General features: G+C 72.5%; 50 protein-coding genes and 1 riboswitch (2 of these 51 running past the window's edge). Of the genes, 24 read left to right on the forward strand and 26 right to left on the reverse strand.

Going from position 1 to position 56,867, the window contains the following annotated elements; translation table 11 throughout:
• The 3 genes from ACFYT4_RS13050 to ACFYT4_RS13060 form a co-directional block, all read right to left on the reverse strand.
• On the reverse strand, positions 1-206 hold the start of the coding sequence (locus ACFYT4_RS13050) for a C40 family peptidase (RefSeq protein WP_389267653.1). Its footprint begins 271 nt before the window's first position; only the first 206 of its 477 coding nucleotides appear in the window; it begins with the start codon at positions 204-206; the stop codon falls past the left edge of the window.
• Between the two features lie 3 nt (positions 207-209).
• Positions 210-405: riboswitch (cyclic di-AMP (ydaO/yuaA leader) on the reverse strand.
• 310 nt (positions 406-715) lie between these two features.
• A complete protein-coding gene (locus tag ACFYT4_RS13055; RefSeq protein ID WP_389267654.1) occupies positions 716-1,024 on the reverse strand; it encodes a hypothetical protein in 309 nt (102 codons plus the stop codon).
• A 7-nt stretch (positions 1,025-1,031) separates the two neighbouring features.
• Complete coding sequence (locus ACFYT4_RS13060) at positions 1,032-1,670, reverse strand: ATP-dependent Clp protease proteolytic subunit (RefSeq protein WP_389267655.1); 639 nt, start codon at positions 1,668-1,670, stop codon at positions 1,032-1,034.
• 274 nt (positions 1,671-1,944) lie between these two features.
• Here ACFYT4_RS13060 and ACFYT4_RS13065 point away from each other — a divergent pair, with 274 nt between their 5' ends.
• On the forward strand, positions 1,945-2,499 hold the full coding sequence (locus tag ACFYT4_RS13065) for a PASTA domain-containing protein (RefSeq protein ID WP_389267656.1): 555 nt from the start codon (positions 1,945-1,947) through the stop codon (positions 2,497-2,499).
• A gap of 98 nt (positions 2,500-2,597) precedes the next feature.
• Positions 2,598-2,879: a type II toxin-antitoxin system Phd/YefM family antitoxin gene (locus ACFYT4_RS13070; protein ID WP_389267657.1), complete on the forward strand. Its 282-nt coding sequence runs from the start codon at positions 2,598-2,600 to the stop codon at positions 2,877-2,879.
• 177 nt (positions 2,880-3,056) lie between these two features.
• Here ACFYT4_RS13070 and ACFYT4_RS13075 read toward each other — a convergent pair whose 3' ends face one another.
• On the reverse strand, positions 3,057-4,067 hold the full coding sequence (locus ACFYT4_RS13075) for an ABC transporter permease (RefSeq protein WP_389267658.1): 1,011 nt from the start codon (positions 4,065-4,067) through the stop codon (positions 3,057-3,059).
• A gap of 105 nt (positions 4,068-4,172) precedes the next feature.
• Between ACFYT4_RS13075 and ACFYT4_RS13080 the strand changes: the two genes are divergently transcribed.
• From ACFYT4_RS13080 to ACFYT4_RS13115, 8 genes are all read left to right on the forward strand, one after another.
• Positions 4,173-4,793, forward strand: a complete 621-nt coding sequence (locus ACFYT4_RS13080; protein WP_389267659.1) for a TetR/AcrR family transcriptional regulator — start codon at positions 4,173-4,175, stop codon at positions 4,791-4,793.
• A 137-nt stretch (positions 4,794-4,930) separates the two neighbouring features.
• Positions 4,931-5,248 (forward strand): urease subunit gamma, encoded by a 318-nt coding sequence (locus ACFYT4_RS13085; RefSeq protein WP_389267660.1) that lies wholly within the window; start codon positions 4,931-4,933, stop codon positions 5,246-5,248.
• Complete coding sequence (locus ACFYT4_RS13090; RefSeq protein ID WP_389267661.1) at positions 5,245-5,634, forward strand: urease subunit beta; 390 nt, start codon at positions 5,245-5,247, stop codon at positions 5,632-5,634. The genes ACFYT4_RS13085 and ACFYT4_RS13090 overlap by 4 nt, the downstream gene beginning before the upstream one ends.
• Positions 5,627-7,348: an urease subunit alpha gene (locus tag ACFYT4_RS13095; RefSeq protein ID WP_389267662.1), complete on the forward strand. Its 1,722-nt coding sequence runs from the start codon at positions 5,627-5,629 to the stop codon at positions 7,346-7,348. The genes ACFYT4_RS13090 and ACFYT4_RS13095 overlap by 8 nt, the downstream gene beginning before the upstream one ends.
• 337 nt (positions 7,349-7,685) lie before the next feature.
• Entirely contained in the window at positions 7,686-8,348 is a 663-nt protein-coding gene (locus ACFYT4_RS13100; protein WP_389267663.1) for an urease accessory protein UreF, read from the forward strand.
• A gap of 19 nt (positions 8,349-8,367) precedes the next feature.
• Positions 8,368-9,048: an urease accessory protein UreG gene (gene ureG, locus ACFYT4_RS13105; protein ID WP_389267664.1), complete on the forward strand. Its 681-nt coding sequence runs from the start codon at positions 8,368-8,370 to the stop codon at positions 9,046-9,048.
• Entirely contained in the window at positions 9,045-9,863 is an 819-nt protein-coding gene (locus tag ACFYT4_RS13110) for an urease accessory protein UreD (RefSeq protein ID WP_389267665.1), read from the forward strand. Before ureG ends, ACFYT4_RS13110 begins: the two co-directional genes overlap by 4 nt.
• Positions 9,864-10,070: 207 nt before the next feature.
• Complete coding sequence (locus ACFYT4_RS13115) at positions 10,071-11,648, forward strand: alpha/beta hydrolase (protein ID WP_389267666.1); 1,578 nt, start codon at positions 10,071-10,073, stop codon at positions 11,646-11,648.
• Between the two features lie 136 nt (positions 11,649-11,784).
• Here ACFYT4_RS13115 and ACFYT4_RS13120 read toward each other — a convergent pair whose 3' ends face one another.
• A complete protein-coding gene (locus ACFYT4_RS13120; RefSeq protein WP_389267667.1) occupies positions 11,785-12,492 on the reverse strand; it encodes a lysophospholipid acyltransferase family protein in 708 nt (235 codons plus the stop codon).
• A 330-nt stretch (positions 12,493-12,822) separates the two neighbouring features.
• Here ACFYT4_RS13120 and ACFYT4_RS13125 point away from each other — a divergent pair, with 330 nt between their 5' ends.
• Entirely contained in the window at positions 12,823-14,346 is a 1,524-nt protein-coding gene (locus tag ACFYT4_RS13125; protein ID WP_389267668.1) for an SDR family oxidoreductase, read from the forward strand.
• On the opposite strand, the gene ACFYT4_RS13130 is transcribed toward ACFYT4_RS13125, so the two are convergent.
• A complete protein-coding gene (locus ACFYT4_RS13130) occupies positions 14,334-15,539 on the reverse strand; it encodes a hypothetical protein (RefSeq protein WP_389267669.1) in 1,206 nt (401 codons plus the stop codon). The genes ACFYT4_RS13125 and ACFYT4_RS13130 overlap by 13 nt on opposite strands.
• 275 nt (positions 15,540-15,814) lie before the next feature.
• On the opposite strand from ACFYT4_RS13130, the gene ACFYT4_RS13135 reads away from it, so the two are divergent.
• Together ACFYT4_RS13135 and ACFYT4_RS13140 are read left to right on the forward strand one after the other, a co-directional pair.
• Positions 15,815-16,351, forward strand: a complete 537-nt coding sequence (locus tag ACFYT4_RS13135) for an ATP-binding protein (protein ID WP_389267670.1) — start codon at positions 15,815-15,817, stop codon at positions 16,349-16,351.
• 283 nt (positions 16,352-16,634) lie between these two features.
• A complete protein-coding gene (locus tag ACFYT4_RS13140) occupies positions 16,635-17,039 on the forward strand; it encodes an SSI family serine proteinase inhibitor (RefSeq protein ID WP_389267671.1) in 405 nt (134 codons plus the stop codon).
• 27 nt (positions 17,040-17,066) lie between these two features.
• Here ACFYT4_RS13140 and ACFYT4_RS13145 read toward each other — a convergent pair whose 3' ends face one another.
• From ACFYT4_RS13145 to ACFYT4_RS13165, 5 genes are all read right to left on the reverse strand, one after another.
• Positions 17,067-17,225, reverse strand: a complete 159-nt coding sequence (locus ACFYT4_RS13145) for a hypothetical protein (RefSeq protein ID WP_389267672.1) — start codon at positions 17,223-17,225, stop codon at positions 17,067-17,069.
• 75 nt (positions 17,226-17,300) lie between these two features.
• The gene (locus ACFYT4_RS13150; RefSeq protein ID WP_389267673.1) at positions 17,301-18,254 is read right to left on the reverse strand and encodes a cytochrome c oxidase assembly protein; all 954 of its coding nucleotides are present in this window, start codon (positions 18,252-18,254) and stop codon (positions 17,301-17,303) included.
• A 103-nt stretch (positions 18,255-18,357) separates the two neighbouring features.
• Positions 18,358-19,383: a 6-phosphofructokinase gene (locus ACFYT4_RS13155; protein ID WP_389267674.1), complete on the reverse strand. Its 1,026-nt coding sequence runs from the start codon at positions 19,381-19,383 to the stop codon at positions 18,358-18,360.
• A 170-nt stretch (positions 19,384-19,553) separates the two neighbouring features.
• Positions 19,554-20,282, reverse strand: coding sequence for a type 1 glutamine amidotransferase (locus ACFYT4_RS13160; protein WP_389267675.1), 729 nt, complete (start codon positions 20,280-20,282; stop codon positions 19,554-19,556).
• 39 nt (positions 20,283-20,321) lie between these two features.
• Complete coding sequence (locus ACFYT4_RS13165; RefSeq protein ID WP_389267676.1) at positions 20,322-21,560, reverse strand: MurT ligase domain-containing protein; 1,239 nt, start codon at positions 21,558-21,560, stop codon at positions 20,322-20,324.
• A gap of 115 nt (positions 21,561-21,675) precedes the next feature.
• On the opposite strand from ACFYT4_RS13165, the gene def reads away from it, so the two are divergent.
• The gene (gene def / locus ACFYT4_RS13170) at positions 21,676-22,272 is read left to right on the forward strand and encodes a peptide deformylase (RefSeq protein WP_389267677.1); all 597 of its coding nucleotides are present in this window, start codon (positions 21,676-21,678) and stop codon (positions 22,270-22,272) included.
• Positions 22,273-22,496: 224 nt separating this feature from the next.
• On the opposite strand, the gene ACFYT4_RS13175 is transcribed toward def, so the two are convergent.
• Positions 22,497-23,144 carry a TetR family transcriptional regulator gene (locus ACFYT4_RS13175; protein WP_389267678.1) on the reverse strand — a complete coding sequence of 216 codons (648 nt, stop codon included), beginning with the start codon at positions 23,142-23,144 and terminating at the stop codon, positions 22,497-22,499.
• A gap of 167 nt (positions 23,145-23,311) precedes the next feature.
• Between ACFYT4_RS13175 and ACFYT4_RS13180 the strand changes: the two genes are divergently transcribed.
• Positions 23,312-24,538, forward strand: a complete 1,227-nt coding sequence (locus ACFYT4_RS13180) for an acyl-CoA dehydrogenase family protein (RefSeq protein WP_389267679.1) — start codon at positions 23,312-23,314, stop codon at positions 24,536-24,538.
• 58 nt (positions 24,539-24,596) lie between these two features.
• Here the strand turns inward: ACFYT4_RS13180 and ACFYT4_RS13185 are convergent, their stop codons facing one another.
• The 3 genes from ACFYT4_RS13185 to ACFYT4_RS13195 all read right to left on the reverse strand — a co-directional run bounded on the left by ACFYT4_RS13185 (position 24,597) and on the right by ACFYT4_RS13195 (position 28,676).
• Entirely contained in the window at positions 24,597-25,088 is a 492-nt protein-coding gene (locus tag ACFYT4_RS13185; RefSeq protein WP_389267680.1) for a glutathione peroxidase, read from the reverse strand.
• A 50-nt stretch (positions 25,089-25,138) separates the two neighbouring features.
• Positions 25,139-26,017 (reverse strand): acyl-CoA thioesterase, encoded by an 879-nt coding sequence (locus ACFYT4_RS13190; protein ID WP_389267681.1) that lies wholly within the window; start codon positions 26,015-26,017, stop codon positions 25,139-25,141.
• A gap of 145 nt (positions 26,018-26,162) precedes the next feature.
• Entirely contained in the window at positions 26,163-28,676 is a 2,514-nt protein-coding gene (locus tag ACFYT4_RS13195) for a DEAD/DEAH box helicase (protein ID WP_389267682.1), read from the reverse strand.
• 136 nt (positions 28,677-28,812) lie between these two features.
• Between ACFYT4_RS13195 and ACFYT4_RS13200 the strand changes: the two genes are divergently transcribed.
• On the forward strand, positions 28,813-29,604 hold the full coding sequence (locus ACFYT4_RS13200) for a metal-dependent hydrolase (protein WP_389267683.1): 792 nt from the start codon (positions 28,813-28,815) through the stop codon (positions 29,602-29,604).
• Positions 29,605-29,795: 191 nt separating this feature from the next.
• On the opposite strand, the gene ACFYT4_RS13205 is transcribed toward ACFYT4_RS13200, so the two are convergent.
• The 4 genes from ACFYT4_RS13205 to ACFYT4_RS13220 all read right to left on the reverse strand — a co-directional run bounded on the left by ACFYT4_RS13205 (position 29,796) and on the right by ACFYT4_RS13220 (position 37,221).
• Positions 29,796-31,577: an ABC transporter ATP-binding protein gene (locus ACFYT4_RS13205; protein ID WP_389267684.1), complete on the reverse strand. Its 1,782-nt coding sequence runs from the start codon at positions 31,575-31,577 to the stop codon at positions 29,796-29,798.
• A 119-nt stretch (positions 31,578-31,696) separates the two neighbouring features.
• Positions 31,697-33,619 (reverse strand): ABC transporter transmembrane domain-containing protein, encoded by a 1,923-nt coding sequence (locus tag ACFYT4_RS13210; RefSeq protein WP_389267685.1) that lies wholly within the window; start codon positions 33,617-33,619, stop codon positions 31,697-31,699.
• A 145-nt stretch (positions 33,620-33,764) separates the two neighbouring features.
• Complete coding sequence (locus tag ACFYT4_RS13215) at positions 33,765-36,731, reverse strand: FAD-binding and (Fe-S)-binding domain-containing protein (RefSeq protein WP_389267749.1); 2,967 nt, start codon at positions 36,729-36,731, stop codon at positions 33,765-33,767.
• A gap of 43 nt (positions 36,732-36,774) precedes the next feature.
• Complete coding sequence (locus ACFYT4_RS13220) at positions 36,775-37,221, reverse strand: MarR family winged helix-turn-helix transcriptional regulator (RefSeq protein ID WP_389267686.1); 447 nt, start codon at positions 37,219-37,221, stop codon at positions 36,775-36,777.
• A gap of 291 nt (positions 37,222-37,512) precedes the next feature.
• Here ACFYT4_RS13220 and ACFYT4_RS13225 point away from each other — a divergent pair, with 291 nt between their 5' ends.
• Entirely contained in the window at positions 37,513-39,324 is a 1,812-nt protein-coding gene (locus ACFYT4_RS13225) for an ABC transporter ATP-binding protein (RefSeq protein ID WP_389267687.1), read from the forward strand.
• A 170-nt stretch (positions 39,325-39,494) separates the two neighbouring features.
• Positions 39,495-40,337, forward strand: a complete 843-nt coding sequence (gene mltG, locus ACFYT4_RS13230) for an endolytic transglycosylase MltG (protein ID WP_389267688.1) — start codon at positions 39,495-39,497, stop codon at positions 40,335-40,337.
• Between the two features lie 90 nt (positions 40,338-40,427).
• Here the strand turns inward: mltG and ACFYT4_RS13235 are convergent, their stop codons facing one another.
• Positions 40,428-41,510 carry an NAD(P)-binding domain-containing protein gene (locus tag ACFYT4_RS13235; RefSeq protein WP_389267689.1) on the reverse strand — a complete coding sequence of 361 codons (1,083 nt, stop codon included), beginning with the start codon at positions 41,508-41,510 and terminating at the stop codon, positions 40,428-40,430.
• Positions 41,511-41,823: 313 nt separating this feature from the next.
• Here ACFYT4_RS13235 and ACFYT4_RS13240 point away from each other — a divergent pair, with 313 nt between their 5' ends.
• Positions 41,824-42,246, forward strand: a complete 423-nt coding sequence (locus ACFYT4_RS13240) for a YjbQ family protein (RefSeq protein ID WP_389267690.1) — start codon at positions 41,824-41,826, stop codon at positions 42,244-42,246.
• Between the two features lie 184 nt (positions 42,247-42,430).
• Here ACFYT4_RS13240 and ACFYT4_RS13245 read toward each other — a convergent pair whose 3' ends face one another.
• Positions 42,431-43,036 (reverse strand): TetR/AcrR family transcriptional regulator, encoded by a 606-nt coding sequence (locus ACFYT4_RS13245; protein WP_389267691.1) that lies wholly within the window; start codon positions 43,034-43,036, stop codon positions 42,431-42,433.
• A gap of 93 nt (positions 43,037-43,129) precedes the next feature.
• On the opposite strand from ACFYT4_RS13245, the gene ACFYT4_RS13250 reads away from it, so the two are divergent.
• From ACFYT4_RS13250 to ACFYT4_RS13265, 4 genes are all read left to right on the forward strand, one after another.
• Complete coding sequence (locus tag ACFYT4_RS13250; protein WP_389267692.1) at positions 43,130-44,116, forward strand: LLM class oxidoreductase; 987 nt, start codon at positions 43,130-43,132, stop codon at positions 44,114-44,116.
• Positions 44,110-44,703 carry a flavin reductase family protein gene (locus ACFYT4_RS13255; protein ID WP_389267693.1) on the forward strand — a complete coding sequence of 198 codons (594 nt, stop codon included), beginning with the start codon at positions 44,110-44,112 and terminating at the stop codon, positions 44,701-44,703. Before ACFYT4_RS13250 ends, ACFYT4_RS13255 begins: the two co-directional genes overlap by 7 nt.
• Before the next feature lie 638 nt (positions 44,704-45,341).
• The gene (locus ACFYT4_RS13260; RefSeq protein WP_018536328.1) at positions 45,342-45,545 is read left to right on the forward strand and encodes a cold-shock protein; all 204 of its coding nucleotides are present in this window, start codon (positions 45,342-45,344) and stop codon (positions 45,543-45,545) included.
• Positions 45,546-45,774: 229 nt separating this feature from the next.
• Positions 45,775-47,331: a DEAD/DEAH box helicase gene (locus ACFYT4_RS13265; protein WP_389267694.1), complete on the forward strand. Its 1,557-nt coding sequence runs from the start codon at positions 45,775-45,777 to the stop codon at positions 47,329-47,331.
• Between the two features lie 219 nt (positions 47,332-47,550).
• Here ACFYT4_RS13265 and ACFYT4_RS13270 read toward each other — a convergent pair whose 3' ends face one another.
• The 3 genes from ACFYT4_RS13270 to ACFYT4_RS13280 form a co-directional block, all read right to left on the reverse strand.
• Positions 47,551-50,589 (reverse strand): PEP/pyruvate-binding domain-containing protein, encoded by a 3,039-nt coding sequence (locus ACFYT4_RS13270; protein WP_389267695.1) that lies wholly within the window; start codon positions 50,587-50,589, stop codon positions 47,551-47,553.
• Positions 50,590-50,846: 257 nt separating this feature from the next.
• Positions 50,847-53,267: a SpoIIE family protein phosphatase gene (locus ACFYT4_RS13275; RefSeq protein ID WP_389267696.1), complete on the reverse strand. Its 2,421-nt coding sequence runs from the start codon at positions 53,265-53,267 to the stop codon at positions 50,847-50,849.
• Positions 53,268-53,333: 66 nt separating this feature from the next.
• Positions 53,334-54,419, reverse strand: a complete 1,086-nt coding sequence (locus tag ACFYT4_RS13280) for a DNA alkylation repair protein (RefSeq protein WP_389267697.1) — start codon at positions 54,417-54,419, stop codon at positions 53,334-53,336.
• A 297-nt stretch (positions 54,420-54,716) separates the two neighbouring features.
• Between ACFYT4_RS13280 and ACFYT4_RS13285 the strand changes: the two genes are divergently transcribed.
• On the forward strand, positions 54,717-55,511 hold the full coding sequence (locus ACFYT4_RS13285; protein WP_389267698.1) for an SAM-dependent methyltransferase: 795 nt from the start codon (positions 54,717-54,719) through the stop codon (positions 55,509-55,511).
• Positions 55,512-55,742: 231 nt separating this feature from the next.
• Here ACFYT4_RS13285 and ACFYT4_RS13290 read toward each other — a convergent pair whose 3' ends face one another.
• On the reverse strand, positions 55,743-56,186 hold the full coding sequence (locus tag ACFYT4_RS13290; RefSeq protein ID WP_389267699.1) for a VOC family protein: 444 nt from the start codon (positions 56,184-56,186) through the stop codon (positions 55,743-55,745).
• Between the two features lie 171 nt (positions 56,187-56,357).
• Positions 56,358-56,867, reverse strand: the 3' portion of a protein-coding gene (locus ACFYT4_RS13295) for a DoxX family membrane protein (protein ID WP_389267700.1). 144 nt of this gene lie beyond the right edge of the window; only the last 510 of its 654 coding nucleotides appear in the window; its start codon lies off the right edge, out of view; the stop codon is at positions 56,358-56,360.

Raw genomic sequence — 56,867 nt, forward strand, 5'->3', positions numbered from 1 at the left:
CGTGAGGGGCCCGTGGCGCCGTACTTGTACGGGGCCCCCTTCTTCGAGGCCGCGATCTGAAGCGCCTTCCCCGCGTGTGCCGTGGCCGCTTGTGCCTCGGACGTGCCGCCCGGCACGAGCAGGGAGCCGCCGAGCGCGGCGAGGGTCAGGGCCGATACGGCGCCCGCCCGGCTGATCAGAAACGGGACGTTCATCTGCGCACTCATGCGCAACCCTTCGTCAGCCGCCTGTGAAGGATGACCTGTCGGGTTCGGGCGGACGAAGGTGCCCGGCCGCTGGCGCGGCTTCACCCCGAGGAACAGATCCGGACGGATCCGGCTGTCCCGTAATACTCGGGTCCTCCACTCCTGCCGAAGCACTCCTGTCGACCAGTCATCCGGAACAGCGGCAGGACTCGGCGTCCGTCCGGACCGCCCCGCCGAGGTGACGGGGGCTTGTCGTCCCAGGGATCTTGACCTACGGGCAGGTGGATTTCCGAGCCAAAACGGCGATATGTGAGTTTCAACACGAATGGGCTGTTCGGGTGGACGTGCCGTCTACAGGCATCGGAACTCGACGGCCGAAGAGGCCCGTACCAGCAAAGGAATAAGGCGTTCCGTTTGCTTGCCGGTGGGGATGCGCAACTCGACCGTAGTCGCTAGCCGGGAAGCGACTACATCAATTGGGGGACCTCTACTGGTACTCCACTGGCGGTTGACGGCTGTCCGTGAGTTCTTCAGCGATCGGGATCCGGTGGAAGAGCGGTCCGGAATGCCCTCTTTTCGCCGTCGAGAACCCTCAACGCCTCGACGAGCGTCGCCGCGTGGACGTCGCTCTCGCCCCGCGCGTGCATCAGCGCCAGCGCGTCCCGCAGTGCGACCGCACGGCCGACGAGTGCCTGCGCGGCGCGGAGCGCGCCATAGGTGTGGGTGGATCGGGCCGGATTGATCCGGCCCACCATGTCGACGACTTCGAGATAGCTGTCGACGAACTCGCTCTCGGCGCGGGTCAACGCGGGGAGCGGCGGCAGTTCCGGGAGCAGCACGACGCCCTCACCCCGCGGCGCGGGCGGCGAGCGAGGACTTGCGGGTGGCGATGACGTGGTCCACCAGTCCGTACTCCTTGGCGGCCTCGGCGTCCAAGAACGTGTCCCGCTCCAGGTCGGCCGCGATCCGCTCCACCGTCCGGCCGGTGTGGTGCGCGAGAAGCCCGGTGAGCAGGGTGCGCAGCCGCAGCAGTTCCCGGGCCGCGATGTCCAGATCCGACGGCATGGCCCGCATCGGCTCGTCGAGCGAGGGCTGCCGGACGACGATCCGCGCCCCGGGCAGCGCCAACCGCTTTCCGGGTGTGCCCGCGGCGAGCAGCAGCGCCGCCGTGGACGCGGCCTGGCCGATGCAGGTCGTCTCCACATCGCAGGTGACCACCTGCATGGTGTCGTAGATCGCGGACATGGCGCTGAGCGAGCCGCCGGGGGAGTTGATGTACAGCGAGATGTCCCGGTCCGGCGCCGCGTGTTCGAGATGGAGGAACTGCGCGATCACATCGTTGGCGGCGGTGTCGTCGACTTCGGTTCCGAGGAAGACGATCCGCTCGTCGAGCAGCTTCGCGTACGGATCGAGGGTGCGGGTCCCCTGGGCGGTGCGCTCCGTGAACTGGGGCAGGACGTAGCGGGTGACGCGGCGGCTGTTCATGGCATACCTCTCCTCGATGCGCCGCCGGTGGCGGCGCTTCCGTAAAAATGTACAGGACGTACAGATCTTTGAGGGAGGGATGTCTTGTGCGTCCAGGGAGAAATGCATGGTCAGGGCACGTTCTGCTGTGAGTGGAGGCGACTGGTGCCGAAGGAGCAACACGGCTTCTCCATCGATTGATCACAACTGCGTCACTACTGGAAAGTACGTGGCGCTCACGGTGATTCGGCACTACTACGGTCAAGCCTTCGGCAATCATCCTTTGGGGGGATCCATGAGCTGGGGTCAGCAACCGCACCAGCAACCGACGACGCAGTGGGGCGGGCAGCCCGCGGGAGGGCCACCGCCGGGAAAGGGGCCGGGGTGGGCGCGGAAGCGCATCGTCATCCCCGCGGGCGCCTTCCTCTTCCTCATCGGCACCGGCATCGGTGCGGCCGGGGACGGCGGCACCGAAACGGCGAGCGACAGCAAGGCCGCGCCGACCGTCACCGCCACGGTCACGGCGCCTGCCGTCGCCGGGGCGAAGGCGGCACCGGCGCCCACGGTCACCAGGACCGTCACGGCGAAGCCCGCCGGGGACGCGGGGGAGAAGCCCGCCAGGAAGCCCGTGCCCAACTTCATCGGCATGGGCCTGCAGGCGGCCCAGGACTCGGCACAGGCCACCGGCTTCTACCTGCTGACCTCGCACGACAGCACGGGCGATGGCCGCAACCAGGTCTTCGACCGCAACTGGAAGGTCTGCAGTCAGGACCCCAGGGCTGGCAGCGTTGCCTCCGTCGACACCGAGCTGAACTTCGGCACGGTGAAGCGTGAGGAGACCTGCCCGTAGGCCGTGCCGTCGACGTCCCGGCGGGCGGCCCTGACCAGGGTCTTCGGCCGTGGCCTACGCGCCCTGTGGGCGGGCTGACCGGCGATTAAGCTGAGGGCATGGCCTACGAGATTCCGGTGACGCAAGCCCGCGCAGAGCTGGCGGAACTGATCAACCGCGTGGTGTACGGCGGCGAGCGCGTCGTCGTGACCCGGCACGGAAAGCCCCTCGTGGCACTGGTGTCGGCCGCCGACCTCGAACGGCTCGAACAGCTTCAGGAAGCGGGGGAGGAGGAGGTCGTCAGCTCGGTCTCCTCGATGGGCGCGGTCGGGTCCGCGCCCGGCGAACGGGCGCGGTTCGGTCTGACGGCCGAGCACCGCCGCCCCGACACGCACGGCTGACCCGACCGGCGGAACCGGGACGTCGGAGAACCCGGGCGATTGACCGCGTACGCGGATGCCCGAAGGTCGCCGCGCACGACACGACCGCGTACGGAATCACGAGGCGTACGGGAGGCCCCGTACGGGAGACCGCGCGCCCCCGTCCGCTACAGCGGGGGTGCGCGGTCGGTCGGAGTGTCAGCCGACCGGGAGCGCGGTGGCGCCCCGGTGCTCCGCCGGGGCGGCGGGGGAGAACGTCCGCCGCCCCGCCAGAAGCACGGCGGCCAGCCCGAGCACCGCCCACAGGGAGAGCGTGAGCATCGCACCGCCCGCGCCGTGCCCGTCGAAGTACGCCACCGAGCGCAGCAGTTGCGCGCCCGCGCCGGGCGGCAGCCACTGGCCGATCGTGCCCGCGGGCTCGGGCAGCAGCTCCGGTGCGCTCGCGGCTCCGGAGAACGGATTGCCGAGCAGGACGAATAGCACGCTGCCCAGCGCGATGCCGGGGCGGCCCAGCAGCGCGCCCAGCGCGGCGGCCGCCGCGCCCGCCGCGAGGGCGGTCAGGGTCACCGCCCCGGCCTCGCCCCACCAGGGGCCGTCGAGCACACCGAGCCAGCTGTCGGCGACGGCGGTCGTGGTGATGCCGACGAGAGCAGCGGCGCCGACGAGAGCCGTGGCCCCGCGGGCACCCCGCAGCCCCAGCAAGGTCACCATCGCCCCGGCCGCGATCCCGGCGAGCGAGAGAGGCAGCACGCTCGCGGCGAGGGAACCGCCACGCGGATCTGCGGACGGAGCCGGCACGACATCGGTCACGGCCACCTGCTGTCCGCCCGGGAACCGTTCCGCGACGGCCTCCCGGAGCAGCCCCGCCACCGCGGGGCTCGCCGCGGACGCGGTCAGCAGCCGGGGCCCCTCGGGGGTGACGACCACCGCGCCGTACACGTCCCGCCGCTCGACGGCCGTACGCGCGGTGGCCTCGTCCCCGTAGCGGTGGACGTCGAAGGCCCCCGCCCGCTGCTCCAGCCGCTGCTCGACCTGGGCGGCGGCGGCCGGCGGGCCCGCGACACCGATCGGCAGATCACGGGGAGCGGTGCGGGCGGCAGGCCAGGCGAATGCCCAGAGCGCCAGCCCGACCAGTACGGGGACCAGCACCATCACCGCGATCATCCGGCGCGCTGGGGGGAGCGCGTGGACCGGTGACGCAGCGGACATGAGGCACCTCGATTCAAAGAGAAGGATCGTTCGTTTTTCACGATCCAGCCTGCTCCGGGGCTCTGGTGCTTGTCAAGAAGGAACGTTCGTTTTAAATTTGTCCCCATGGCCCGCGTATCCCAGGAACACCTCGACGCCCGCCGCCGTCAGATCCTCGACGGCGCGGCGCGCTGCTTCTCCCGCAACGGTTTCCACGCCACCTCGATGCAGGACGTCCTCGGTGAGGTCGGACTGTCGGCGGGCGCCGTGTACCGCTACTTCCGCAGCAAGGAGGAGCTGATCGAGGCGATCGCCGGGGAGACGTTCGCCGGGGTCAGGGCGGCGTTCGACGAGGCGGCCCGCACCACACCGCCCCCACTGCCGGACGTGCTGATCGCCCGGGTGCTGCGCGGGGTGTTCGAACGGCAGAACCCGGGGATCGACGGACAGATGTTCGCCCGCCTGATCGTCCAGGTGTGGACGGAGACCCTGCGCAACGAACGGCTGGCGAGGTTCCTCCAGGACAGCTACACCGGTCTGCGTCTGGCCTGGGCCCGGCTTGCGGACGCCTACCGCGAGAGCGGGGCGATGGCGGACGACGTGTCGGGCGACGACCTGGCGCGCACCCTGATCGCCACCGCGCAGGGCTTCATCGCCCAGCACGCCCTGTTCGGCGGGATGAAGGTCGAGGTCATGGAGGACGGTGTGCGCGGTCTGATGTCCATGCGCCGCCCCGAGGCCGGTTAACGCGCCCGAAAAACTCCGGCCCTAAGGTTCACCTCCCGGCCGGGCCGCCGGACCCGCGCGAGCGGGCGCGGGCCGGTCACGGCCGGATCACGCCGCGCCCGGAGCGGGTCCGGGCCGGACGACAGTGAGGTGGGCCCATGCAACTCTCCCCGCACGAGCAGGAACGGCTGCTCATCCACGTGGCCGCGGATGTGGCGGAAAAGCGCCGTGCCCGCGGGCTGCGGCTCAACCATCCCGAGGCCGTCGCGCTGATCACCTCGCACATCCTGGAGGGCGCGCGGGACGGCCGCAGCGTCACGGAACTGATGGCATCGGGCCGCGAGGTCCTCGGCCGCGCCGAGGTCATGGACGGCATCGCCGAGATGCTCCGCGAGGTGCAGGTCGAGGCCACCTTCCCGGACGGCACCAAGCTCGTGACCGTCCATGAGCCGATCTTCGAGGGGAACCGCCGGTGATCCCCGGAGAGTTCCTCCACGCCGACGGGCCCGTCCGCCTCAACGAGGGCCGCGAGGTCACCCGTATCACCGTCGTCAACGCCGCCGACCGGCCCGTGCAGATCGGCTCGCACTACCACTTCGCCGAGGCCAACCCCGGACTGCGCTTCGACCGGGTCAGCGCACACGGCAAGCGCCTCCATGTCGCCGCCGGCACGGCAGTCCGCTTCGAGCCCGGCATCCCGGTGGACGTCGAACTCGTTCCGATCGCCGGACTGCGCACCGTCCCCGGGCTGCGCGGCGACACCGGCGGGGCGCTCGACCCCGGGGGAGTGCCGCCCGGCGCGACGCCGGGGGCGCCCGAGGCGGGCGGGACGTCCGGCATGGACGGAGCCGGGGATGCCTGAGCTGAGCAGGGCGCAGTACGCGGATCTCTACGGCCCCACCACCGGCGACCGCGTCCGGCTCGCCGACACCGCGCTGCTCGTCGAGATCGAGGAGGACCGCTGCGGAGGGCCCGGACGGGCGGGCGACGAGGCGGTGTTCGGCGGGGGCAAGGTGATCCGCGAGTCCATGGGCCAGTCCCGGACGACCCGCGCCGAGGGTGCTCCCGACACCGTCCTCACGGGGGCCGTGATCATCGACCACTGGGGTGTCGTCAAGGCCGACATCGGCATCCGGGACGGCCGGATCACCGGCATCGGCAAGGCCGGGAACCCCGACACCATGGACGGGGTGCACCCCGGACTCGTCATCGGACCCGAGACCGAGATCATCGCGGGCAACGGCCGGATCGTCACCGCCGGGGCGGTCGACGCGCACGTCCACTTCATCTCCCCGACCCTCGTCGACCAGGCGCTCGCGACCGGGATCACCACCCTCGTCGGCGGCGGTACCGGACCCGCGGAGGGCACCAGGGCCACCACGGTGACGCCCGGACCCTGGCATCTGGCGCGGATGTTCGCCGCGCTGGACGCCCTCCCCGTCAACATCGGTCTGCTCGGCAAGGGCAGCACCATGTCCCGCGAGGCCCTGCGCTCCCAGCTGAGGGGAGGGGCGCTCGGGTTCAAGATCCACGAGGACTGGGGTGCCACCCCCGCCGTGATCGACGCCGCTCTGGGTGTCTGCGAGGAGACCGGCGCCCAGCTCGCCGTCCATACGGACACCCTGAACGAGGCGGGCTTCGTCGGGGACACCCTGGCCGCGTTCGGCGGCCGGACGATCCACGCGTACCACGCGGAGGGCGCGGGCGGCGGCCATGCCCCGGACATCATCTCCGTGGTGGGTGAGCCGTACGTCCTGCCCAGCTCCACCAATCCGACCCGGCCGCACACCGTCAACACCGTCGACGAGCACCTCGACATGCTGATGGTCTGTCACCATCTCAACCCGGCCGTGCCCGAGGACCTCGCCTTCGCCGAGTCCCGGATCCGGCCCACCACCATCGCGGCCGAGGACATCCTGCACGACCTCGGCGCCATCTCGATCATCTCCTCCGACTCGCAGGCGATGGGCCGGATCGGTGAGGTGGTCCTGCGGACCTGGCAGACCGCGCACGTCATGAAGCAGCGCCGGGGCGCGCTCCCCGGAGACGGCCGCGCGGACAACCACCGTGCCCGTCGCTATGTCGCCAAATACACCATCAATCCCGCCGTCGCCCAGGGCCTCGACCGCGAGATCGGCTCGGTCGAGCCCGGGAAGCTCGCGGATCTGGTGCTGTGGGACCCGGCGTTCTTCGGGGTCAAACCCCTGCTGGTGATCAAGGGCGGGCAGATCGCCCATGCCCGGATGGGCGATGCCAACGCCTCCGTTCCCACCCCGCAGCCGGTCCTGCCGCGCCCGATGTTCGGAGCGCTCGGCCGGGCGGCCTCGGCGAACTCCGTCAACTTCACCTCCCCGTCGGCCTTCGGGGACGGACTCCCCGAACGCCTCGGGCTCGACAAGCCGTTCACGCCCGCCGCCGGCACCCGCGGGCTCACCAAGGCGGACATGCGGGAGAACACCGCCCTGCCCCGGGTCGAGGTCCAACCCGACACCTTCACCGTCACGATCGACGGCGAACGCGTCGAGCCCGCCCCCGCCGTGGAACTGCCCATGGCCCAGCGTTACTTCCTCTTCTGATGGCGGCGGAGGCCCCGGCGCGTACCGAGAAGGCCGGACGCCCGGCCCCGCCGCCCGTCCCGCCCGCCGCGGAGGCTGCGGCGGGCGGCACGGGTGGTGGCGGGTCCCCGGGCAGCGGACGGCGAGCGGCGGGCACCGTTCCCCGGACCGGTTCCGGCACCGAGAGCGGGCCCGGGCACAGTCACGGATCCCGGACCGCGTCCCGGGTCGCCGCCGGGCCCGGGGCCCATTCCTCACCCGGTCCCGCCCCCGTGTCAGGTCCCGCGCCAGGTCTTGCCAGCGAGCCCGGCCCGGCGGCCGCCCGGGACGCGGTGCCCTCACGAGCGGGAAGCGTACGGTGAGCCGCGCCGCGCTCCTCGTACTCGCCGACGGACGGTTTCCGGCGGGCGGGCACGCCCACTCCGGCGGTGCCGAGGCGGCCGTCGGCGCGGGGCTGATCAGGGACGCCCGGGATCTGGAGGAGTTCTGCCGGGGGCGGCTGCACACCACCGGGCTCACCTGCGCGGCGCTCGCCGCCGCCGCCGTGTGCGGGCACGACCCCCTGGCGCTCGACGAGGCCGCCGACGCCCGCACCCCGTCTCCCGCGCTCCGGGACGCCGCCCGGCGGCTCGGACGGCAGATGATGCGGGCCGCGCGGGCCACCTGGCCGAGCCCCCGGCTCGACGCGCTCGCCGCGGCCCGGCCGCGCGGCGCGCATCAGCCGGTCGTGCTCGGGCTCGCGGCTCTCGCCGCGGGGCTCGGACCCGAGGACGCCGCACACTGTGCCGCGTACGAGACGGCGGGCGGTCCGGCCACCGCCGTCGTACGCCTCCTCGGTCTCAACCCCTTCGACGCCACCGCCGTCCTCGCACGGCTCGCCCCCGACATGGACGAGATCGCCGCCCGGGCCGCCGCCGCGGCCCGCGAGGGCATCGACGCCCTGCCCGCCGCCTCGGCCCCCCTGCTGGACATCGCCGCGGAACAGCACGCGGCCCGGTCCGTACGCCTGTTCACCACCTGACACTCCCTGGAGCCCCACCGTGCACCTCGACACCACCCACCACGACCACGCGGGCGCGGTCGGCGCCGACGCGGCCCGTCCCGACGGCACCCGGCGCGCCCTGCGGATCGGACTCGGCGGACCCGTCGGCTCCGGAAAGACCGCGACGGTCGCCGCGCTCTGCCGCGAACTGCGCGACCAGTGGTCCATCGCCGTCGTGACCAACGACATCTACACCCGGGAGGACGCCGAGTTCCTGCTCCGGCACGCCGTCCTTCCACCGGAGCGCATCCGCGCCGTCGAGACCGGAGCCTGCCCGCACACGGCGATCCGCGACGACATCTCCGCCAATCTCGAAGCCGTCGAGGATCTGGAGGAGAGCGCCGGACCGCTCGATCTGATCCTCGTCGAGTCCGGTGGCGACAATCTCACCGCGACCTTCTCCAGGGGACTCGTCGACGCCCAGATCTTCGTCATCGACGTCGCGGGCGGCGACGACATCCCCCGCAAGGGCGGCCCAGGTCTGACCACCGCGGATCTGCTCGTCGTCAACAAGACCGATCTCGCGCCCCACGTCGGCGCCGATCTGGACCGGATGGCCCGGGACGCCGAGGCGCAGCGGGGCGGGCTCCCGGTCGTGTTCACCTCACTGACCGGTCCCGAGGGCGTGGGCCCGGTCGCCCGGTGGGTGCGTGCGCGGGTCGCCGCCCGGGCCGTATGAGCGTCCGGGCGACCGCGCGTGTCGTCGCCACCCGCCACGGGCTGCCACTGCTGAGCGGCGAGGGCCCGCTCGCCCTGCGCCGTACGCGCTCACCGTCGCCGGGCGTCCACCGGATCACCGTCGTCGGCGCGATGAGCGCGCCCGTCGGCGGCGACCAGCTCACCGTGGAGGCGGAGGCACGGGACGGGGCGCGGCTCCACATCGGCTCCGCCGCCGCGACGATCGCGCTGCCCGGCCCCGACGGCGAACGGGCCCACTACGAGGTGCGGCTGACGGCCGGTGAGCACGCCGAGCTGCGCTGGCTGCCGGAACAGCTGATCTCGGTGCGCGGCAGCGATCTGCGGGTGCGCACCCGTGTCGAACTCGCCCCCACCGCACGCCTCGTCCTGCGCGAGGAGCAGATCCTCGGCCGCCACGGCGAGGCCCCCGGGACGCTGTTCACCCGGCTCACCGTCCACCGCGCCGGACGCCCGCTGCTCGACCAGGAGTCGGCCTGCGGTCCCGGAGCGCCGGGCGGCTGGGACGGCCCCGCCGTCATCGGCGGACACCGGGCCCTGGGGCAACTCCTCGTCGTGGAGCCGTCGTTCGCCGCGGCACCCCGCCGCACCCGGCTGCTCGGCGGGACCGCGGTCCTCACCCCCCTCGCGGGCCCCGCCTTCCTCGTCACCGCCGTCGCCCCCGACGCCCGGCTGCTGCGCCGGATCCTGGACGCCGTCGCGTACGACGGCGGGGAGCCGACCGGGACCGTGTCCGGCGAGGCGGAGACCGAAGCGCCCGCCCCGCCCCGGGGGGAACCCCGGGACACAAGCCGATGAGACCCGCGGGGCGCGACCGGCGAGTTGGGTGAGGAGGCGTCCGGCGCCCGACGAGGGACGTTCGCCCCCGGCGGACGTCTCACCGCTCAGCGGGACTTCACGCACCGGTATGGGTTCGGTAAAGAACATCAGTACGAGCTGTCCCCGGCGTCCCCCAGGCACCAGGATCCCCCGGAAGAACTCGACGACAGAAAGGGGGAGTTCTCCGTGAGACGCACAGCGGTGCTCGGCTCGGCCGGCACTCTGATGGCGGGCACGCTCATAGCGGGGGCGATAGCGGCTCCCGTGGCCAGCGCGGACAGCCGTCACGGAGGTACCTCCGAGGCGCGCGGTGCGCGGATCGCCGCCGAACGCGCCGCGAAGGAGGGTATCGACTGGGCCGACTGCCCCGCCGGCTGGGGCATACCCAAGCCCATCCAGTGCGGCTGGGTGACCGTCCCGCTCGACTACGCACGGCCCGGCGGCAAGCAGATCAAGCTCGCCGTCGACAGGATCGGCAGCACCGGCACCCCCGCCGAGCGCCAGGGAGCCCTGCTCTACAACCCCGGCGGCCCCGGCGGATCGGGCCTGCGCTTCCCCACCCGGGTCACCAACAGGAACCCGGTCTGGGCGAACACCGCCAAGGTGTACGACTTCGTGGGCTTCGACCCGCGCGGCGTGGGCCGCTCCGCCCCGATCTCCTGCGCCGACCCGCAGGAGTTCGTCAAGGCACCCAAGGCCGACCCGGTTCCCGACGGCGAGGCCGACAAGCGTGCCCAGCGCAAGCTCGCCGCCGAGTACGCGGAGGGCTGCGCCGAGCGCAGCGGCCGGATGCTCCCGCACATGACCACGCCGAACACCGCCCGCGACCTGGACGTCATCCGGGCCGCCCTCGGCGAGCGGAAGCTCAACTTCCTGGGCGTCTCCTACGGCACCTACATCGGCGCCGTCTACGCGACCCTCTTCCCGGGCCATGTCCGCCGGATGGTCGTCGACAGCGTGGTCAACCCCTCGCGGGAGAAGATCTGGTACGAGGCCAACCTCGACCAGGACGTGGCCTTCCAGACGCGCTGGAACGACTGGAAGGCATGGGTCGCCCGGAACGACGCCGCCTTCGCCCTCGGCGACACGCCCGAGAAGGTCGAGCGGCAGTGGCAGCGGCTGCGCGCCGCCGCCAAGAAGGCACCGCTCGGCGGAGTCGTCGGCCCGGCCGAGCTGATCGGCTTCTTCCAGAGCGCTCCGTACTACGACTCGTCCTGGGCGCCCGTCGCCCGGATCTGGGGCGCGTACGCCGCCGGGGACCCCCAGCCGCTCATCGACGCCGCCGCACCCGACCTGTCCGACACCGCGGGCAACGCCGCCTCGGAGAACGGCAACGCCGTCTACACGGCCGTCGAGTGCGCGGACGCCAAGTGGCCCACCAGCTGGAAGAAGTGGGACCGGGACAACACCCGGCTCCACCGGAACCACCCCTTCATGACCTGGGCCAACGCCTGGCTGAACCTGCCGTGCGCCACCTGGCCCGCCCAGCAGCGCACCCCGGTCGACGTGACGTCCGGCAAGGGGCTGCCGGGCGTGCTCATCGTGCAGTCCGCCCGTGACGCGGCCACCCCGTACGAGGGGGCCGTCGAACTGCACCAGCGGCTCAAGGGCTCCCGGCTGATCACCGAGAAGGACGCCGGCTCACACGGTGTGACCGGTCTGGTCAACCCGTGCGTCAACCAGCGGGTCGACGCCTATCTGATCGGCGGCACGCTCGACGGGCGCGATGTGACCTGCGAACCGCACGCGACACCGAAGCCGTAGAACCGAGCCCGACCGGGCGGAGGGGCGGCCGGAGTACTCCGGCCGCCCCTCTCACGTCACGGCTCCCGCCCGCGCCAGCCGGACCGTGCGCCCCCGGGTCCCGCACCCCCGGCCGGCACACGGCCGCCGCGGTGTCTCAGCCCGCGCGGCGGCCGGCCTTCTTCGCCTGCTCCAGCTCCGCCTTGACCTCCGCCGCGTACCGGTCCACGTACTCCTGGCCGGACAGCCCGAGGATCGCGTACATGATCTCGTCGGTGATGGCGCGGATGACGGCCTTCTCGCTCTCCATGCCCGCGTAGCGCGAGAACTCCAGCGGCTCGCCGAACCGCACGGTGACCCGCTTGATCCTCGGCAGCGCCTGGCCGGGCGGCTGGATCTCGAAGGTGCCCACCATCGCGCACGGAATCACCGGCACGCCCGCGCGCAGCGCCATCACCGCCACACCGACCTTGCCCTTGTACAGCCGTCCGTCGTGGGACCGGGTGCCCTCCGGGTAGATGCCCAGCAGCTCGCCCTTGCCCAGGACGCCGAGCCCCTCCCGGATCGCCGCCTGCCCCGCCTCCTTGCCGGACCGGTCCACGGGAATCTGCCCGGCGCTGCGGAAGAACGCGGCCGTCAGCCGGCCCTTCAGCCCGGGCCCGGTGAAGTACTCCGCCTTGGCCAGGAAGGTGATGCGCCGTCTGATGATCGCGGGCATCAGGAAGTGGTCGGAGAACGACAGATGGTTGCCCGCGACGATGGCCGCGCCGTCCTCGGGAATGTGCTCCAGTCCCTCGATCCGGGGCCGGAACAGCAACCGCAGCAGCGGCCCCAGAACGACATACTTGAGCACGTAATAGAACACGAGGGAACTCCCAACTCCGTCAGATCGGCTCCGGCATCGCGTTCTGCCAGCTCACAGCGTGTTCCGGGTGGAACAAGTGTAGGTGTGGGCCTTGTCTCCCGTAACCATGTCCGATCGTACGCACGCGAGCCGCCCCGGACCGAGGCGACCGCCCCTCCTCGCCGAGGGGCCGCCTCCCGTATCCCGTCTCCCGTGCCCCGGATGCCGCCGTGTCGCCGGTCGTCCCGGTCTCTGGCCCCCATTCCGCGCGTGCGCGCCGGCCGGGCGGGCGGAGGCGGCTGCGGCGGGGGAGCGTGGAGAGCGGGACCCCTTCCGACCCGGAGGCCGTACATGCGCGAGGACGACGAGCGGAACCCGCTGTGCCTGGTGACCGGGGCGACCGGCTACATCGGCGGCCGGCTGGTGCCCGAGCTGCTCGCGGCGGGGTACCGGGTCCGCGCGCTGGCCCGCTCACCCGCCGCGCTGCGGGACCACCCCTGGGCCGGGCGGGCCGAGGTGGTGCGCGGCGATGTCACCGACGCCGCGTCGACGCGCGCCGCGATGCGGGACGTCGACGTGGCCTACTACCTGGTCCACGCCCTCGGCGGCGGCTCCGGCTTCGAGCGGACCGACCGGGAGGCGGCCCGGATCTTCGGCGAGGAGGCCCGCGCCGCCGGGGTACGGCGCATCGTGTACCTCGGCGGTCTCACCCCGCAGGGCGTCCCACAGGAGGAGCTCTCGCCCCATCTGCGGTCCCGCGCGGAGGTCGGCGGCATCCTGCTGCGCTCGGGCGTACCGACGGCCGTGCTGTGCGCCGCGGTCGTCATCGGCTCCGGCTCGGCGTCCTTCGAGATGCTGCGCTACCTCACCGAGCGGCTGCCGGTCATGGTCACCCCCAGCTGGGTCGGCACCCGCGTCCAGCCCATCGCCGTACGCGATGTCCTGCGGTATCTGGTGGGCGGCGCCGACCTGCCGGACGAGGTGAACCGCGCGTTCGACATCGGCGGCCCCGAGCGGCTGACGTACCGCGAGATGATGCACCGGTACGCGCTGGTCGCGGGGCTGCCCCACCGGCTCGTCCTGCCCGTGCCGATGCTGACGCCGGGGCTGTCCAGCCTCTGGATCGGCATGGTCACCCCCGTCCCGCGCACGATCGCCCGGCCGCTCGCGGAGTCGCTGCGCCACGAGGTCGTCTGCCGGGAGAACGACATCGAGCGGTACGTCCCGAGTCCTCCCGGGCACCCGCTGTCCTTCGACACGGCCCTCGCGTACGCCCTGCGGCGGGTGCGGGAGGCCGGTGTGACCACCCGCTGGTCCTCGGCCTCCACCCCCGGCGCCCCCAGCGACCCGCTGCCCACCGATCCCGGCTGGGCCGGCGGCAGCCTCTACACCGACCGCAGGGAACGCACCGTGGACGCCTCCCCCGCGGCCCTCTGGCGGGTCATCGAGGGCATCGGCGGCGACAACGGCTGGTACTCCTTCCCGCTCGCCTGGGCGGTACGGGGCTGGCTGGACCGCCTGGCCGGCGGGGTGGGACTGCGCCGCGGACGGCGGGACGCCGCCCGGCTGAGGGTGGGGGACTCCCTGGACTTCTGGCGGGTGGAGGAGATCGAGCCCGGCCGACTGCTGCGGCTGCGCGCCGAGATGAAACTGCCCGGTCTCGCCTGGCTGGAGATGTACGCCGAGCAGACGCCGGACGGCCGCACCCGGTACCGGCAACGCGCCCTCTTCCACCCCCGGGGGCTCCTCGGCCACGCCTACTGGTGGAGCGTCTCCCCGTTCCACGCCGTGGTGTTCGGCGGGATGGCCCGCAATATCGCCCGTACGGCGGCGAGGCTCCCCGCCGGGCCACAACAGCCCGGTCACCCGGTGTGACCGGCTGTCCCCGGCGGCAGATCCGCGTCGGCGCCGGGCAGCCGCGCCCCCTCCCGTACCAACAGGCGCCCGGCCAGGGCACGGAACTCGGCGCGGGCCCCCGCCCGGTCGGAGGCGAGCAGCAGCTCGTCGGCGAGGGCGTCGAGACTCCAGCTCACCAGCACACCGTGGCGGGCCAGATAGAGGGCGACACGGCGTATGCGGTAGCGGTCGGCGATGTCCAGCCAGGCGTAGGCCACGAGCTGCCACAGCCAGCGCACCGACCGGTCCTGTTTGTCGGTCCTGACCACGGTCTTGACGTCGATCAGCGTGGTACCGCCCGGGCCGGTGATCAGGAGGTCGCCGTCCGCCCAGTGGTTGACGAAGACCGGCCCGGCGATGCCCAGGGGCCGCCCGCCGGGCGGATCGCCCGCCATGCTCCGGATCTCGGCGAGGGCGCCGTGGGCCTCCGCCTGACCCGCCAGCCGCGTCAGCTCGTCCACGACCGCCTCGCTCGCGGCCCCGCGCATCGTCTCCACATCGGGGACGCCGGGGCGGAACACCTGGTGCATCGGCTCCGGGACGCGCCCGCCGCGATAGACGTCCTCGAACATGTCGAGCAGCCAGCACACCCGGGCGAGCCCGGCCTCGGCCCCCGGGGTGCCAAGCCGTCCGGGCGGTGTGTGGCGGGCGCAGTAGGCGCGGGTGCGCTCGAACAGATCCGCCAGCACGGGCTCGGCCGGTAAGTGCCGCTCGCGCCGGGCGCCGGGGCTCAGCACGTCGTCGACCAGCCGCTCCAGCTCCGCGCGGGACCCCCGCGCCCGCCCGGACCGGTTCTCGGGGTCGAGATCGAACCAGCCGTCCACGGCCGGCCGCACGTCGAGCGCCCCGGCGCGGTGCCCCGGGGGCAGCCCGGCATGGGTCGGATAGCGCGCGGCCTGGTCATCGGCCCACTCCCGGCTCACCAGACCGGCGGAGACCAGTCCGTGCAGCGCGTAGTACGGCGGGGCGGGCTGCACCAGCGCCGCGAGCCGCGTACCGAACGCGCCGCCGATGGACGCCCAGTGCCGTGCGTCGGTCCTGCCGCGGGGGTACACGGGCCTGCGGCCGCGCGTGGCGGTCACCAGCCGGGCGGCGACGTCCGCCGAACCGGTGAACCGCCGGGTGCACCAGTCGCTCAGTTCCCCGTCCCGCAGCTGAGAGGTCAAGGACATGCGCTCCCCCGTACACAACTCGCGTCCAGGGCCTCAGAGATACCACACGGGCGGACGGCTGTACGAGACCGCCGGTCGCCGCCCGCGCGCGTATGCCCGTGGCCGCGGCTTCGGGGCCGGGGCGTGCCGTCACCCGGTCGCCGCCCGGCTCTGTGTTGCGGGCACCCGCAGCCGGGGTCACTCTGGTCAGTGACCCAGAAAGATCAGGCGCTCACTCTCCGCGCTCGGGGGTCGGTGGCGGAGGAGCCGGCCTGTCGCGGTGAGGAGCCACGGTCATGCACGCTCAGGCCGCCTGCAGCTACATCATGGAAACGCAGGCAACGACAGAACGGATCCCCCGGATCCGGCGCATTCTTGCGGCACATCTTCGGTACTGGAAGCTCGAACCGCACATCGCACCCGTGTGCCGTGCCGTCGACGAGCTGATAGGCAATGTCGTCCGGCACGTTCCCGGGGACAAGACCTGTGTGGTGGAGCTCCGGTTGACCGGACGCCATCTCATCGTGTCCGTGGCGGACAACGACCGCCGCATGCCCCGGGTGACCAGTTCCTGTCCGGCGAAGGGCGGGCTCGCCACCGTCGCCGTGCTCAGCGACAGCTGGGGCACCTGCAATACGGACACGGGCAAGGTCATCTGGTTCAGCAGGCGGGTGAAGGAGGCGGAGCACCTGCGCCGGGGCCGACTGACCCCGATGCCGCCGATGCGCGCCTTCCGGCCGCTGCCCGCCGACGGGCCCGTTCCCGGGGATAGCGGACCGTTCCCCGGGCAGGAGGCCCACAGGAGCGGGCGGATCGGCGCGGGCGTGGCCTGACACCGGCCCCCGCCCGGCGCCGCCGTGCCGCGTTCCGGCGCCCCGGACGCCGTCCGGGAGCGCCCGCCCTCCGGGCGTACGGCCCCGAGGGGCCGGGCTCCGCAGGGGCGCCCACCCTCCGTGCGCGCCCATCTGCCGGGCCTGCGCGGTCCGCCGTACGGGGGAGCGGTGTCGGCCGTACGCGCGACCGGCGCCGCGCGGCCCCTTGCCCCGGCCGCCTCCCGGGAGTGCTCTGGGCCTTCGCCGGCCGCCGAGTGCCGGACCCCAGCCCCGGGAGCACCGGATGCACCGCACACACCGAAGCGCCGCACTCGCCGCAGCCGCCCTGATCACCTTCGCCGCCGTGGCGCCCGCACGGGCGGCGCACCACGACCCGGCCCCGTCCGGCGGCGGACTGTTCCTGACCGTCACCGGGAGCGAGGGCGACCGGATGCGCGGCGTACGTCTGCGCTGCACCCCCGAGCCCGCCGGGCCGCACCCGGACGCGGCCGGGGCGTGCGCGGCGATCGCGGCCGCCGGGGGCGATCTGGACCGGCTGCCCGCCGACCCCCACCCCTGTTCGAAGAAGTTCGATCCGGTCACGGCGCGGGCCACCGGCGCCGGGCGGGACCGCCCGGCCGAGTGGACCCGGACGTATGCCAACGCGTGCGCGCTCGACGCGGCCACCGGAGCCGTGTTCCGCTTCTGACCGCGCCACCGACGGCCGGCCGGCCGGTCATGTGCCGCGCGCCGCGATCACCCCGATCGTCAGCAGCCCGACCACCACCCAGCCGAACCACAGCCAGCCGTTGCTCCCGAGTGCCGCCGTGTAGGCGGTCACGACCACCAGGGTCGAGACGGTGAGCAGTCCCATCGTCTTCGTGGATCCGGACATCTGCGCCCTCCATGGGCGACCGCGGCCACCCATGGCCATGGTCACCCGGAAACGGGGGCGGGCGCTACCGCCCGGTCAGCTACCGCCGCGGGTGTGGAGCGAGGCGAGATAGGCGTTGTACGCCTCCAGCTCCTTGTCACCGTCCCGGTCGGCGGCCCGGTCCTCGCGCCTGGCCTGGCGCTGATCCGACCGGTACCACTGGAACACCAGGGCGATCAGCACCAGCACGGACGGGATCTCGCTGAACGCCCAGGCGATACCGCCCGCCGCGCTCTGGTCGGCCAGCGCGTCGATGCCCAGCGAGGCGGGAGGACTGTCGTACGCCTCGACCATCGGCGCGCTCGCCATCATCAGGGCGATCCCGAAGAAGGCGTGGAACGGCATCCCCGCGAACAGCTCCAGCATCCGCATCACATAGCCGGGGCGGTGCGGTCCCGGGTCGACGCCCATGATCGGCCAGAAGAAGATCAGCCCGACGGCGAGGAAGTGCACCATCATCGCGATATGCCCCGGCCGGGACTCCATCAGGAAGTCGAAGAGGGGGGTGAAGTAGAGCCCGTACAGGGACGCGATGAACATCGGGATCGTGAAGGCCGGATGCGTCACGACCTTCATGTACCGGCTGTGCAGCAGCGCGAGCAGCAGCTCCCGCGGGCCCTTGCGTCCCCGGCCCGCGACCGGCAGCGCCCGCAGCGCCAGCGTCACGGGCGCGCCCAGGAGCAGCAGGATCGGGGAGACCATGCTGATGATCATGTGCTGCACCATGTGCACGCTGAACATGACCATGCCGTAGTCGTTGAGCCCGGTGCACATCGCCAGCGCCACCGTCAGCACACCGGTCACGAAGAAGACCGTGCGGCCGCTCTGCCAGGAGTCGCCGCGCCGGCGCAGCCGCAGCACGCCCCAGCCGTACAGCAGCAGTGCCAGCACACAGCCCGTCAGGAAGAACGGGTCGGGTGAGAACTCCAGCCCCCGCCCCAGCGTGAACGGCGGCAGATCCGTCGCTGTGCCGTGCCCGCTGTGATCCATCCGACGGCTCCTGATTCGTGCTGGTGGTGCGCTTGCCCGCACCAGACTAGAACCGCCCCCGGCCGCGCTCGCGGCCGGGGGCGGTCACCGAGGCCGCCCAGTCCTAGAGCACGCACTCGGCTTCGGCGTAGCGCTCGGACGGGACCGTCTTCAGCGTCTCCACGGCACGCCCCAGCGGGACCATCGTGATCTCCGTGCCGCGCAGCGCGGTCATCATCCCGAACTCGCCCCGGTGCGCCGCCTCCACCGCGTGCCAGCCGAACCGGGTCGCCAGCACCCGGTCGTACGCGGTGGGGGTGCCGCCGCGCTGCACATGGCCGAGGATCACCGGCCGGGCCTCTTTGCCGAGGCGCTCCTCCAGTTCGACGGAGAGCTGCCGGGCGACCCCGGCGAAGCGCTCGTGGCCGTAGATGTCCTTGCCGCCCTCGTCCCAGCGCATCGAGCCCTCGCGGGGCTTCGCCCCCTCGGCCACCACGACGATCGCGAACCGCTTGCCCGCCGCGAACCGCTCGCCGACGCGCCCGGCCAGCTCGTCGATGTCGAAGGGGCGCTCGGGCACGACGACGGCGTGCGCCCCGGCCGCCATGCCGGAGTGCAGTGCGATCCAGCCGGTGTGGCGGCCCATGACCTCGACGATCAGCACCCGCTGGTGCGACTCGGCGGTGGTCTTGAGGCGGTCGAGGGCCTCCGTCGCCACGCCGACGGCCGTGTCGAAGCCGAAGGTCACATCGGTCGACGAGATGTCGTTGTCGATGGTCTTCGGCACGCCGACGATCGGCAGACCGCTTTCGGAGAGCAGATGGGCGGCCTTGAGCGTGCCCTCACCGCCGATGGGGATGATCGCGTCGAGTCCCAGATCGGCCACATGTCCCTTGGCGCGCTCCACCCCGTCGCGCAGATGCTCGGGCCGTACCCGGGAGGAGCCGAGGATCGTGCCGCCCCGGGCGAGGATGCCGCCCACCGCGTCGAGATCGAGCTTGCGGTAGTCGCACTCCAGGAGGCCCTTCCAGCCGTCGTGGAAGCCGATGACCTCGTCACCGTGGTCGACGACCGCGCGGTGCACGACGGAGCGGATGACGGCGTTCAGACCGGGGCAGTCGCCGCCGGAGGTGAGCACACCAATGCGCATTGCCCGAATTACCTTTGCAACGTGGGCCGACTCCCGGACCACGTCGTCCGGTTGGATCCCCGCCACCCTACCGGCGCAACGTGGCGGAATCCGAACCGGGCGTCCGCCTGCTGGGACGCCGACGGCCGTGGCGCGGGTGCCGGCGCGGCACCCCTGCCGGCCGGTACGGCTCAGGCGGGCTGGGTCGCGGAGGCGATCCGCTCGTTGCGCAGCGCCTCGTACCAGCGGTCGTCCGTCGGCGGCAGGGCGTTCACATCGAGCGCGAGCTTCAGCAGCAGATCCGCGATCTGGGGGTTCCGCGCCATGACCGGGCCGTGCATATAGGTGCCGAAGACGGTGTCGTTGTACGCGCCCTCCGTGCCGTCGCCCGTGCCGTTGCCCCGGCCGAACACCGTACGGGCGAAGGGCCGCGCCGTCGGGCCGAGGTGGGTGATGCCCTGGTGGTTCTCGAAACCGGTCAGCTGCGGCAGGCCCAGACGGGGGTCGATGTCCGCCAGGACGTCACCGACGCAGCGCTCGCCCTCACCCCGGGTGGAGACCACGTCGATCAGCCCGAGGCCCGGCTCGCGCTCACCGAGATCGTTGATGAACTCATGGCCGAGGATCTGGTACCCGGCGCAGACGGAGAAGATGATCGCGCCGTTCTCGGCGGCCCGGGACAGCCCCCCGTCGCGGCGCAGCCGCTCGGACGCCAGCCGCTGCGGCCGGTCCTCGCCGCCGCCGATCAGATAGATGTCGCCGGAGGTGGGGATCTGCTGGTCGCTGCGTACGTCGATACGCAGCACATCGAGGCCGCGCTGCCGGGCCCGGCGCTCCACGACGAGGGCGTTGCCCTGGTCGCCGTAGGTGCTCAGCAGGTCGGGGTAGACCCAGACCAGACGCAGGCTGCTGTCGCTCATGCTGGTAAGTCCTTCGGTCCTTCGTCGGTGGTCCGGGGATCAGTTGCCGACGCGGCGGCGCACGTCCTGGAAGGCGGTGTAGTTCGCGATCAGCTCGATCCGCCCCGGAGGGGCCATGGCGACCGCCTCGTCGACGGTCCCGCAGACCCGGAAGTCCAGGCCCGCGACCTCCAGGCGCACGGCCAGGTCCAGACGGCGGTCGCCGATCACCATGATCGGATGGCCCGCCAGCCGGGTGTAGTCGACGTCCCAGAGCCAGGAGGTGTCCGTGCCGTCGGCGCCGCGCGCGTTGACCGACAGGATGACCGGCGTGGGCGGCGGATCGATCAGCGAGAACGTCTCCAGCCAGCCGGCCGGGTTCTTCGCGAGCAGCAGCCGCAGATCACGGCCCTGGAAGCTGACCACGTCATAGCGCCCGGCGACGGCCTGTACGGAGTACATCCGCTCCAGCGCCACCTGCGGGGGTACCCCGAAGCAGGCGGCGACGGCGGCGGACGTGGCGGCGTTCGCCTTGTTGGCGCGGCCGGGCAGCTGAAGGCGGATCGGCCAGGCGGAGCCGTGCGGGTCGAGCACATGGTCGCCGCTGAGCACCCAGCTGGGGGCGGGGCGGCGGAAGCCGCACTCGCCGCAGAACCAGTCGTCGCCGGGGCGCTGCATCACACCGCCGCAGGAGGGGCACGACCAGGCGTCGTCCTTCCACTCCTGGCCGGCGGCGACCCACACCACATGGGGGGAGGAGGAGGCGGACCAGACGATCAGCGGGTCGTCGGCGTTGGCGATCACGGTGGCCTTGGATCCGGCGAGGCCCTCGCGCCACTTCTCCGCGAGCATGCGGGTCTCGGCGGCGCGGTCCAGCTGGTCGCGCGAGAGGTTGAGCAGGGCGATCGCCTTGGGTGTCACATCGCGCGCCACGCCGGCGAGGTACTTCTCGTCGACCTCGATCACGCCGAATTTGGCGTCGGAGCCGCCCGCGAGCGCGGAGGTGATGCCGGCGGGCATGTTCGCGCCGAGCGCGTTGGAGACGACGGGGCCAGCGGCGCGCAGCGCCTCGGCGATCAGCCGGGTGGTGGTGGTCTTGCCGTTCGTGGCCGACACGAGGACGACGTCCAGGTGCTGCGCCAGCCGCCCCAGCAGATCCGGGTCGAGCTTGAGCGCGACCCGGCCGCCGATCACCGACCCGCTGCCGCGTCCGGCGGCGCGCGAGACCGCCGCGGCGGCCTTGCCGGCCGTCACGGCGAGCTTGGCGCGAGGCGTCAGTGGCTCCGAGTTGCCTGACATCGTCCTTGATCCTCCTTGCATCGGTCGGGCCAAGCCTATCCAGGTCCGGCCCGGCCGCCCTACCTAGGCACCACCGGGGGAGGGCGCGCAATCGCATGAACGTACGCTTGCGCCCATGCGACAGCGGCCGATCCCCGGTAGTTCAGGACGCGTGAGGCCCATGGGCCTGCTCGGCGATCCGGTACTGCACGCCCCCTGCGAGCCCGTCACCGACTTCGGTCCCGCGCTCGCCGGGCTCGTCGAGGACCTCTTCGCGACGATGTACGCGGCGCGGGGGGTGGGCCTCGCGGCGAATCAGGTGGGCGTGCCGCTGCGGGTGTTCGTCTACGACTGCCCCGACGACGAGGACGTACGCCACCTCGGACACATCGTCAATCCGCGGCTGGTGTCGGCGGAGGGGGTGGTGGTGCGGGGCCCCGAGGGCTGTCTGTCCCTGCCGGGTCTGGAGGCGGGCACCGAGCGGTACGACATCGCGGTGGTCGAGGGGGTGTCGTCGGACGGCTCGCCGGTACGGGTGCTGGGCACGGGCTTCTTCGCGCGCTGTCTCCAGCACGAGACGGATCATCTGGACGGCGTCGTCTACCCCGAACGCGTGAGCGGCTGGCGCCGCGCCAGACTCCTGCGGTCGGCCCGGCGCTCCGGCCTGCGCCCGCCGGCCGGTGGTACGGGCCCCGCTCCCGAGCCCCCGGTCCTGCGTCGCGGGACGGCCTGAGCGGCCCCGGCGCGGGCAGTCGTCTCCGCACGGTACGTCGCCTGAGCTCTCCGCCCTGAGCGGCGGGCGCCTGCGGGCGGGGACGCGGACCGGCATCGGGCCCGGGGCCTCGGCCCGGGCACGGAACGCCCGGCCCCGCCTCCCGCGGAGCCCGCCCGGTCAGGGCCCCGGCGCCGACGGCCCCTGGGCCGGAATCCGTTGCCGGACCCGGGGGAGAGCGGGGATCAGAACCCCGGTCCGCCCGCGCGGTCGCCCACCGCGGCCAGGCGGCCCCAGAGGAGATCCGCCAGGCTGTGGACCAACTCGGCACGGGTGCAGGGGCGTTCCCCGAGCCACCAGTCGCCCGCCGCGTGCATCATCCCGACGATGCCGTGGCCCCACACCCGCGCCAGGCGCTCCCCGTCGGGGCCGAGTTCCACCCGGTCGTGGATGACCTTCGCCAACTCCTCGCCGAGCCTGCGCAGCAGCGGCGCCGAGTGGCGCCCGACGTCGAAACCGGCCTCCGGGGACTGGGAGTCCTCGGAGGGGTGCATCAGAAAGCGGTACACCTGAGGCCGTGTCTCGATCGCCGCCAGATAGGTGTCGAGGGTCGCCTCCACCCGCTCACGGCGGTCCGCCGGGGCGTCGAGCGCCAGCCGCAGGGAGTCGAGCAGCGCGTCGGTGTGGCGCTTGGCGAGCGCCCGGTACAGACCGCTCTTGTCGCCGAAGTGGCGGTAGAGGATGGGCTTGGTGATGCCCGCCTCCGCCGCGATGGCGTTCATGGACGCGTGCGGCCCGTCCCGGAGCACCACCCGGTCCGCCGCTTCGAGCAGTTCACGGCGGCGCTGTTCGGCCGGCCGGTCCCGGTCGGAGGACTGCTGTGTGGACTCCATGGTGATCTCCCCGCCCGAGCGATGTGCGTGACGCCTGCGCAAACTAACACCCCTTCCGTTGATGAAGGTGCTCTCACGCCAGATCGGTTGACAGGGTCTACTGCCTGGTAACAGACTTTGGTTACCGTAGGTAACGAGCGGAATCGCGCCGCAGTGCTGGAGGGGACATGGCCGGGTTCACCTTTGAACTCAACGACGACCAGAGGCAGGTTCGCGACTGGCTGAACGGCTTCGCCTCGGAAGTGATGCGTCCGGCCGCCGCCGAGTGGGACGAGCGCGAGGAGACCCCCTGGCCGGTGATCCAGGAAGCGGCCAAGGTCGGGATCTACTCCCTGGACTTCTACGCACAGCAGTTCTTCGACCCCACCGGCCTCGGGATACCGCTGACCATGGAGGAGCTGTTCTGGGGTGACGCGGGCATCGCCCTGTCCATCGTCGGCACCGGACTCGCCGCGGTCGGCGTGCTCGCCAACGGCACCGAGGAGCAGATCGGCACCTGGATCCCCCAGATGTACGGCGACGCGGACGACGTCAGGGTCGCGGCCTTCTGCTCCTCCGAGTCCGACGCCGGATCGGACGTCGCGGCGATGCGCACCCGCGCGGTGTACGACGAGGCCAGGGACGAGTGGGTGCTGAACGGCACCAAGACCTGGGCCACCAACGGCGGAATCGCCCATGTCCATGTGGTCGTCGCCGTCGTCGACCCGCAGGCCGGCACCAAGGGGCACGCGTCGTTCATCGTCCCGCCGGGCACCCCCGGACTCTCCCAGGGGCAGAAGTTCAGGAAGCACGGCATCCGCGCCTCCCACACCGCCGAGGTGGTCCTGGAGGACGTCCGTGTCCCCGGGCACTGTCTGCTCGGCGGCCGGGAGAGGCTCGACGAGCGCCTCGCCCGCGCCCGCGAGAGCGCGAAGAAGGACGGGGAACGCGTCAGGAACGCGGCGATGGCGACCTTCGAGGCGTCCCGCCCCGCGGTCGGCGCGATGGCGGTGGGCACCGCCCGCGCCGCGTACGAGGTCGCCCTCGACTACGCCCGGACGCGTACCCAGTTCGGCCGGCCCGTCATCGACAACCAGGGCATCGCGTTCCAGCTCGCCGACATGCGCACCCGGATCGACGCGGCCCGGCTGCTGGTGTGGCGGGCCTCCTGGATGGCGGCCACGGGCAGGCCGTTCACCTCGGCCGAGGGGTCGATGTCCAAGCTGTACGCGAGCGAGGTGGCCAAGGAGGTCACGGCCCAGGCCGTACAGATCCTGGGCGGCAACGGCTTCACCCGCGAATACCCCGTCGAGCGGATGCACCGGGACGCCGCGATCTACACGATCTTCGAGGGCACCAGCGAGATCCAGCGCCTCGTCATCGCGAGGACCCTCTCGGGAGTGCCGATCCGCTGACCGCCGGCGCCCGTTCCCGCCGTGCCCCCGGGGGGAACGGGCCGCCTGCGCGCGGTGTTCAGGACGCGAGCAGCCGCTCGATCGCCGCGACGACCTCGGGGGACTCGGGCTCGGTCCGCGGCCGGATGCGCGCCGCCACCTCGCCGTCCGCGCCGATCAGGAACTTCTCGAAGTTCCACTGCACGTCCCCGGCCGTGCCGTCCTCGTCCGCGGTCTTCGTCAGCTCCGCGTACAGCGGGTGGCGCCCGGGGCCGTTGACGTCCGACTTCTCCAGCATCGGGAAGGTGACGCCGTAGGTCGCCGAGCAGAAGGTCGCGATCTCCTGCGCGCTGCCCGGCTCCTGGCCCCCGAACTGGTTGCACGGTACGCCGACGACCGTGAGGCCCTGGTCGGCGTACTGCTTCTGCAGCCGCTCCAGACCGGCGTACTGCGGGGTCAGACCGCACCGCGAGGCCACGTTCACCACCAGCAGGACCCGGCCGCGGTACGCGCCGAGCGAGGTGGCCTCACCGGCGAGGGTGCGCAGGGGGATGTCGTACAGCGTCGTCATCTCGGATCTCCTCGTCATCGACATGCGGATACGGCGGGCCGACCGCCGGGTCAGCCGCTCAACGAACGGAACAGGCCCTCCTGGACCACTGATACCAGCAGAGCGCCCTCGCGGTCGTAGATGCGCCCGCGGGCGAGCCCCCGGCCGCCCGTCGAGATCGGGGACTCCTGGTCGTACAGGAACCACTCGTCCGCGCGGAAGGGCCGGTGGAACCACATCGCGTGGTCCAGCGAGGCCATGTCGAAGCCCCGCTGCCCCCAGAGCGGTTCGACGGGGATCCGGACCGCGTCCAGGAGGGTCATGTCGCTGGCGTAGGTCAGCGCACAGGTGTGCACCAGCGGGTCGTCCCCCAGCGGGCCGACCGCGCGCATCCACACCGCGCTGCGCGGATCCGACCGCTTCTCCTCGATGTCCTCGGGAGCCCAGCGCAGCCGGTCGGTGTAGCGGATGTCGAACGGCTGCCGCCGGGCCATCCTCTCCAGCGCCTCGGGCAGCGTCCCCAGATGCTCACGCAGCTCCGTGGTGAGCGACGGCAGGGTCTCGGGGTCCGGGAAGTCCAGCCGGGGCGGCAGCTGGTGCTCGATGCCGCCCTTCTCCGGCCGGTGGAAGGAGGCGGTCAGACTGAAGATCGTCCGGCCCTGCTGAACGGCGGTGACCCGCCGGGTGGTGAACGATCTGCCGTCCCTGATCCGTTCGACCTGGTAGACGATCGGCACACCGGGCCGCCCCGGCCGCAGGAAGTACGCGTGCAGGGAGTGCACCGGCCGGTCCCCGTCGGTGGTGCGGCCCGCCGCGACCAGGGCCTGGCCCGCGACCTGACCGCCGAAGACCCGCTGGAGGGACTCGTTCGGGCTGCGGCCCCGGAAGATGTTGACCTCGATCTGCTCCAGATCGAGCAGATCCACCAGGCGCTCGGCCGGGTTCGTCATGGCTGTTCTCCTCTGTGCGCCTCGATCCCATCCGCCGGAGTCCGTTCCGCCGGACGGGGCCGTGCCGGTGCTGTCCGCACCCGCACCGGTCGCTCCGGCACCGGCGGTGCCGGAGCCCGCCGTACGGGAGACGGGGGCACCCGCGTCACAACTGGCCGACGGAAGTGACCCGGACGACCGCCCGGCCCTCCTCGTCGGAGGCCGCCAGATCGACCTCCGCGCCGATGCCCCAGTCGTGGTCGCCGTTCGGATCGGCGAAGATCTGCCGCACCCGCCACAGACCGTGCGCCTCGTCCTCCTCGATCATCAGCAGCCTCGGGCCCCGGGCGTCGGGACCGGTGCCCAGCTCCTCGTACTCGTCCCAGTACGCGTCCATCGCCGCGCCCCACGCGTCCGCGTCCCAGCCGGACTCCGCGTCCAGCTCACCCAGCTCGCCCACCTTGTCGAGAGCGGCCAGCTCCACCCGCCGGAACATGGCGTTCCGTACGAGGACCCGGAACGCGCGCGCATTGGCCGTGACGGGCCTGACCTGGTCGGCCTTCTCCTGGGCCTCCTCGGCGGTCTCCACCTCCGGATTGGCCAGCTGCTCCCATTCGTCCAGCAGGCTGGAGTCGACCTGGCGCACCATCTCACCGAGCCAGGCGGTCAGATCCTGGAGATCCTCCGACTTCAGATCGTCCGGAATCGTATGCTCCAGCGCCTTGTACGCGCCCGCCAGATACCGCAGCACGATGCCCTCGGTCCGCGCCAGCTCGTAGAACGAGGTGAACTCGGTGAACGACAGGGCCCGTTCGTACATGTCCCGGATCACCGACTTCGGCGACACCGGATGGTCCCCGACCCAGGGGTGGCTCTTGCGGTAGAGGTTGTACGCGTGCCACAGCAGCTCCTCCAGCGGCTTCGGGTACGTCACCTCCTGGAGCCGCTCCATCCGCTCCTCGTACTCGACCCCGTCCGCCTTCATCAGCGCGACCGCCTCACCGCGCGCCTTGTTCTGCTGGGCGGCGAGGATCTGACGCGGATCGTCCAGCGTCGACTCCACCACCGAGACCATGTCCAGGGCGTACGACGGCGACTCGGGATCCAGCAGCTCGAAGGAGGCCAGGGCGAACGTCGACAACGGCTGATTGAGCGCGAAGTCCTGCTGGAGGTCGACGGTGAGCCGGACGATACGGCCCTGCGCGTCCGGTTCCGCCAGCCGCTCCACCACGCCGCCGTCCAGCAGCGAGCGGTAGATCGCGATCGCGCGGCGGATGTGCCGCAGCTGGTTCCGGCGCGGCTCGTGGTTGTCCTCCAGCAGCCTGCGCATCGCATCGAAGGCATTGCCCGGCCGGGCGATCACCGACAGCAGCATGGTGTGCGTCACCCGGAAACGGGAGGTCAGCGGCTCGGGATCGGAATCGATGAGCTTCTCGAACGTCAAGTCCGACCAGGCGACGAACCCCTCCGGCGCCTTCTTGCGCACGACCTTGCGGCGCTTCTTGGGATCGTCGCCCGCCTTCGCCAGCGCCTTCTCGTTCTCGATGACGTGCTCCGGCGCCTGGGACACGACCAGCCCCGCCGTGTCGAAACCGGCGCGTCCCGCACGGCCCGCGATCTGGTGGAACTCACGCGCCCGCAGGGTGCGCACCCGGTTGCCGTCGTACTTGGTGAGCGCGGTGAACAGCACCGTGCGGATCGGGACGTTGACCCCGACGCCGAGCGTGTCCGTACCGCAGATGACCTTCAACAGGCCCGCCTGCGCGAGCTTCTCGACCAGCCGGCGGTACTTGGGCAGCATTCCGGCGTGATGGACGCCGATGCCGTGCCGGACGTAACGGGACAGATTCCGGCCGAACCTGGTGGTGAAGCGGAAGTTGCCGATCAGCTCGGCGATCCGCTCCTTCTCCTCGCGCGAGCACATGTTGATACTCATCAGCGACTGCGCCCGCTCCACGGCCGCCGCCTGGGTGAAGTGCACGATGTAGACGGGCGCCTGCCGGGTGTCCAGCAGCTCGGTCAGCGTCTCCGTGATCGGGGTGCGCCGGTACTCGTACGACAGCGGGACCGGCCGGGTCGCCGACCGGACCACGGCCGTGGGGCGGCCCGTGCGGCGGGTCAGGTCCTTCTCGAAGCGCGAGACGTCGCCGAGCGTCGCCGACATCAGCACGAACTGCGCCTGTGGCAGCTCCAGCAGCGGGATCTGCCAGGCCCAGCCGCGGTCCGGCTCGGCATAGAAGTGGAACTCGTCCATCACGACCTGGCCGATGTCCGCGTCCCTGCCGTCACGCAGCGCGATGGAGGCCAGGACCTCGGCGGTGCAGCAGATCACGGGGGCGTCCGCGTTCACGGACGCGTCGCCCGTGAGCATGCCCACGTTCTCCGTGCCGAACAGCTTGCAGAGGTCGAAGAACTTCTCCGACACCAGCGCCTTGATCGGCGCGGTGTAGAAGGTGACCTGGTCATGCGCCAGGGCCGTGAAGTGCGCGCCCGCCGCGACCAGGCTCTTCCCGGAGCCGGTGGGCGTCGAAAGGATCACATTGGCCCCGGAGACCACCTCGATCAGCGCCTCCTCCTGAGCCGGGTAGAGCGAGATGCCCCGGCCCTCGGCCCATGAGGAGAAGGCCATGAAAAGGGCATCGGGGTCGGCATCCGGCGGCAGCTGATCGATAAGGGTCACGCCCCCCATCTTGCCTGTCCTCACCCCGGATCAGGGAACCGGGCGGCGGAGGGAAGATCACGAACGGTACGCTGCCCTGCCAACCGGCTTCACCACAACAGCACAAGCCGTACGACCATGGGGCGGGGAAACGTACATGATGGGACCGGCGCACTCTCTGTCCGGGGCGGCCGCCTGGCTGGGGGTGGGGGCGGCCACCGCCGCGGCGGGCCACCCGATGCCGTGGCCGGTTCTTGTCGTCGGGGCGCTGATCTGCGCGGGCGCGGCGCTCGCCCCCGACCTGGACCACAAGGCGGCGACGATCTCCCGGGCCTTCGGGCCCGTCTCCCGGGGACTGTGCGAGATCGTCGACAAGCTCTCGTACGCGGTCTACAGGGCGACGAAAAAACCCGGCGACAAACGCAGGACCGGCGGGCACCGCACGCTGACCCACACCTGGCTCTGGGCGGTCATGACCGGCGGCGGGGCATCGGCGATCGCGGTCACCGGAGGGCGCTGGGCGGTCCTCGCGCTCCTCTTCGTCCATCTGGTGCTCGCCGTGGAGGGCCTGCTGTGGCGGGCCGCGCGGGTCTCCAGCGACGTCCTCGTCTGGCTGCTCGGCGCGACCAGCGCCTGGATCCTCGCGGGCGTCCTCGACAAGCCGGGCAACGGCGCGGACTGGCTGTTCACCGCGCCCGGCCAGGAATACCTCTGGCTCGGCCTGCCGATCGTGCTGGGCGCCCTGGTCCACGACATCGGCGACGCGCTGACCGTCTCGGGCTGCCCCATCCTGTGGCCGATCCCCATCGGCAACAAGCGCTGGTACCCGATCGGCCCGCCGAAGGCGATGCGCTTCCGCGCGGGGAGCTGGGTCGAGCTGAAGGTGCTGATGCCGGTGTTCATGCTGCTGGGCGGGGTGGGCGGCGCGGCGGCGCTCAATGTGATCTGACCAGGCCCGCGGGCCGTACGCGGTGACACGGCTCATGGGCCCGTCAGGGGCGTACCCTCCTGCGTGCGCGCCCGGCGCACCACCGCGTCGCCCCACGAGCGGGCTCCCCGGCGCGGTGCGCCCGGCGCGGACCGTGGTGATCAGGCCCGCGCCGTGACGACCCGGCGGCCCGCCCCCGCATATGCGCCGGCTCACCCGTGCCAGGACCGCCACAGCGCCGCGTACGCCCCGTCCGCCGTGACCAGCTCGTCGTGGCTGCCGATCTCGCTGATCCGGCCGTTCTCCACCACCGCGATCACATCCGCGTCGTGCGCGGTGTGCAGCCGGTGGGCGATCGCCACGACCGTACGGCCGTCCAGGACCCGCGAGAGGGAGCGCTCCAGATGGCGCGCCGCGCGGGGATCGAGGAGCGAGGTCGCCTCGTCGAGCACCAGAGTGTGCGGATCGGCCAGGACCAGCCGCGCCAGAGCGATCTGCTGGGCCTGGGCCGGAGTCAGCGCCACACCGCCGGAGCCGACCTCCGTGTCCAGCCCGTCGGCCAGCGCCCGCGACCAGGTGTCCGCGTCCACCGCGCCGAGCGCGGCCCACAGCTCTGCGTCCGCCGCGTCGGTGCGCGCCAGCAGCAGATTGTCCCGCAGCGTGCCCACGAACACATGGTGCTCCTGGTTGACCAGGGCGACATGCTCCCGTACCCCTTCGGCGGTCATCCGGGACAACTCGGCGTCACCGAGGAGGACCTTGCCGCTCCGGGGGGCGTAGACACCGGCGAGCAGCCGGCCCAGCGTCGACTTCCCCGCGCCGGACGGGCCGACGAGGGCGACCCTCGATCCCGGCGCGACCGCGAGGGACACCTCGTGGAGCACGTCCACACCCTCGCGGTAACCGAAGCGCACCTCGTCCGCGCGGACATCGCGTCCGTCGGGCAGGACCCCGCCGTCGCCCGCGTCCGGCTCGATCTCCCGGACGCCCACCAGCCGGGCCAGCGACACCTGGGCGACCTGGAGCTCGTCGTACCAGCGGAGAATGATGCCGACCGGCTCGACGAGCATCTGCGCCAGCAGCGCGCCGGTCGTCAGCTCGCCCACGTCGATCCAGCCCCGCAGCACGAAGGCACCACCGATCAGCAGCACCGACGCGAGCACGGTGATGTGGGTGAGATTGATGACCGGGAAGAGCACGGACCGCAGATACAGGGTGTAGCGCTCCCAGGCCGTCCATTCGGTGATCCGCCGGTCCGACAGCGCGACCCGGCGCCCGCCGAGCCGGTGGGCCTCCACGGTCCGGCCCGCGTCGACCGTCTCCGCGAGCACCGCCGCGACCGCCGCGTAACCGGCCGACTCCGAGCGGTACGCGGAGGGCGCCCGCCGGAAGTACCAGCGGCAGGTCACCAGCAGCAGTGGCGCGGCCACCAGCACCGCGAGCGCGAGGGGCGGCGCGGTCACCGCCAGTCCGGCGAGCAGCAGCCCCGCCCACACCACACCGATCGCGAGCTGCGGCACGGCCTCCCGCATGGCGTTGGCCAGCCGGTCGATGTCGGTGGTGATACGGGACAGCAGATCACCGGTCCCGGCCCGCTCCAGCACGCCCGGTGGCAGCCCGACCGACCGTACGAGGAAGTCCTCGCGCAGTTCGGCCAGCATCTCCTCGCCGAGCATCACACCGCGCAACTGCACCATCCGCACAAAAACGGTCTGGACGAGCAGCGCCACCGCGAACACCGCGATCGTGCGCTCCAGATGGAGTTCGCGCGCCCCGGCCGTCACCCGGTCCACCACGGAACCCAGCAGATACGGGCCCACCATGGACGCGATCACCGCGACCGCGTTGACCGTGATCAGCACTGCGAAGTCGCGGCGGTGGCGCCGCAGCAGCTCACGGACGTAGCCGCGCACGGTCGCGCTGCTCCCGACGGGCAGCGTCGTCGCCGACTCGGGGGCCGCCGGGTCGTACTCCGGCGGCGTGACCCGGAACATGCTCGCTCCTCTCCCGCGCGTGCCCCTCGTATCCGGGCTCCGGCGCGTGCCCTTCTCCCGCGGGCTCCGTTCTGCGGTGTTCGCCCCCGGGCCACCGTCCCCGCGGGTCTCCGGGGCGCTCACGCCGACTCCTCGGCGTCCACGAGCGCGGCTTCGCCTCTGCGCGCGTGCCCGGCCTCAGCGCCGGTCTCAGCGCCGGTCTCAGCGCCGGTCTCCGCGTCGCTCTCCGCGCCGGTCTCCCTGGTGACGACGGCCCGGTAGCGCGGTTCGCCCCGCAGCAGTTCACGGTGGGTCCCCACGGCCGCGACCTTTCTCTCGTCCACAAAAACCACCCGGTCCGCGAGATCCAGCAGCAGCGGCGAGGAGGCGAAGACGACGGTCGTCCGCTCCTCGCGCAGCCGCTTCACGCCCGCCGCGACCCGCGCCTCGGTGTGCGAGTCCACGGCCGATGTCGGCTCGTCCAGAACCAGCACCTCCGGGTCCGTCACCAGGGAACGGGCCAGCGCGAGCCGCTGGCGCTGACCGCCGGAGAGCGACCGGCCGCGCTCGGTGATCGGCGTCTCCATCGGGTCACCGCCGTCATCGGCGGACGCCTGGGCGAGTGCGGCGAGCACATCGTCGCACTGCGCCGCCTCCAGCGCCTCCTCGGCCGAGACCGCTCCGGAGGAGGGGATGTCGAGCAGTTCCCGCAGCGTGCCCGAGAGGAGGACCGGATCCTTGTCCTGGACGAGGACGGCGGCACGCGCCTCGTCGAGTGGCAGCTCGTCCAGCGGGACCCCGCCGAGCAGCGCCGACGCGGGGCGTCCGGTGCGGTCCGCCGCCCCCTCCACGTCGAGAACGGCCTTCGCGGCGCCGTTCGCCGAACCGTCCGCGGGGCGTTCGCCGTCGGTGACCGGGTGCCCGCCGAGCCGGTCCGCCAGCACCCCGGCCGCGTCCGGGTCACCGCACACCACGGCCGTGAACCGGCCGGCGGGCGCGACAACCCCGCTCAGGGGGTCGTACAGATCACCGCTGGGGCGGCCGTACGCGACACCGGTGGTCGTGGTCGTACGGCGCAGCGACAGCACCCGCGCGGCCCGCTTCGCGGAGGGCTTCGAGAACGAGTACGCCATCGCGATCTCCTCGAAGTTCCGCAGCGGATGCTGGGCGAGGACGACCGCGCTGAAGACGGTGACCAGCTCCCCGACCGTGATCCGGCCGTCCAGCGTGAGCTGTGCGCCGTACCCGACCACCGTCAGCAGCAGCAGGCCCGGCAGCAGCACCTGTACCGCGGAAATGAGGGACCACATCCGGGCGGTCCGGACGGCCGCGCGGCGCACCTCCTGGGACGCCTCGCGGTAGCGGCGGAGGAACAGCTCCTCGCCGCCGATGCCGCGCAGCACCCGCAGACCGGCGACGGTGTCCGACGCCAGCTCGGTGGCATGGCCCGCCTTCTCGCGCTGGACGTCCGCGCGCCGGGTGGCGGGCGGCAGCAGCGGCAGCACGGCCAGCGCCAGCACCGGGAAGCCGATGGCGACGACGACGCCGAGCGCGGGCTGGTAGACCACCAGACCGACGCAGACCACCAGGATCGTGACGACGGCGGCCGCGAAGCGGGACAACGCCTCGACGAACCACCCGATCTTCTCCACGTCCCCGGTGGAGACCGCGACCACCTCGCCCGCCGCGACCCGCCGGGTCAGCACCGACCCCAGCTCGGCCGTTCTGCGGGCCAGCAGCTGCTGGACCCGGGCCGCGGCGGTGATCCAGTTGGTGACGGCCGTACGGTGCAGCATCGTGTCGCCGAGGGCGATCGACGCGCCGAGCAGAAGGATCAGCCCGCCCGCGTACAGCAGCCGGGTTCCGTCACGGTCGACGACCGCCTGCACCGCGAAGCCCACTCCCAGGGAGAGCGCGGCGATGGACACCTGGTTCAGCATGCCCCAGAGCATGGACTTGACCTGTCCGCCCAGCTGGTTGCGGCCCAGCCAGATCAGAAACCGGGTACCGGAACGGACGTCGGGGTCACCTGGATCTTTGTACGGCAGGTCTTGGATCTGCATGACGTCCCAGCACGAGTCGGGGTTGGAGCAAACCGTGCAAGGTTCGCCTTCCGCGCCCCGGTTCCGCAATGGATTTTCCCGCCACGGGGCCACGATCGGGCCAGGTCGGGAGGGCGGGAAGGGGCCCGTGGGACGGCGCCCGGCCCTACCGCCGGGCGCTTCGGGTGGCTCGTTCCAGCTCCAGCAGGACCGAGCGGTAGCTGCGGCCGGTCGCCCGGTCCATACCGATCTCGCACATGCGGTTGGCGCTGAGATGCGTGTCGAAGGGGCGCGAGGTCACCTCCGCGGCCTCCCGGGCGGTCGCCGAGTCCGTCAGCTCCTTGTGGAGCATCCCCCGGTCGCCCGCGAAGGCGCAGCACCCCGCGTCGACGGGCACCACCACATCCTCCGCGCAGGCCTCCGCGAGGATGCGCAGCTGTGCCTCGTCACCCAGATGCCGCATGGAACAGGTGGGATGGACGACCGCGGAACCCGCCTTGCGCAGGACCGTGAGACGGGGCAGCAGATGATCGGCCGCCCAGACCAGGGAGTCGAGCACGGTCAGCTCCGCGTGCAGCTCGCGGTTGTCGTCGGTGAGATACGGCACCACCTCGCGGGCGAGGCCGAGCGTGCACGAGGAGGCGTCCACCACCAGCGGCAGGGTGCCGCCCGCGGTCCAGCCCCACGCGGCCTCCACGATGCGGTTGGCCATCAGCCGGGTGCCCTCCTCGTACCCCTTGGAGTGCCAGATGGTGGCGCAGCAGGTGCCCCGGACGTCGCCCGGAATCCAGACGGGCATCCCCGCGCGGGCCGACAGGGCCACCGTCGCCCGGGGCAGCGAGAGGCCGCTCCGGTCGTCGGGTCCGCCGAAGATGCGGTTCACACAGGCCGGGTAGTACACCGCGGACGCCCCGGTCCGCCGTGTACGGGGCAGTGCGCGGGCCGCCGCCCCCGGAATCCCCGGCAGCCACTCCGGTACGAGATCGGGCCGCACGGCCCTGCGCGCCAGCCGGGTCGCCGCGGCCGGCAGCCCGCCGGCCGTCCCGGCGCCCAGCCTCCCGCCCAGGCGGCCGGCGCGGTCCGCCGCACCGACCGCGAGGCGCGCCGATGCCTCGACCGCGCGGAAGTTCCGCGCGGTCAGGGCCGCGACGCGCTCCTCGCGCGGTGAGTGGCGGCGGTGCCGCATCTCCTTCATCAGCGCGCCCGTGTCGATGCCGACGGGACAGTCGAGCCTGCACGTCGAGTCGCCGGCGCAGGTGTCGACCGCGTCGTAGCCGTACGCCCGCAGCAGCGCTTCCTCCACCGGCGCGCCCTCGGCCTGGCGCGTCATCTCACGGCGCAGCACGATCCGCTGACGGGGTGTGGTGGTCAGATCCCCGCTCGGGCAGGTCGGCTCGCAGAAGCCGCACTCGATACAGGGGTCGGCGATCGCCTCGACGCGCGGGATGGTCTTGAGCCCGCGCAGATGGGCCCTCGGGTCGCGGTCCAGCACGATCCGGGGAGCCAGCACACCGTCCGGGTCGATCGCCCGTTTCGTACGCCACATCAGCCCGGTCGCGACGCGGCCCCACTCCAGCTCCAGGAACGGCGCGATATTACGCCCGGTCGCGTGCTCGGCCTTCAGAGAGCCGTCGAAGCGCTCCACCGTCAGCCGGCAGAACTCGTCCATGAAGGCCGCATAGCGGTCGACGTCGTCCGGGCGGGCGGCGTCGAACGCGAGCAGGAAGTGGAGGTTGCCGTGGGCCGCGTGGCCCGCGACGGCGGCGTCGAAGCCGTGGCGCGTCTGGAGGTCGAGCAGGGCGCCGCACGCCTCGGCGAGACGCGAGGGCGGGACGGCGAAGTCCTCCGTGATGAGGGTGGTGCCCGGGGGCCGGGAGCCGCCGACCGCGGTGACGAACGCCTTGCGCGCCTTCCAGTACCCGGCGATCGTCCCGGCGTCCCGGGTGAACCCGTTGCTCACCGAGGGGACGGGGGCGATCAGCTCCAGGTCTTCCAGGACCGCGGCCGCGGCCCGCTCGTAGGCCTCCCGGCCCGCCGCGTCCGGGGCGCGGAACTCCACCAGCAGGGCCGCCGCCTCCTTCGGCAGCCGGGCCCAGTCGGCGGGGACGCCCTCGACGCTCACCGAGGCGCGCAGCGTATTGCCGTCCATCAGCTCGACGGCGTTGGCGCCCGCCTCGTTGAAGAGCGGGACGGCGGCAGCGGCGGCGGGCAGGGAGGGGAAGAACAGCAGGGCGGTGGAGACCAGCCGGTCCAGCGGCAGGGTGTCGAGCACGACCTCGGAGATGAAGCCGAAGGTGCCCTGGGAGCCGACCATCAGCCCGCGCAGGATCCCGACGGGCGTGTGCCCGTCGAGGAAGGCGTCGAGCCGGTATCCGTTGGTGTTCTTGAGCTCGTACTTGGCGCGGATACGGGCGGTCAGCTCCCGGTCCGCCTCGATCTCGGCCTTGATGGCCAGCAGCTCCGCGCACAGGCGCGGCTCGGCGCGGGCGAGGCGCTCGTCGGCGTCCGGCTCGGAGGTGTCGACGACGGTGCCGGACGGGAGCACGAAGGTCAGCGCGGACAGGGTCCGGTAGGCGTTGCGCGTGGTCCCGGCGGTCATCCCCGAGGCGTTGTTGGCGACGACTCCGCCGACGGTGCAGGCGAGGGCGCTCGCCGGGTCGGGGCCGAGGATCCGGCCGTGGCGGGCGAGCGCGGCGTTGGCGCGGAAGACGGTGGTGCCGGGCCGGATCCGGGCCCGGGCTCCGCCGTCCAGCACCTCCACCCCGGTCCAGTGGCGGCGGACGTCCACCAGGATGTCCTCGCCCTGGGCCTGGCCGTTGAGCGAGGTGCCGGCCGCGCGGAAGACGACCTCACGGCCCTTGCCGTGCGCGTACGAGAGGATCGCGGAGATGTCGTCGATGTCCTCGGGCACCACCACGACCCGGGGCACGAAGCGGTAGGGGCTCGCGTCGGAGGCGTACCGCACGAGGTCGGAGACCTTCCAGAGCACCTTGTCCGGGCCGAGGAGCGCGGTTAGCTCGCGGCGCAGGGGCTCCTCGGTGCCGCGCGCCCGGTCGTCGGGAACCCGGTCGGGCGCGGGCGTCCTCGGCTCGCGCGGCCGGAGCGCCTCCGGGTCGGGCTCCAGCAGCGGCAGGTGCGGTACGAGATCCGGCATGGGAGGGGTCCCCTCGACGGCTTCAGCAGGGCGGCCCCGGTCCGTCGACCAGGGCGGAGAGCAGGCCGCCGAAAGCATCGCGCTGCTCGGCGGTCAGTGGGGACAGGATGTCCTCCGCGGCGGCCCGGCGCGCGTCACGCAACGCCCGGAGAGTGGCGCGGCCGGTGTCGGTGAGCTCGATACGGATCACCCTGCGGTTGCCCGGATCGGGGGCGCGGCGGACCCGGTCGCCGGCCTCCAGCCCGTCCACCAGACTGGTCACGGCCCTCGGGACCACCTCCAGCCGGGCCGCGAGATCGGCCATGCGGGGGGCTTCCTCGTAGTGCGCGAGGACGCGCAGCAGGCGTGACTGCGCGGGGGTGATCGCGATACCGGCCGAGGTCAGCTGGCGCTGCTGGCTGCGGTGGAGGCGGCGGCTCAGCCGCAGCAGCTGCTCGGCGAGCAGGCCGTCGGGATCGGGTGTGGTCATGCGGGAACAATATCAGGACCTCGTTCATTGTGTACATAGGTAACAGTGAGCTATGATCTCAAAAATCCGCCCCCGCGGGCACGAAGGGCATGGCGCCCTCCACCGGCGTCCGTGCCGGCGGGCGAGGAGTTTCGGTGAGGCCCGGGAGCACCGCCCGGGCACGGCTCGGGGCCCAGGCCCCGGGACACGGACGCGAGAAGGGAGCCCGGGGGAGAGACCAGGAAGGACGCCCCGGCGCGACGGCCCGATGTGCGGCCCGCGCGCCCCGGCCACGAACACTCGAAGGAGCCCATGCACCCCGCATCACGCACGTGGACACCACCGGCCAAGGGGCCGGAGCAGCCGCCGGCCCAGGTCCGGCGGATCCTCCGGCTCTTCCGTCCCTACCGTGGCCGTCTCGCCCTCGTCGGGCTGCTCGTCGGCGCGGCGTCGCTCGTCTCCGTCGCCTCCCCGTTCCTGCTGAAGGCGATCCTCGACACCGCGATCCCGCAGGGCCGCACCGGGCTGCTCAGCCTGCTCGCGCTCGGCATGATCGCCACGGCCGTGCTGAACAGCGTGTTCGGGGTGCTCCAGACCCTGATATCCACCACCGTCGGCCAGCGCGTGATGCACGATCTGCGCACCGCGGTCTACGCCCAGCTGCAGCGCATGCCGCTCGCGTTCTTCACCAGGACCCGCACCGGAGAGGTCCAGTCCCGCATCGCGAACGACATCGGCGGGATGCAGGCGACGGTCACCTCCACCGCCACCTCCCTCGTCTCCAGCCTCACCGCCGTGGTCGCCACCGTCGTCGCCATGGTCGCGCTGGACTGGCGCCTCACCGTCGTCTCCCTGCTCCTGCTGCCGGTGTTCGTCTGGATCAGCCGCAGGGTCGGCCGCGAGCGCAAGCGGATCACCACCCAGCGCCAGCGGCAGATGGCGGCGATGGCCGCGACCGTCACCGAATCGCTGTCGGTCAGCGGCATCCTGCTCGGCCGCACGATGGGCCGCGCCGACTCCCTGACCGACTCCTTCGCCAGGGAGTCCGAGCGGCTCGTCGACCTCGAAGTGCGCTCCAGCATGGCCGGGCGGTGGCGGATGTCCGTCATCGGCATCGTGATGGCCGCCATGCCCGCCGTCATCTACTGGGCCGCGGGCCTCGCGATCCAGAGCGGAGGACCGGCGATCTCCATCGGCACACTGGTGGCCTTCGTCTCACTCCAGCAGGGACTGTTCCGCCCCACCGTGAGCCTGCTCTCCACCGGCGTGGAGATGCAGACCTCCCTCGCCCTCTTCCAGCGGATCTTCGAATATCTGGACCTGCCCGTCGAGATCACCGAACCGGAGAGGCCGGTCCGGCTGGAGAGGATCCGGGGCGAAGTCCGTTTCGAGGACGTCGATTTCGTCTACGACGGCAGGCAGACCGCCCCCACGCTCGACGGCGTCGCGGTGACCGTCCCGCCCGGCGGCCGCCTCGCCGTCGTCGGGCCCACCGGCGCAGGCAAATCCACCCTCGGCTATCTGGTGCCCCGGCTCTACGACGTCACCGGAGGCCGGGTCACCCTCGACGGAGTCGATGTGCGCGACCTGGATTTCGACACCCTCTCCCGTGCCGTGGGAGTCGTCTCCCAGGAGACCTATCTCTTCCACGCCTCCGTCGCCGAGAATCTGCGCTTCGCCAAACCGGACGCCACCGACGAGGAGATGGAGGCCGCCGCGCGTGCCGCCCAGATCCACGACCACATCGCCTCCCTGCCCGACGGCTACGACACCCTGGTCGGAGAGCGCGGTTACCGCTTCTCCGGCGGGGAGAAGCAGCGGCTCGCCATCGCCCGGACCATCCTGCGCGATCCGCCCGTGCTCATCCTCGACGAGGCGACCAGCGCGCTCGACATCCGTACCGAACAGGCCGTGCAGCAGGCCATCGACGCACTCTCGGCAGGCCGTACCACCATCACCATCGCCCACCGGCTCTCCACCGTGAGGGACGCCGACGAGATCGTGGTGCTCGAATCGGGCCTCATATCCGAGCGCGGCACCCATGAGGAACTGGTGGAGCTCGACGGCCGCTATGCCGAACTGGTGCGCAGGGACACCGAGGTGGCCGTCCCCGTCGCCCCCTGAGCAAGCCGCCGAGGTCCGGCCGACCCGCACAGCGACACGACCGGCCGTGACGGCCGAGCCGTCCGGGCGGACCGGTTCGAGAGGCAACGCACCGGCCGGCACGGTCCGGGCGGGGCTCACCGGAGTGGCGGATACCGGGATCGGAGGCTGCCTCGGGTTAGCGTGCCTGCATGATCAACGAGCCCTCACCGCCGCCGTACGGCCGCCGAGTGCGGCTGACCCGTCGTGGCCGGGTGGTCCTGATCTCGGCCGTCGTCCTTGTCGTGGCGGCGGTCGCCGTCATCGTGCCGATGCTGTCCGGACAGGACGAGGAGAAGAAGAAGGCCACCTCCCTTCTCATCCCCGAGGGCTGGCGGGCCGCCCAGATCTACGAGGCCGTCGACAAGGCCCTCGACAAGACGCCCGGCACCACCCTCAAGGCCGCCGCCGAGGCCGGGCTGAAGCTCCCCGAAGCCGCCCAGGGCAATCCCGAGGGATATCTCTTCCCCGCCACCTATCCCGTGGAGTCCACAACCACCCCGGCCGGACTCCTCAGCTTCATGGTCAACACCGCCAACAAGCGCTTCGGCGCCGAGCGGGTCACCAGCGGCGCGCAGCGCAGCGGGGTGACGGTGTATCAGACAGTGAATATTGCCAGCATCGTGCAGGCGGAGGCCGACACCCCCGAAGACATGGGCAAGGTGGCCCGGGTGATCTACAACCGACTCGCCAAGAACATGCCGCTCCAGATGGACTCGACCCTCAACTACGCCCTCGATCGCAGCACTCTGGACACCACCGCCGAGGACACCCGTATCGACAGCCCCTACAACAGCTATCAGCGCCGGGGACTCCCGCCCACCCCCATCGACAACCCGGGGGAGCAGGCCCTGCACGCGGCGATCAGTCCCACGCCGGGGGACTGGCTCTACTTCGTCACGGTGGCACCCGGCGACACCCGCTTCGCCGTGAGCTACGAGGACCACCAGCGCAATGTGGAGGAGTTCAACGCCCGGCGCAGGAGCGGCCGTTAGGGCCGCGCGCCCTGTCGGCAGGTCGCACCGCGTCACCGGCTCCCGGCGCGGTCGTCCGACCTCGGGACGTCACCATTGCGCCGGGGCGTCTCACACCGGCGCCGGTTCGCGTTCCAGCAGCTGCCTGAGTTCACGGACGGCCGCCCGCCCCGCCCGGTTGGCGCCGATCGTCGAGGCGGACGGTCCGTATCCGACCAGATGAATCCGGGCGTCCCGTACGGCACGGGTGCCGTCCATCCGGATACCACCGCCCGCCTCGCGCAGCCGCAGCGGCGCGAGATGGTCGATCGCCGCCCGGAAACCGGTCGCCCACAGGATCACATCGGCGTCGACCGTCCGGCCGTCGTCCCAGGCGACCCCGGTCGGCGTGATCCGGTCGAACATCGGCAGCCGGTCCAGTACCCCCCGCTCCCGGGCGCTCCTGATCTCGTCGGTGAGGGGCAGCCCGGTCACCGAGACCACACTCTCCGGCGGCAGCCCCCGGCGTACGCGCTCCTCCACCTTGGCCACCACGGCCCGGCCGACGTTCTCGTCGAACGGGCCCTCGAAGTAGACCGGGGGCCGCCGGGTCACCCATGTCGTCTCCGCCGCCACCTCCGCGATCTCCATCAGGTGCTGGGTCCCCGAGGAGCCGCCACCCACCACGATCACCCGCTGCCCGGCGAACGCCTCCGGGCCCGGATAACCGACCGTGTGCAACTGCCGTCCCCGGAACGTCTCCTGACCGGTGTAGCGCGGCCAGAAGGGGCGGTCCCAGGTGCCGGTCGCGTTGATCAGCCCCCGCGCCGACCAGATGCCCTCCGACGACTCGACGAGCAGCCGGCCGCCGTCGCCCTCCCGTACCGCCGTGACATCGACCGGCCGGTGCACGCGCAGATCGAAGCGTTCCTCGTACGCGGTGAAGTACGCGCCGATGACCTCCGACGAGGGCCGGAGGCCGTCCGCACCGGTCAGCTCCATGCCCGGCAGCGCGTGCATCCCGTGCACCTTGCCGTAGGTGAGGGAGGGCCAGCGGAACTGCCAGGCGCCGCCAGGGCGGGGGGAGTGGTCGAGGACCACGAAGTCGCGGTCCGGCACCAGCCCGATACGCCGAAGATGGTAGGCGCCGGACAGTCCCGCCTGCCCGGCGCCGATGACGACCACGTCCACGTCCCGCGCCTCAACGTCATTCACACTTCTGCCAACTCGACCGGGGCCGGGGATCTTCCCGCCGGGCCCCTCCCCGCACCGGACCGTAGGTACCACACCGACCGTGCCGCCGGGCACCGACCGGTGCCGGACCGACCCCGGAATCCGTCCGGGTACGGGCGGGGCCCGCCGGATCCAGGGAAGTGCCCCGGCTCCGGAGGGCGCTGTCGACCCTGTGGGGGAGCGGCACCCCGTCGTCCGCCTCGCGGCTGGCGTGAAGCATCCGGTGAGTCGGCACGAACGCGCCGCCGGCCGTCACCATACGGCGGAGAACGGCGGACGCGAGGAGGATGGACCCATGCCCGGACCCTTCACCACCAGGTTGCTCCACATCACCACCGGCTCCGACGAAGCGGTGAACGATCTGACCGACGCCTGTGAGCAGTTCCTCCAAGAGTTCGCGAGCGGCCGGGACGGTCTGCTCAACGTCTTCGTCCCCCATGCCACGGCGGGAGTCGCCGTCATCGAGACCGGTTCCGGCAGCGACGACGACCTCCTCGCGGCGCTCCGCACCCTGCTTCCGCCCGACGACCGCTGGCGCCACCGCCACGGCAGCCCCGGCCATGGCCGCGACCATGTGCTCCCGGCCTTCCTCCCGCCGCACGCGACACTGCCGGTGCTCGGCGGACGGCTGGCACTGGGGACCTGGCAGTCGGTGTGCCTCGTGGACACGAATGTCGACAATGTGAAGCGCCAGGTGCGGCTGAGCTTCCTCGGCTGATCGGGCACGAGTCAAGGGCCGTCCCGCTCTTGCCCGTCTTGTGTCCGTGACGGGGGATCGGGCGCACGCCGCCCGTCCGGCCCTATCGCGCAGGTCGCCCTTCCTTCCGCGTCCGTCCCGGTGACTTGCCTGTCGGGCGGGCGCGGTGGCCGCGCCCCCGGCCGAGGCGAGGTCGGCGGCGTGGTCAGGACCTGGGCGCCGCTCTCACGAGTTGCGCGAGGTGGACGGCCGCGTCGCGGAGGGGGGTGTCGTCGGCGGTCACGCGGCTGAGGAGTTCCGCGCCCTCCAGCATGCTGATGACCGTCCTGGCGAGAGGGCGGGCAGCCGTTGGTGCGATGCCGCTCTCCGTCAGCTTGGCCGTGACGAGGGTCTGCCATCCGGTGAGGGCCTCGGTCGCGGCCTCCTGGAGGCCGGGGGCACGGCCGATGGTCTCCAGGGCGGTGACGGCGACCGGGCAGCCGTCGCTCCAGTCCGACCGTTTGAGGTCCTCTGCCAGCAGCAGGGCGCAGGCGGCCGCGGCCTCGGCCGGATCCGCGGCCGAGGCGAGGCCCCTGGCGAGCATCTCGCCGAACTCATGTGCGCCATGGCGCATCGCCTCGATCGCCAGCTCTTCCTTGCCTCCGGGGAAGAAGTGGTAGACGGAGCTGGGTGACGCCTGGGCGGCGCCGGCGATGCGCTTGACCGAGGTGCTCTCGTACCCCTGCTGCTGAAGCAGTGCGGCCGTGGCCTGGATGATCCGGCGGCGGGTGTCGGTGTCGGACGAGCGGTCGAGCGGTGCGGTGGCTGCCATGATCGCGAGTCTACTGGTTGGAACGTTCGATCCAAAGATGCCGTAGGGTCTGGATCGAACGTTCCAGCCAGAGTGATGAATGGGTATCGAACGATGAGAACAGCAGCACCGGCCTCCTCATGGGAGAGCCACCCCGGGTACACGCACATGTTCGCGCCGGGGGAGCTGACCGTGGGGTTGTTTCTGCCTCTGTGGCCGTACACGGGGGACATGGCGGCGATGCGGGGCCAGACGGAGATCGTTCAGCGGGCCGAGCGCGGGGGTTTCGCCGCCGCGTGGGTCCGGGACGTGCCCCTGGCCGACCCCGCCTTCGGTGATGTGGGGCAGGTGTACGACCCGTGGACCGCCCTGACCTGGCTCGCGGCGCACACCTCCCGGATCAGCCTGGCGTCAGGCAGTGTGATCCTCCCGCTGCGGCACCCCATCGACCTGGCCAAACAGGCGGCCTCCATCGACCACCTCAGCGGAGGCCGCCTGGTGCTCGGCGCGGCGTCCGGCGACCGCCCGGTGGAGTTCCCCGCGTACGGACTGGACCACGGTGCGCGCGGTGCCCGCTACCGGGAGGCCGTCGAATCCTTCCGTGGGCTGCTGGGGGAGGAGCGACCCGGCGGCGCGAGCGTGCTGCCGAAGCCGGTGCACGGCCGGATCCCCCTTCTGGTCACCGGATCCTCGCAGCAGGCCCCGCTCTGGATCGCCGAGCACGCCGACGGCTGGCTGGTCTACCCCGGGGCCACCGCGACCCCTGCCGGCCCCCGGGCCCTCGGAGACCGGATCGGGGCGTGGCGGGACCTGATCCCCGCCGGGGAGTTCCGCCCGGTCGCGACCAATGAATGGCTCGACCTGCACGAGGATCCGGGCTACCCGCCCACCCCACTGCGCGGCGGCTTCGTCCTGCGCACAGGTACACAAGGGCTGCTCGAACTGCTCGGCCGCTGGAAGAACGCCGGGGTCAACCACGCCGCACTCGGAGTCCAGCACGGCAGGCGCCCCGCGGCGGAGGTGGTGGCGCAGCTCGCCGAAGAGGTCGTACCGCACTTCCCCGCCCCGGCGTCCCCCGCACCCCTGGCTCCCGCGTGGTGACCTCCGCGTGCCCCGCGGAGTCCGGCGCTCCCGGCGACGGGGCGGAGCCCGGCGAGTTCCGCGAAGCCATGCGCCTCTGGGCGACGGGCGTCGCGGTCGTCACCACCCAGAGCCCCGAGGGCCCGCACGGCATGACCCTCAACTCCTTGCTCTCGGTGTCGCTCGATCCGCCCACCCTGCTGATCTCTCTCAAGCGGGGCAGCCGCACCGCGGACGTCATCCAGCGGACCGGCCGTTTCACCGTGAACGTCCTCGCCGCGGGGCAGCAGGCGCTCGCCGACCGCTTCACACAGCGCCGTGTCTTCGGCGCCGAGCAGTTCGCGGGGGTGCGCCACCGGCCGTCCCCCGGCGGCGGAGGGCCGGAGCTGGAAGGGGCCGCCGTCGTTCTGACGTGCCGCACGACACAGCGCATAGAGGTCGTCGACCACACCCTGATCGTCGCCGGGGCGTCCGTCGGCCGCCGGCCGCCCGCCGATGATTCCCGTGGGCCGCTCCTCTACGTGGACCGGGGCTACCGCGATCTCACCGAACAGGAGACGGGCGCGGGGAACGGTCCCGGCCTCTCCCTCCGGCCCACCGCGCGCTGACCCGGGCCGCACGGGTCGGCGGCAGTGCCCTGTGGAAGACGGGAGGGGGGCGGCGGCGCAGGATGTGAAGGACCGGGGCGTGGCGGGTCTCCGCCGGTGTGCCCGTGACCGTCCTCCCCTGTGCCGCCGCCGACGCCCGCCGCCGCTTCCGGGCGCCTCGGAATCGGATGCCCCGGATCCGGAGGCTTCGCGCCCTCGGCGCACGTACTCCTGACGAACCGCCCGCGCGTTCCCGCCACCCGGGGCGGCGGTCCGGCCCCGGCTCGCGGGTGGCGGGCCGGCAGGTGCCGCCGCTCAGCCGCTCGGTCGCTCCGGAGCGCGCACCCCCGATCGCCCGCGCCGGGCCGTCCGGGGCGGGCCGCGACCGGGCGGTTGCGCGGTGGCGGGCCCTTGCGGGCGGGCGGGATCCGCGACGGCACCGGCGGAAAAGTCGTGATCGCCCTGGCACTCCGGAACACCGTGCTACTCTTGGTCCCAGTTGCAGTTGTGGTTCCCATACACTTCAAGTGCCTCCGACGGATTTTTCCGTCAGGCACTTTTTGTTTTCGGTGCTGTTTTCCGGACGGGGCAATCATCGCGGCGACACCGGGAATTTCGCACAGTGTGACCCCGGGTTATAGCCCCGAAGGAGAATTTATATGGCTACTGGCACCGTGAAGTGGTTCAACGCGGAAAAGGGTTTCGGCTTCATCGAGCAGGAGGGTGGCGGCCCCGACGTCTTCGCCCACTACTCGAACATCGCCACCCAGGGCTTCCGTGAGCTTCAGGAGGGCCAGAAGGTGAACTTCGACGTCACTCAGGGCCAGAAGGGCCCGCAGGCCGAGAACATCGTTCCCGCCTGACGCTGAAGCGCACGAAGCACGACGTAGCCGGGACCGGCACCCTGGGGTGCCGGTCCCGGCTCGTTGACGTTCTCCGGTGAACTCCCGGCACGCACTGCTGCCGGTGACCGTTTTTCACCGCACCGGCGAGGCCGGTTCTGCTCAGTCTTTTTCGGCTCGTTTCTGCGATTCATCGGCTCTTTGCTGCCGAGAATTCCTCGATACGTGCCACACCGAGGAAAGGTTCTCCATGAGCCGCTCAGCACGCAGGAACAGCCGCTCCGCCGATTTCCGGCAGGGCACCTCCGCCGGGTCCGGCCGGGGCCGTTCGAAGAGCCAGGGACGCCAGGGCGGCCGCTCCGGCGGATCAGCGCGGCGCTCCACCGCGCCCCAGGGCGAGTTCGCGCTGCCCGTCACCACCACGCCCGCCCTCCCCGCGGTCGCGGCGTTCCACGAGCTGGACATGCCCGCCCCGCTGCTCGACACGCTCACCGGCCTGGGAGTGACGGAGCCCTTCCCCATCCAGGCCGCCACGCTCCCGAACTCCCTCACCGGCCGCGACGTCCTCGGACGGGCGCGCACCGGATCGGGCAAGACGCTCGCCTTCGGCCTCCCGCTGCTGGCGCGCACCGCCGGACGGCGCGCCGAGCCCCGGCAGCCCCTCGCCCTCGTCCTCGTCCCCACCCGGGAACTTGCGCAGCAGGTCACCGACGCGCTGACGCCGTACGCCCGGTCGCTGAAGGTGCGGCTGGCGACCGTGGTCGGCGGTATGTCGATCGGCCGGCAGGCCGGAGCGCTGCGTGCCGGAGCCGATGTCGTGATCGCGACCCCGGGCCGGCTCAAGGACCTCCTGGAACGCAAGGACTGCCGCCTGGACCGGGTCGCCATCACGGTGCTGGACGAGGCCGACCAGATGGCGGACATGGGCTTCATGCCCCAGGTCACCGAACTGCTCGACCAGGTCCGTCCCGACGGCCAGCGGATGCTGTTCTCCGCGACCCTGGACCGCAATGTCGACCTGCTGGTCCGCCGCTATCTCACCGACCCGGTGGTCCACTCGGTCGACCCGTCGGCCGGTGCGGTCACCACGATGGAACACCACATCCTGCATGTGCAGGGCACCGACAAGTACGCCACGACGACCGAGATCGCGGCCCGGGACGGCCGGGTGATCATGTTCCTCGACACCAAGCACGCCGTCGACAAGCTCACCAAGCACCTGCTCAACAGCGGGGTGGCCGCCGCCGCGCTGCACGGCGGCAAGTCGCAGCCCCGGCGCACCCGTACGCTCGACCAGTTCAAGACCGGACAGGTCACCGTGCTGGTGGCCACCAATGTCGCCGCCCGCGGTATCCATGTCGACGATCTCGATCTGGTGGTCAACGTCGACCCGCCCGGCGACTACAAGGACTATCTCCACCGCGGCGGACGCACGGCGCGCGCCGGTGAGTCCGGCAAGGTCGTGACCCTGATCCTGCCCGAGCAGCGCCGGGAGATGGAGCGCCTCATGGCGCACGCGGGCATCACCCCGCAGGTCACCCGGGTCCGCTCCGGCGAGGCCGAGCTGAGCCGTATCACCGGGGCACAGACCCCCTCGGGCGTTCCCGTCGTCGTCAGCACACCGGTGAGCGAGCCCGCCGCGCGCGGTGGGGCGCCCTTCCGCGGCCGGGGCACCCGGCGCGGCCGTCCCGGCCGCTCCGGGGAACCCCGCCGCACCGCCGAGAACCGTCAGCTGACCGAGGCGCGCAAGTCCGCGCGGGTCCGTCGCAGCGGGCCGACCGGGCGGGGCTCCACCGCCGCACTGTGAGCGGCGCTCCCGGGCGGCCCGCAGCGTGTCGCGCGGCCGGGAGCGCCCGCCCGCGCCGTACGCCCGGCGGGCCCCCGGAACCGTTGCCTTCGCTTCCGGGTCGGCCGCAGCCGTGTCCGGCCCGCGACCCTGCCCGTGAACCGGGCCGGGGCGGCGGCAGCTCCCCCGTACGGACGCGGGAAGGCTCGGGCGGATGGACGGGGGCGCTGGGCCGGCCGCTCAGCCGAGGATCGTCACCGTGCCGCGCGAGCCGTCCAGTCTGATGCGCTGACCGTTTCTGATGCGGGTGGAAGCCGTGCCGGTGCCCGTGACGGCGGGCAGGCTGTACTCACGGCAGACCACCGCGGCGTGCGACATGATGCCGCCGGTGTCGGTGACCACCCCGCGGATCTTCCCGAAGACCGGGCCCCAGCCCGGCGCCGCGACCGGTGCGACGAGGATCTCGTCCGCCCGCACGCTCCCGAGCCGCTCGGCGCCGGTGATCACCCGGGCGACGCCCTCGGCGACCCCGGGGGAGGCGGCCATCCCGGTCAGCCCGCCGCCGTCCCGGGGACCGAGCCAGTCGGCGATCCGGTCCGGGGTGATGCCCCACAGCATGACGGTGAACGGCTCGGTGATCGCCCGCGGCGGCGCGTTGAGCGCCGGTTCGGGGCGCGCGGCGGCCAGCGCGTCGACCACGGCCCTGCGCCGGGCGATCTCCGGTGGCCAGTAGGCCCTGCCCACCGCCGGGGCGCCGACCGCCCAGCCGTTGGCGTAGTCGAACAGCACCTGCCGTACCTCCTCGCGGCCGAGGTAGAGCAGATCGTCGGGGCCGTCCCAGAACCCGGCGTCGCGGAGCACCCCGGACAGCTCGCGGACCTTGCGCCAGAACACGCCCATGGTCCAGTGCTCGATGTAGAAGTTGTGGTTCTCCACATACGGGTACACCCTGCGCGCGAGAGCGAGCTTGGCGGTGAACCGCCGTGCCGCCTCCGGGGGGAGGAGCGCGCGGTACTCGTCCGTGACACGGTCCCTCTCGGCGAGCAGCTCCGGCACCCGGCGGTCGATGTCCTCGCCGTGCTCCAGCCGTCCGATGTAGTCGGCGACATGGCCGAGAGGGATCGAGGGATGGTCCAGCCAGTACTGGTCCGAGCCGTACAGGCCGTTGCCCGGGGTGAAGTTGAACCAGGGCCGCCGGGCCGTCTGCCATGCCGTGAGCCACCGCTCGCCCCCGGGTTCGGCCGCGACCGCCGCCAGCAACTGCCCCGGATCGCCCGGCCCGCGCAGCGCCCCGGCGACACCGAGGCCGAGGGCCAGCCGCGCCAGGGACTTGAGTTCGTCGTCGGGCCGGAACAGCTCCATGTCGACGCCCTGGACCATGGTGGCGATCCCCTGGTCGGGGATGCCCGGGAACCGCCGCCGGCAGTACTCGTAGAAGTCGAGGAAGGCGGAGTAGCCGAGGTTGAGGAACTCCATGTGGTACTGCCAGCTGCGCTGGCACAGCCGGATCAGCCTGTCGTAGGCGCCGAACAGGGCCAGGCCCGCGTCCCGGCCGTGACCGGACTCCACGTCCGCGAACGGCACCTGCTCGGGCAGTGCGGTGAAGTCCAGTTCCTCGATCTCGTCGATGGTGGCGAGGACCTTCCGCTTCCACTGTTTCAGCAGGGCTTCCCAGTGGGCGTAGTAGTGGCCCGCGCGGCGCCGGAACTCCGTTGCCCGGGCGGGGATCTCGTCGTCCGCGACCGCGAGCGGGCTCATGTAGACGTATCCGTTGTGGACGCGGTACTCGATCCCTGCGGCGGTCGGGACGACGAAGTACCTGCTGTTGTACTGGCCCAGGCAGCGCATCGCGAACTCGACCACGGAGACCTCGAACGGCTTGAGGACCCGGGGCCAGTGCTGGGTGTCGCAGAACCAGAACTTGTGCTCGTCGGCGTCCCGCAGCTCCGGCCGGAACACCAGGTAGTACGGGTAGAGCCGCTGCCAGCCCTCCGCTCCGGGCGGCGCTGTCAGTTCGTACGGGCTGGGGAACCGCGTCCGTGTCCGCGCGGGTGGCTCCGCCCGGCCGCCCGGCCGTCGCCGAATCGCCGGACGGCCTGCCTCCGGTCCGCTGCCGTCGGCGGCGTCGCCGGTGCCGGGGGAGACGGGGCCGGTGAGCGGCGGCTGCTCCAGCAGGGTCCGCATCACGGAGTCCGGGCCGGCCGCCGGGCCGGTGTCACGGTCCGGCACCCGGTCCGCGTCCGCTTCCGCTTCCGGTCCCGCTCCCGGTGCGGCGGACGGTGCCGTCGGCGGTCTGCGGCTCCACACCGTCTCCGGACGGCTCTGCAGCAGAACGACACCCGCGGGCCCGGAAGGACCGGTGCCGATGGCCCACTCGACCTCCTGCGGAACGCCGTAGTGGTGCTCGGCCGCCTTGGCGAGCCGTGCCACGGCCACCACCTCATCGGGGGTCAGACTGGGCCGCGTGCGCCGTGCGCCCTTCACCGGCCGCCGTACCAGCGCGCCGCCGGCCGGGTCGGGCACCAGCTCCTCGCGCTTGTCCGACAGGGTGGTGCGCACCGGGGCCAGTACGACCTTGTCCACGACGAAGTTGTCCGGGGTCACCTCGCCGGACGCCACCAGTTCCCCGATGCCCCAGCTCGCGTCGACGACGATCTTCGAACGGTCGCCGTTGCCCGGATCCAGCGTCAGGGCCACCCCGGCCACCCGGGACCGCACCATCCGCTGCACGGCCACCGCCATCGAGAGCCCCTCGGCCGGGATGCGGTGGCGCGCGCGGTAGACGATGGCCCGTGTGGTGAACAGACCGGCCCAGCACCGCCGTACCGCGTCGAGGACGGCATCGCTCCCGGTCACCCAGAGGTAACTGTCGTGCTGTCCGGCGAAGCCCGCCTCCGGCAGATCCTCGGCCGTCGCGCTCGACCGTACGGCGACGGGGAAGCCGGAGCGCGTCCGCTTCGTCAGCTCCCGGTACGCCGCGCGCAGTTCCTCGTCGACGCCCGCGGGGACCGGCTGGGCCTCGACGGCCCGGCGCACGGACGCGCTCACCCGGTCCGCCGCGGCCGGGTCCGCCAGGTCGATCCCGCCCACCGCCTCGTCGACCCAGGCCCGCAGGCCGCCCTGGGCCAGGACGGCGTCGAAGGCGTCGGTGGTGACGGCGAACCCCGGGGGGACGGGTACTCCGGCCGCGGCCATCGCGGCGAGGCTCGCGCCCTTGCCTCCGAGGCGGGAGGGGCCGGCCTCGCCATCGGCACCGAGGTGGACGATGTACTTCCCCATACCTCAACCCTCCCACTCGGGCGGGACCGCACCCGGTCGGCGACCCTCAGGAAGCGGACCGGCGCGGCTCGGACGGGACGGGCCCGGCGGACGGGGCGGGCGGCCCCGCTCGGGCGCTTCTGCCCGCGAGCACCCGCCGCGCGAGCGCTCGCGGACGGCCGCTCGGCGATCACCCGCCGCTCCGGGAGCCCCGCCCCGGCCGTCCGCCCCGGTGGCGGAGTCCGCCGTCCCGGCCCGCCGCGCGCCGGCCGTGCCCGTCAGTCCTCCGACAGGGAGATGTCGGCCCAGATGGTCTTGCCGCTCTGGGTGTACCGCGTGCCCCAGCGCTGGGTGAGCTGGGCGACGAGCAGCAGACCCCGCCCGCCCTCGTCGAGGACACGGGCCCGGCGCAGATGCGGGGTGGTGTAGCTCGCGTCGGAGACCTCGCAGATCAGGGCGCGGTCGTGGATGAGCCGCAGCTGGATCGGGGGGCCTCCGTAACGGATCGCGTTGGTGACCAGCTCACTGACCACCAGTTCGGTGGTGAAGGCGAACTCGTCCAGGCCCCAGGTCGTCAGCTGGTCGGTGGCGTGGGTACGGGCCCCGGCGACGGCCGCCGGATCACAGGGCACATCCCATGTCGCGACCTGGCTGCCGCTCAGGCACCGGGTCCGCGCCACGAGCAGCACGCTGTCGTCGTCCGGGCGGTCCGGCAGCAGCGCGCCGAGCGCGGCGTCGCAGAGGGCGTCCAGGGACTCACCGGGGCGGGCGAGCATCCGCCGCAGCGTCTCGCGCGACTCGTTGACGTCCTGGCCGCGGGCCTCCAGCAGACCGTCGGTGTAGAGGGCGAGAAGACTCCCTTCCGGAAGCTCGAACTCCGTGGTCTCGAAGGGCAGACCACCCAGCCCGAGCGGCGGGCCGACGGGCACGTCGAGGATCTCCGCGCTGCCGTCCGGGCGCACCAGGGCGGGCAGGGGATGGCCCGCGCTGGCCAGGGAGCAGCGCCGGGTGATGGGGTCGTACACCGCGTACAGACAGGTCGCGCCGATGTCCCCGGCGGCGTCGGGATGGGCCACGGAGCCCTCGGACCCGAGCCGGATGACGACATCGTCGAGATGGGTGAGCAGCTCGTCGGGCGGCAGATCGATGTCGGCCAGGGTGCGTACGGAACTGCGCAGCCTGCCCATGGTGCCGGACGCCTGGACGCCGTGGCCGACGACATCGCCCACGACCAGGGCCACCCGGGTGCCGGAGAGCGGGATCGCGTCGAACCAGTCGCCGCCCACCCCGGCCCGTCCGCCGGCGGGCCGGTAGCGGTAGGCCAGTTCCATCGCCGGCTGGTCGGGCAGCTCCTGCGGCAGCAGGCTGCGCTGGAGGGTCACGGAGGTGCGGCGCTCGCGGGCGTAGCGGCGGGCGTTGTCGATGCAGACGGCGGCCCTGGCGGTGATCTCCTCCGCCAGCAGCACATCGTCCGGGGCGAACGGCACCGGGCGCTCGTTCCGGGCGAACAGCGCCACACCGAGGGTGACGCCCCGGGCACGCATCGGCACCACCATCACCGAGTGCGCCCCGTAGCGCCGGATCCGGGCGGCGCGCTCGGGGTCGTGGACCGCCCATACGGCGAGTGCCTCGTCGGACATCTCGTACACCGCCGGACGGCCGGTGCCCAGGCACTCGGCGGCGGGAGAGGACCGGGGGTAGTCGGTGGTGTCCCCCGGCCGGAGCATGCCTTCCGGGAGGGTGGCGGCTACGGAGCGCATCGCGGCGCGGCGCATGGCGATGGGGCCGGTCAGGGCGGCGGGGGGCGGTTCGTCGCCCTGGTGGATGAAGGTCAGCAGATCGACGGCCGCGTAGTCCGCGAGCCGGGGCATGGCCACATCGACCAGTTCCTGGGCGGTACGGGTGATGTCCAGGGTGCTGCCGATGCGGCTGCCTGCCTCGTTGACCAGCAGCAGCCGCTGCCGGGCCGAGTAGTACTCGGTCCGGTCGTGGGCCGCCAGACACACCCCGCGCACCGTGCCGGACGCGTCCCTCAGCGGTGCGAGCGCCACCGACCAGGCGTGCTCCCGGTTCTCGCCCGGCACCTGCACATAGGTCTCCACCTGCCTCTGCTCACCGGTGTCCAGCACCTCCTGCATGGCCTTCTCGACCCGTTCACTGGTGGGATCCGCCACGATGTCGACCAGGCGCATCCCGCGCATCCGGTGCTCGGTGAGCGCCGCCACGCGCTCCATGTCGGCGTTGGCGCGCACCGCCCGCAGGTCCGTGTCGAAGAGGGCCACCGTGCACGGCGCCTGGACGAATCCCCACTCGGTCATGGTCCGGTCCCGGTCCGGCACGGGGCCGTGCGCGAAGCCGGGCGCGGAGGCCAGGAGCCACTCGGTGCCGCCCGAGCCGTTCTCCAGCCGGTGCGCCAGCAGCCAGACGTCCAGGACATGGCCGTCGCGGTGCCGCAGTGATGCCGTACCACTCCAGCGCGTGCGCTCGTCGAGGGCGTGCCGGGCCGCGTCCGTGGGCTCGGCGCCGAGCACCTCGGCCGCCTGCCGTCCCAGGGCCTCCTCGGCGCGGTAGCCCAGCAGCAGCCTGGCCCCGTCGCCCCACTCCGTCAGGGTGCCGCCCTTGTCGGCGGTGACGGTCGCGGTGAAGGCCCGCGGCGGGCGACCGTGCCCCTGCCCAGCCCTTCTCAGGTATCGGGTCATATCCGCTCATTTCACCCCTCTTGAATTGTTCCACGCACGAGGCCGCCGAACCCCCGACGGAGGTGGCTATGTGTCCAGAGCGAACGACGCCTCACCGTGCGGCCGCCCGTTGACCTGGATTCCCACCCGGTGGACGCCCGGGTGGTAGCGCCGGGTGGTGATCGGTTTGAAGGAGTGCCGGCGGGTTCCGGCCCACCGCTCGCCGGGGGCCAGGGGGCGCGTGAGGAGTTTGAAGACCTTCGGGGTGCGGCTGCCGTTGGCCTTCACATGGTGGATGACGTAGTCGATGACCAGCTCGGCGGTCCGGTCACCCGTGTTGGTCACCGCGTAGTCGAACACCAGATGGTCGCCCACCTTGATCGAGGGGGTCCGGATGTGCGGCCCCTCGACGGTGACCGGTGCGTCCGGGCTGTGGCCGAGGAGGGTGAGCGCTGCGGGGTCCCCCGCCTTGACGAGTGTGCGCAGTGCGTGGCGGGCCACACCGGCGGTCGTGGGCGCGGGGGAGTCCAGCCAGCGCGCGGTGACGGCGACGGCGGTCGCCGGATGGTCCCGGCTGATGTCGTTGAGGTGGTTGGCCACGGATCTGCGGACGTACTCGGACTCGTCGCGATGGAGCGCGTCGAGCACGGGAAGCGCCGGTGCGGGATCGGCGATCAGGGCCGGAAGCCGCGGTGCCCACGGCAGCCGGGGCCGGGTGCCCTCGCTGGCGAGCCGCCGTACGTGCGGATCGGGATCGCCGGTCCACTCCATCACGGTCCGCAGCGCCCGTGCCTGGTCGGCGCGGAGGAACGGCCGGACGGCGGACTCCGAGGAGAGCCGCGGGGTGAGTGCCGCCAGGAGCCGCAGGGCCGGCTCGAAGGCGGCGAGGCCGCGCACGGCGACCGCCTCGCCCACGGGCCAGGTCATCCACCCGGTGAACCCGGGATCCTCCAGGGCGGTCCGTACAACGGTGTCGAACCCGCCGAAGTCCTCCGGGAGGTCGGCGAGCACCGCGTCCCGGATCGCGGCGACCCGGCCGCTGAACGTCAGACCGTCCAGCAGCCCGGCGCACCGCCTCAGATGCGCGGCCCCGGCCCCGCCGCGCGCGCGGGTGAGCCGGTCGGCGAGATCTCCGACGGTCTCCGCGCTGAACAGTTCGTCCGCTGTCGGCACGATGTCCTACCTTTCCTGGTTCACGGTTCCTGGTTCCCGATTCCGGGGTCTTCGCGGTCCGTCTTCCTGTTCTTCCGTCCGCGCCGGGCCCGCTCGCCCCCACGCGTGGCGAGACGGTGCTCCGGCGATCCCGCGGTGGCCCGGTCCTCCCGGCACGCGCGGCCGGGCCGGGAGGCTCACCCGTCCTGTCCCGCAGGGGAGTTGAGCGCCGGAGCCGCTGGCGCGGGGGTGAGACGTGGTGAAGCATGTCCGTGTCTCCCGTACGGCTGTGCGGGGGACCGGCACGAAGGGAGCTTGATGAACACAGAGCGGCAGGACCCGGCGGACCCGGTCGACACGAGCACGCCGCATTCGGCGCGGGTGTGGAACTACTGGCTGGGCGGCGAGGACAACCACCCGGTCGACCGGGCCCTGGGCGCGCGGATCGCGGAGATGTTCCCGCAGATCATCGACATCGCCCGTGCCTCCCGCGCCTTCCAGACACGGGCCGTGCGGCATGTCACCGGGCAGGCGGGCATACGCCAGTTCCTCGACCTGGGCAGCGGACTGCCCACCGCCGACTCCACCCACGAGGTGGCCCAGCGGACAGCGCCCGAGGCCAGGGTCGTGTACGTCGACAACGACCCGATCGTGCTCGCCCACACCCGGGCGCTGGCCGTCGGCCGGCCTGAGGGGATCACGGCCTGTGTGCACGCCGATCTGACCGACTCGGCGACCGTCCTGCGGGAGGCCGCGAAGACACTCGACCTGGACCGGCCGGTCGCCCTCATGCTGCTCTCCACGCTCGGTCATGTCGCGGACGACGCCGAGGCCGCCGCCCTGCTGCGCCGCTATCTCGACGCCCTCGCCGCGGGGAGCTGCCTCATCCTGTGCGACACGATCGAGACGGCGGAGACCCGGGCCGGGTCCGACGAGTACGCCGACGGCGGCGCCCTCCCGTACGTCTCCCGCCCCGCCCATGTGATCCGTTCCTTCTCGGACGGCCTGGACCTCGTGGAACCGGGCTTCGGCTCGATCAGTCTGTGGCGTCCGGCCGGGCCGGTCGCCACGGAGCCCGTCGAGCAGTGGGGATTTGTCGCCTTCAAGCGATAGCCGGCCGGGGCCGCTCGTGTGGTCCGGGCCAGACGAGGGAGCGGAGCCGCGGCACGTGAGCCCGCCGGGACCCTGGCGAGAGGCCCGGGGCGGGCGCGGACACGCCGCCACTCCCGGGCGCGCCCTGTGGGCACCTGCCGCGCGGGCGGCGGTGCCCAGGGTCAGCCCATGTGCCGCCGCCGGGCTCCGGCCCGGCGGCGGACCCCCGTGAGGAGCCATGACCGGCCGCACTCAGAACGGCCGGCGCCGGGCGAGGGACGTCGGCGCCTCCTGGACGTACCAGCCGTTGCCGTCGGGGTCGGCGAAGTGGAAGAAGGAGCTCCAGTCAGCCTCGCGGTATCCCTCGGCCCAGCCGTCCGCGCCGAGATGGTGGATCGGGCTCACCCCGACGCCGCGGTCCCCGAGTTCCTTGTGGGCCGCCCTGATGTCCAGGACGCACAGCTGGAGCCCCTGAAGCGAGCCGGGAGCCATGTCCCCGCGCCCCGGCATCGGCGGAATGCCGGTGCCGACGGCGATGGAGCAGCGCGATCCCGGCGGGGTGAACTGGATGACCCGGACCCCCTCGCCCATGGTGGAGTCGTGGTCGACGGTGAACCCGCACCGGTTCGCGTAGAAGTCCTTGGCGCGGTCGATGTCCGTGATGGGGACCACCACGAGTTCGAGTGTCCATTCCATGGGGCAGCTCCTGACGTTGGGGCGGTGTGTGCCCGGCCCGAAAGCCTCGACGGGAATCCTGACACGCACCACTGACAACGCCCGCCGGGCTGCGCCCGCGCGCGGGCCGCCCCGCCCGCGGAAGGCGCCCGCGGCCACCGGTCACGGGGCCGCGGGCGCCTTCCGGCGGGCTCACCGGGGAGCCGCGCGCGACTCCGGTGAGCTGCCCGCCGGCCCCCGGCCGCTGCCGTCGGGTCCGCGAGGGTGGGAGCGGAAGGCCGTTTCCGGCTGCCGGTACACACCCTCCCGGTACGGCGTGTCCTCCCGGTACCGCGGTTCCGTTTCGTACGGCGCGCTGTTGCCCGGCCCGGCCGGTCCGGGGAGCACCTCCTCCGCGGCCACGGCGAGACAGGCGGCGATCAGCACCACGTTCTTGATGATGTACTGCCCCTCCAGGGTGGGGGTGCCCGTCTGCCCGTTCCACATCTCGCCGGGCAGGACGAGAAGCGCGGAGAAGACGCCCACCATGTGCACGAAGAAGGCGGCGAGCGTCACCCGCAGCAGCACCCCGGAGACCAGCCCCAGGCCGATCACGGTCTCCAGGAGGGCCAGCAGCGGCCGGGTGGCCTCCGGCGGCACCAGGCCGAAGGCCAGTACGTCCATGGTCCGGGTGGCGACGTCCTCGGCCGGGCTCGCCCCCGG

This window comes from Streptomyces sp. NPDC004609 (assembly GCF_042873655.1).
Lineage (GTDB): Bacteria > Actinomycetota > Actinomycetes > Streptomycetales > Streptomycetaceae > Streptomyces.

Coding starts and splice junctions, on each gene's coding strand:
- ACFYT4_RS13060 (WP_389267655.1), bottom strand. CDS start 1,670: ATGAACAGCCGCCGCGTCACCCGCTACGTCCTGCCCCAGTTCACGGAG.
- ACFYT4_RS13065 (WP_389267656.1), top strand. CDS start 1,945: ATGAGCTGGGGTCAGCAACCGCACCAGCAACCGACGACGCAGTGGGGC.
- ACFYT4_RS13070 (WP_389267657.1), top strand. CDS start 2,598: ATGGCCTACGAGATTCCGGTGACGCAAGCCCGCGCAGAGCTGGCGGAA.
- ACFYT4_RS13075 (WP_389267658.1), bottom strand. CDS start 4,067: ATGTCCGCTGCGTCACCGGTCCACGCGCTCCCCCCAGCGCGCCGGATG.
- ACFYT4_RS13080 (WP_389267659.1), top strand. CDS start 4,173: ATGGCCCGCGTATCCCAGGAACACCTCGACGCCCGCCGCCGTCAGATC.
- ACFYT4_RS13085 (WP_389267660.1), top strand. CDS start 4,931: ATGCAACTCTCCCCGCACGAGCAGGAACGGCTGCTCATCCACGTGGCC.
- ACFYT4_RS13095 (WP_389267662.1), top strand. CDS start 5,627: ATGCCTGAGCTGAGCAGGGCGCAGTACGCGGATCTCTACGGCCCCACC.
- ACFYT4_RS13110 (WP_389267665.1), top strand. CDS start 9,045: ATGAGCGTCCGGGCGACCGCGCGTGTCGTCGCCACCCGCCACGGGCTG.
- ACFYT4_RS13125 (WP_389267668.1), top strand. CDS start 12,823: ATGCGCGAGGACGACGAGCGGAACCCGCTGTGCCTGGTGACCGGGGCG.
- ACFYT4_RS13130 (WP_389267669.1), bottom strand. CDS start 15,539: ATGTCCTTGACCTCTCAGCTGCGGGACGGGGAACTGAGCGACTGGTGC.
- ACFYT4_RS13135 (WP_389267670.1), top strand. CDS start 15,815: ATGCACGCTCAGGCCGCCTGCAGCTACATCATGGAAACGCAGGCAACG.
- ACFYT4_RS13140 (WP_389267671.1), top strand. CDS start 16,635: ATGCACCGCACACACCGAAGCGCCGCACTCGCCGCAGCCGCCCTGATC.
- ACFYT4_RS13145 (WP_389267672.1), bottom strand. CDS start 17,225: ATGTCCGGATCCACGAAGACGATGGGACTGCTCACCGTCTCGACCCTG.
- ACFYT4_RS13150 (WP_389267673.1), bottom strand. CDS start 18,254: ATGGATCACAGCGGGCACGGCACAGCGACGGATCTGCCGCCGTTCACG.
- ACFYT4_RS13155 (WP_389267674.1), bottom strand. CDS start 19,383: ATGCGCATTGGTGTGCTCACCTCCGGCGGCGACTGCCCCGGTCTGAAC.
- ACFYT4_RS13160 (WP_389267675.1), bottom strand. CDS start 20,282: ATGAGCGACAGCAGCCTGCGTCTGGTCTGGGTCTACCCCGACCTGCTG.
- ACFYT4_RS13165 (WP_389267676.1), bottom strand. CDS start 21,560: ATGTCAGGCAACTCGGAGCCACTGACGCCTCGCGCCAAGCTCGCCGTG.
- def (WP_389267677.1), top strand. CDS start 21,676: ATGCGACAGCGGCCGATCCCCGGTAGTTCAGGACGCGTGAGGCCCATG.
- ACFYT4_RS13175 (WP_389267678.1), bottom strand. CDS start 23,144: ATGGAGTCCACACAGCAGTCCTCCGACCGGGACCGGCCGGCCGAACAG.
- ACFYT4_RS13180 (WP_389267679.1), top strand. CDS start 23,312: ATGGCCGGGTTCACCTTTGAACTCAACGACGACCAGAGGCAGGTTCGC.
- ACFYT4_RS13185 (WP_389267680.1), bottom strand. CDS start 25,088: ATGACGACGCTGTACGACATCCCCCTGCGCACCCTCGCCGGTGAGGCC.
- ACFYT4_RS13190 (WP_389267681.1), bottom strand. CDS start 26,017: ATGACGAACCCGGCCGAGCGCCTGGTGGATCTGCTCGATCTGGAGCAG.
- ACFYT4_RS13200 (WP_389267683.1), top strand. CDS start 28,813: ATGATGGGACCGGCGCACTCTCTGTCCGGGGCGGCCGCCTGGCTGGGG.
- ACFYT4_RS13205 (WP_389267684.1), bottom strand. CDS start 31,577: ATGTTCCGGGTCACGCCGCCGGAGTACGACCCGGCGGCCCCCGAGTCG.
- ACFYT4_RS13210 (WP_389267685.1), bottom strand. CDS start 33,619: ATGCAGATCCAAGACCTGCCGTACAAAGATCCAGGTGACCCCGACGTC.
- ACFYT4_RS13220 (WP_389267686.1), bottom strand. CDS start 37,221: ATGACCACACCCGATCCCGACGGCCTGCTCGCCGAGCAGCTGCTGCGG.
- ACFYT4_RS13225 (WP_389267687.1), top strand. CDS start 37,513: ATGCACCCCGCATCACGCACGTGGACACCACCGGCCAAGGGGCCGGAG.
- mltG (WP_389267688.1), top strand. CDS start 39,495: ATGATCAACGAGCCCTCACCGCCGCCGTACGGCCGCCGAGTGCGGCTG.
- ACFYT4_RS13240 (WP_389267690.1), top strand. CDS start 41,824: ATGCCCGGACCCTTCACCACCAGGTTGCTCCACATCACCACCGGCTCC.
- ACFYT4_RS13245 (WP_389267691.1), bottom strand. CDS start 43,036: ATGGCAGCCACCGCACCGCTCGACCGCTCGTCCGACACCGACACCCGC.
- ACFYT4_RS13250 (WP_389267692.1), top strand. CDS start 43,130: ATGAGAACAGCAGCACCGGCCTCCTCATGGGAGAGCCACCCCGGGTAC.
- ACFYT4_RS13260 (WP_018536328.1), top strand. CDS start 45,342: ATGGCTACTGGCACCGTGAAGTGGTTCAACGCGGAAAAGGGTTTCGGC.
- ACFYT4_RS13265 (WP_389267694.1), top strand. CDS start 45,775: ATGAGCCGCTCAGCACGCAGGAACAGCCGCTCCGCCGATTTCCGGCAG.
- ACFYT4_RS13270 (WP_389267695.1), bottom strand. CDS start 50,589: ATGGGGAAGTACATCGTCCACCTCGGTGCCGATGGCGAGGCCGGCCCC.
- ACFYT4_RS13275 (WP_389267696.1), bottom strand. CDS start 53,267: ATGACCCGATACCTGAGAAGGGCTGGGCAGGGGCACGGTCGCCCGCCG.
- ACFYT4_RS13285 (WP_389267698.1), top strand. CDS start 54,717: ATGAACACAGAGCGGCAGGACCCGGCGGACCCGGTCGACACGAGCACG.
- ACFYT4_RS13290 (WP_389267699.1), bottom strand. CDS start 56,186: ATGGAATGGACACTCGAACTCGTGGTGGTCCCCATCACGGACATCGAC.